Source organism: Nitrobacter hamburgensis X14, from assembly GCF_000013885.1.
GTDB lineage: Bacteria > Pseudomonadota > Alphaproteobacteria > Rhizobiales > Xanthobacteraceae > Nitrobacter > Nitrobacter hamburgensis.
This window is the reverse complement of sequence record NC_007964.1, coordinates 787672-844373: the sequence shown is the minus strand read 5'-3', so window position 1 is coordinate 844373 and position 56702 is coordinate 787672. Positions and strand designations below refer to the sequence as shown.

The window sequence follows — 56702 nt, the reverse complement described above, 5'->3', positions numbered from 1 at the left end:
CCACGCCGAGCATCGCGTCGAGCACGAAGGTGATCTTGTTCGACAGATAGGAGGCGTGATCGGTCAGCGAGGCGACGTCGCGCTGCATGGTCTTGAGCTGCGCGCGCATCTCCTTCGACCACTTGTCGCTGTCGGAGTCTGCGGCGACGAAGGTGACGAGACGGCCGATCGAGACCAGGCTCTCGCGGACCTTCGAGGTGAGATCGCCCTTGCGGCCGATCGCGATCAGGATTTCGGAATAGCGCTTGGCACGACCGGTGCGCGCCGATGCGTCCGGCTCGAAGATATCGTGGCTGACCTGATCGACGTCGGCGCCGGCGCGCTCCAGAATGTCGGCGCAGCGATCGATCACGGCGTCAAGCAGTTCGAGCAGCACGCCCTCGCCGGTCAAGCCCTGTGCGGCGGCGCGCGCCAGCTTGTTCTCCACCAGCGCGAACGGTTTTGGCGCGTCGTAGCGCACGGTGACGAGGCGATGGTTGGACAGGATGAAGGTGATCGGAGTGATGCGCGGCGCGCCGGATTCGGTGCCACACATCAGGCTGGCGGTCATGTAGCGCGCGCCGTTCTCGACATAGAGACGCGAGGAAATCTCGATCTCCTGCATGTCTTCCCGGGTCGGCACTGCAACTCCGGCGAGCCGCTCCACCGCGCGATCCTCCTCCGGCGTCGGCTTCTCGAGATCGATCCATACCGCGTTGTCCGGCAGTGTGGTGAGATCGGCCGGGCTGCTTTTCCGCAGCGCGGCGCTGGCCGGCGCGAAGATCGAGAGCATTGGACCTCCGGGGATGACGGCGTGGATTCAGCGTGGGCATGGACGATCTGGAGTGCGCCCAATCCCAGCGATTTGGCAAGCCCGACAAAGGGCCGTCGCGGTGATCGGATGCTGTTATTCGTTGGCCGCGGGGAAGCAGCCGCCCACATCCCCCTCGTCCATGGAAAAGCGGCGCAATTCCGCAATTCAATGTCGGGCGTGGTATTTTTGCGGCAAAAATGCCACAGGCGCTGTGCTGCGTAGCGACAGGACCCTCTAAGTACTGGAATTTTAGGGAATTTTGACAATAATGGATCGCAGAGGAATCTTGGTCTTTCGGGCGCAAATTGCCATGATTCAGCGGGGCATTTGGAAAGCAACAATGTCGTCTTTTTGGGTTAAGCTTGGGATCCTGGCTGCGGGCCTGATGCTGTCGGGCTGCATGCAGGCCACACACTACGAGGCCACCAACACCAGCAACTTCACGCCGCGCGACAAGGAGTTGCTGTCCAAGGTCTCCTACGTGAAAACGCCGGTGGCCGCGCCGTTCCGCCGCGCGATCGTCGACTATCACCGCAAGGAAACGCCGGGCTCGATCATGGTCGATTCCGACAACCACTATCTCTATTACGTGCTCGACGGCGGCAAGGCGATCCGTTACGGCATCACCGTCGGCGAAGAAGCGATGGCATGGTCAGGCATCGCAAAGGTCGGCGCCAAGACCGAATGGCCCTCCTGGCACCCGACGCCCGGCGAGATCGCGCGCCTTGGGGTACCGAAATACGTGGCTCCCGGCCCCGACAATCCGATGGGGTCGCGGGCGCTGTATCTTTACGCCAACGGCAAGGACACGCTGTTCCGCATCCACGGCACCAACCAGCCGGAATACATCGGCGCCTCGATTTCTTCGGGCTGCATCCGCATGACCAACGAGGACGTCATCGACCTCTACGACCGGGTGAAGATGGGCACCGTGGTCGTGGTGCTGGAGCCGCATCACGGCGACTCGCCCTACAGCTCAAAGATGGCGTTGCGGGGCGGCGGCGGCAGCTTTAACTGATCGAAGCGACTCCTTAAATTTACGGAAGCGCCGGTTCTCCGGCGCTTCTTTTTTTTGCCGCCATCAGTCGAACAGCGGCCTGAGGAACGGCGGCAGGTTGGTATGCCGCTTCCGCTTCACATGCTTCGCGGCTGAAAGCCGTGTTGACGGCACTGAAGCGGATGGCAACGGCTTCGACGAATCCCTCGCAGGCCTGCCGGCTGCCTGGGCGGACGGAGGTCGCTTCCGGGGCTGAGGCACCACATCCGCCGGCACGGCCGCTGCCGGCCCAGCTTGTGAGGCGTCACGAGGCAACGCCTCGCGCTCCGGGAGCGCTTCCGACGCCTTGTCCTTTTCTTCCGCCGTTTCGCGCCGCGATGCTTCCGTCGGGCGTTCGGCCGGCAGCAACGGCGCGGCCGTGGGCATCGGATCGTAAATGTCCCATTGACAGATCCGGTAGCCGTTGCGGCGTTCAGCGAGATCGAGATGGATGTGATTTTCGTGATAACCGTCCGAGCCCGGTCCAAGGACGGTCGTGAAGCGCGCGCAGACCGAGCGCATCAGCTTTTCGCGCAACTCGCGCGGGACCTTACGATCGGTCAGCGCGATCGCCCGGCCGTTGGAAAGCCTGACCGCACGAACGTCGAGCGCATTGGCGCGCCCGTGTTCGGACAGCTTTGCTCCGGCAATCCGATTGCGTCCCCGGCATTCGAACGAATCGAAATTGTCGAGCTCGCTGACGCGGCTTCCGAGCCCTTCTGCCAGCGGCGCCATGTCGGTGCGAATCCAGTCCGCGATCGCCGAAGCCATCGTACAGCGCAGCGTGGCGGCCGGCTTGACCGGAACGCGGGTCCGATCCGGCAGCACAACCGCCTCGAGCCGGACCAGGTCGGCCCCCCCACACACGCCCGGCCCCGTGATCGCGGGGATGCTCGGGGCGATGGCCACCGCATCGGTCAGCGCCAGACGGCAGGCAGAAGGCGCCGGCGAAGTCTCGGGCGTCGCGGGCGCCCCTTCGCTCGCCTGCTTGGCATCCTTGCCGTCGGGCACCGTTGCTGCCGCCGGGCGCGGCTGCGGCAACGGAATCCCGGTCCCGGCCAAAGCCGCCACCGGCATGAAGAGGACTGCGAGCGCAACCATGGCCAATCGGTCGCGGCTTACACCGCCAACCGGCCGTTTGCGACGAGCAATCCCCGCGCTAAAGGTCTTCATGCCAATCCCTGCGGGACAACGATAACCCCTGGGCCAGGATCAGGAGAAACGTTCGAATGCACGGCTTGATGCAAGACTGGCCCTTGCTGTGTCACCGGATCATCGATCATGCGGCGAAGGTTCACGGCAGGCGTGAGGTGGTCACGCGATCGGTCGAGGGTCCGATTCATCGGACAAATTACGCCGAAATTCGCAGCCGGGCGCTGAAACTCGCGCAGCGGTTCGATCGCGAAGGCATCAAGCTCGGCGACCGCGTCGCCACCATCGCATGGAACACCTGGCGTCATCTCGAGGCCTGGTATGGCATCATGGGCATCGGCGCCGTCTGCCATACCGTCAACCCCCGTTTGTTTCCGGACCAAATCGCCTGGATCATCAACCATGCAGAAGACCGCATCGTGATGACCGATATCACTTTCATTCCGATTCTGGAAAAGATCGCCGACAGGCTGCCGAGCGTGGAACGCTACATCGTTTTCACCGACAAGGCGCACCTGCCGCAGACCACGCTGAAGAATGCGGTCGCATACGAAGACTGGATCGCGGGAGCCGACGGCGACTTTGCCTGGAAGATGTTTGACGAGAATACTGCCGCGGGGATGTGCTACACTTCGGGGACCACGGGCGATCCGAAGGGCGTTGTGTATTCGCATCGCTCCAACGTGCTGCATTCGATGATGACCAGCAACGGCGACGCGCTTGGCGCGGTGTCGAAGGATACAGTGCTGCCGGTGGTGCCGCTGTTCCATGCCAATAGCTGGGGCATCGCGTTCTCGGCGCCGTCGATGGGCACCAAGCTGGTGATGCCCGGCGCCAAACTCGACGGCGCATCGGTGTACGAACTGCTGTCGACCGAGAAGGTCACCTTCACAGCGGGCGTGCCTACCGTGTGGCTGATGCTGCTGCAACACATGGAGAAGAACGACCTCAAGCTGCCGGACCTCAAGGTCGTGGCCTGCGGCGGCTCGGCGATGCCGCGCTCGATCATCAAGGCGTTCGACGACATGGGCGTCGAGGTGCGACACGCATGGGGTATGACGGAAATGTCGCCGGTCGGCACCGTCGGCGGGCTACAGGGCCAGTTCAGCCACCTCAAGGGAGACGCCAAGCTCGACTTTCTGCAGATGCAGGGCTATGCGCCATTCACGGTCGAAATGAAGATCACCGACGACGACGGCAAGGAACTGCCGTGGGACGGCAACACCTGCGGCCGGCTCATGGTGCGAGGCCCCGCGGTCTCCGGCGCCTACTACCGCGTCGAGGACACCATCCTCGACCAGCAGGGTTTCTTCGACACCGGCGACGTCGCCACCATTGACGAGCACGGCTACGTGCGGATCACGGACCGAACAAAGGACGTGATCAAGTCGGGAGGCGAATGGATTTCGTCGATCGATCTGGAAAATCTCGCGGTTGGTCATCCCAAGGTGGCGGAAGCCGCCGTGATCGGCGCGCACCATCCGAAGTGGGGCGAACGCCCGCTGCTGATCCTCCGGCTCAAGGAGGGCGAGAGCGTGACACGCGAGGAGATTCTCGGTTTCATGGATGGCAAGATCTGCAAGTGGTGGATGCCTGACGACGTCGCATTCGTCGACAGCATCCCGCACACCGCCACCGGAAAGATCCTGAAAAGAGCACTGCGTGAGCAGTTCAAGGATTACAGCCTGCCGACCGCGGCAGCGTAGGTCACAGCCATCAAGCACATGGCGAGGTCCGGGCGTTTTCTTTGCTGCGCAGGCTCCACCGCTTATTTCGCGCCCTTCACCGTGGTGTAGCTGGTGATGAGATTGCGATAGTCGGGGATGTGATTGGAGAACAGTGCCCCCAGTCCCTCGATGTCGTTGCGCCAGTCGCGATGCAGTTCGCAGGCGGCGCCGAACCACGTCATCAGTTGCGCGCCGGCGTTCGACATGCGATCCCACGCTGATTGACGTGTCAGTTCATTGAAGGTGCCGGAGGCATCGGTCATCACGAACACCTCAAAACCTTCCTCGATGGCGGAGAGCGCCGGAAACGCGACGCAGACCTCGGTGACGACGCCGGCGATAATCAGTTGCTTCGGCATTGTCCCAGGCATTGATCTGGCCCGGTCGCGCGATGTAAGGCGCATCGGGAAACAACGCTTTGAGTTCAGGCACCAGCGGGCCGTTCGGCCCGTCCTCGAAGCTGGTGGTGAGAATGGTCGGTAGCTTGAAGTATTTGGCGAGGTCAGCCAGTGCCAGCACGTTATTCTTGAAACGGTCGGGATCGATATCGCGAACCAGCGACAACAGGCCCGCCTGATGATCGACCATCAAGACGGCGGCCTTGTCCTTGTCGAGACGGTTATAGGGTGTCGGCATCGTCATTCTCCTTGGTGCACGGAGGCGAGAACACAAAGGACGCGGGAGACGAAGGACCGTCTCCCGCTTCGTCGTCATCAGGCCGGGATCGCGCCGAAGCGGCCGCTCTGGAAGTCGGCCATGGCCTGCCGGATCTCGTCCGCCGTGTTCATGACGAACGGGCCGTGCATCACCACCGGCTCGTCGATCGGCGCGCCGGACAGGATCAGCACCGAAGCCTCGGTGTTGGCCTCGATGGTCACCTCACCGCCGCTACGGTCGAGCAGCGCGAACTGCGCCTCGCGGGCGATCTCGCTGCCGTTCACCAGCACCGTGCCCTTGAGCACCACAACCGCCACGGTGTGACCGTCACGCGGGTTGAGCGTGGCAACGCCGTTGCGGTCGAGCTTCACGTCGTAGATGTCGATCGGCGTGAAGGTTTTCGCCGGCCCTTTTCGGCCGTCGAACTCGCCCGCGATCACCCGCAGCTTGCCTGCGCCGCCCGGCAGATCGACCACCGGAATGTCCGCGTTGAGCAAGGTCTGGTAGCCGGGATCGGCGTTCTTCGTCTTGGCGGGCAGATTGACCCAGAGTTGCACCATCTCCAGCGTGCCGCCCTTCCTGGTGAAGGCGCGCGAGTGAAACTCCTCGTGCAGAATGCCCGAGGCCGCCGTCATCCACTGCACGTCGCCCGGCCCGATCAGCCCGCCGTTGCCGGTGGAGTCGCGGTGCTCGACCTCACCCTGATAAACGATGGTGACGGTCTCGAAGCCGCGATGCGGGTGGACGCCGACGCCGCGCGGCTGCTCCGCCGGGGTGAAGTCCGCCGGGCCGGCATAGTCCAGCAGCAGGAACGGGCTGACATGGTCGCCGTGGCTGGCGTGCGAGAACAGCGAGCGGACCGGAAAGCCGTCGCCGACCCAATGCTGCCGGGGGCCGCTGAAAACACCGAGAATCTTTCTCATGATAAACCTCCATGGCGCGGCCGGATCGGCCGCTGTGTTGCAATGGAGAATAGGGGCGAGACAAATAGCCCGGTAGCTGGCAATATCACGCCTCACTGTCCTATAAATAAGACAATGATGTTCGCTCAGGTGGTCGATCATGGCGGATTCGCCGCCGCCGCCCGCGCGCTGGGGATGCCGCGCTCGCGGCTGAGTCGCCGCATCGCGGTTTTGGAGGACAGGCTCGGGGTCCGGCTGATCCAGCGTTCGACCCGGCGTTTCAGCGTCACCGAGATCGGGCAGGATTATTACCGCCATTGCGTCGCCATGCTGGTGGAAGCCGATGCGGCACAAGAACTGATAGAGCGCTCCCGCAGCAAACCGCAAGGCATCGTTCGCGTGAGTTGTCCGCCGCCGCTGCTGTACTTTCAGGTCGGCGAGATGGTCGCCCGCTTCATGGCCGAGTGCCCGGACGTCGAGGTGCATCTGGAGAGCACGCCGCGCCGGGTCGACGTGATCGCCGATGGCGTCGACATCGCGCTGCGCGTGCGTTTTCCGCCGCTCGAAGACAACGATCTGGTGATGCGGGTGCTGGCTGAGAGCGCGCAGCGGCTGGTGGCGAGCCCGGCCCTGCTGAAGAGGCTGATCCGCTCGCCGGTTCCGGCCGACCTCGCCACGCTTCCCAGCATCGGCTGGGGGCCGCCGCATCAGCGTCATGAATGGTGCCTCGACGGCCCCAATGAGGCCACCGCGCTGATCCCCTACGTGCCGCGCCTCATCACCGAGGACATGGTGGCGCTGCGCTTCGCGGCGCTGCGCGGCATCGGCGTCGGGCAGTTTCCGACCATGGTGGTGAAAACCGATCTCGACTCCGGCGCACTGGTCGACGTGCTGCCGCAATGGAGTCCCCGCGCCGGCATCGTCCATGCGGTGTTCTCGTCGCGACGCGGGCTGTTGCCCTCGGTGCGGGCGCTGCTGGATTTTCTGGCTACGGAGTTCGCCGCCCTCACCCGCGCAGACGCCGACGTTTCGCCGCCCCGCGAAATGCGCTAGAGCATTTTCCGGCTAAGTGGAATCCGGCTCGCGTGAAGAAAATGCTCTCAATCTATAACTCGCGCGTATTCTGATCGCAAAGCCGATATCCACTTTTGCGGAATACGTACTAGTGGTCCGATTCGAACCAACCGCCGCAACGGGACGCTCCGATGGCCCGCAGGTTTTCCGCGCCCTATCAATCCGAACCGTTCTCCGCGCTCGCCACCTGGGCGCGGCGACTCGCGGTGTTCTCGGCGGTCGCGACGCTGGTATCTGTTATGGTCGTCAGGTTCGGCTTCCTCGAAATGAAACCCGCGATGGCGACCTTTTTCGGCGCGCTGACCTGCGCCGGACTGTCCATCCTGGTCGCGTTCGCAGGGCTCGTGGCACTCTGGCGGGACGGCTCGCGCGGCATAGGCCGTATCCTGACGGCGTTGCTGCTGGACGTGCTGATCCTCGCCTACCCCGCGTACCTCGCCGTGCAGTATCGCAACCTGCCGCCGATCCACGATATTACCACCGATCCGATCAATCCGCCGCGGTTCGACACGCTGGCGCGGCTGCGCGGCGCCGACGGCGCCAACACCGCTGTCTATTCCGGTCTTTATTCCGCCGCGCAGCAGCGCACAGCCTATCCCGAGATCGAACCGGTCGACCTCGATGTCTCGGCCCAACACGCCTTCGACATCGTCCGACGGCTCGTCGCCCGACGCAAATGGCTGGTGATCGACGAGCGCGCGCCGCAGCCGCCGCAGCAGCCCGGCCATATCGAGGCGGTGGCGAAAACGTCCGTCATGGGATTCCGCGAGGACGTCGCAATCCGCATCATGCCGGACGGCGACGGGTCGCGCGTCGATATCCGCTCGTCGTCGCGTTATTTCGAACACGATCTCGGCAGCAACGCCGCGCGTGTCAGCAGCCTGATCGACGACATCAACGCCGCCGCCGAAAACAGCGTCGAGAAGCCGGCGAAGGAGCCGCGCGTGCCGGTCAAACCTCCCGCCAGGGGCGCGACCAAGCGATAGCGCTCACGCTCGAGCGGGATGAGGAAAAGTGTGTAGCGGTTTTCCGCCCGCATCCCGCTCTCAAATATTGGAATCGATCATGTTCATGATTTTGGATCAATTCGATCCAAAATCATCGTGATCCAGCCGGTAGCGTCCGCCGATGACGGGATCGCCGTCCGTGAGCACGAGGCCGCGCGCCACCATATCTTCCAGATGCGCGAGCACCGAATAGCCGGCGGCGCCGGACAACCGCGGATCGAGACCGATATAGATGGCGCGGACCAGGGTCGGGATATCGGCCTCGCCTTTTGCGAGCCGATGCAGGATCGACGCCTCGCGCGCTTTGCGATGTCGCGCAAGATATCGCACAAAGCGCGGCGCATCCCGGATCTCGGGACCATGACCGGAGAAATACAGTTGCTCGTCGCGGCGCGAGAGCTTCTCGAGCGAGGCCATGTAGTCGATCATCGACCCATCCGGCGGCGCGACGATCGAGGTTGACCAGCCCATGACGTGGTCGCCGACGAAAAGAATGTTATGGTCCTTCCACGCAAAGACCATATGGTTCGCGGTGTGCCCCGGCGTGGTCACGGCTTGCAGCGCCCAGCCGCCGCCGGTCACGACCTCGCCATCGCGAAGCCGGACGTCCGGACTAAAATCGCGATCCGCGCCGGATTCCGGATTGTGCTTTTCGCTTTCAAAGCGCGGGCGCGAGGCGCGATGCGGTCCCTCCGCATAAACAGACGCGCCGGTGGCCGCCTTGATGCGGGCGGTATTCGGTGAATGATCCCTGTGAGTGTGGGTGACGAAGATGTGCGTCACGGTCTCGCCCCTCACCGCATCGAGCAGCGCCTTCGCATGGACCTCGCTGTCCGGTCCGGGATCGATGATCGCGACCTTGCCGCGGCCGACGATGTAGCTCACGGTCCCGGTGAAGGTGAAGGGGCTCGGATTGTCGCACAGCACGCGGCGGACACCGGGCACGACCTCCTCGACGACGCCGGGCTTGAGCGGAAAGTCACGGTTGAACGGAACGTCGTCATTGTCGGAGGTGTCGGCCATTACGGTTCCTAACTGGCGTCGGCGGACGCACGCGAGCGTGCGAAGCGCCTCACCCGGTCATACCCCGCGAAAGCGGGGTATCCAGTAGTCGCCGGCCAATCGTGAAAGACGAAGCGCTCTGGAATACTGGGTCGCCCGCCTTCGCGGGCGATGACAGTTGTACGTGTCGGCGCGTCCGCGTTTCCAAAAGCGTTCCTACGAAAACGCCTGGATGCCGGTGATGGCGCGACCGAGGATCAGCGCATGAACGTCGTGGGTGCCCTCATAGGTGTTGACGGTCTCAAGATTGGCGGCATGGCGCATCACGTGATATTCGATCTGGATGCCGTTGCCGCCGTGCATGTCGCGCGCCATCCGCGCGATATCGAGTGCCTTGCCGCAATTGTTGCGTTTGACGATGGAGATCATCTCCGGCGCCATCTTGCCCTCGTCCATCAACCGGCCGACGCGCAGGCTGCCCTGAAGCCCGAGCGCGATGTCGGTCTGCATGTCCGCGAGTTTCTTCTGCACCAGTTGCGTCGCCGCCAGCGGACGGCCGAACTGCTTTCGTTCGAGCACGTATTTCCGCGCGCGATGCATGCAGTCTTCCGCCGCGCCCATCACGCCCCATGAGATGCCGTAGCGCGCGCGGTTCAGGCAGCCGAACGGACCTTTCAGTCCGGACACGTTCGGCAACAGGTTCTCTTCCGGCACCACCACGCCATCCATCACGATCTCGCCGGTGCACGACGCACGCAAGCTGAGCTTGCCGCCGATCTTCGGGGCGGACAGGCCCTTCATGCCCTTCTCCAGCACGAAACCGCGGATCTGATTGTCATGCGCCGCCGACCTGACCCATACGACGAACAGGTCCGCGATCGGGGCGTTGGAAATCCACGTCTTCGAGCCGGTCAGCCGGTAGCCGTCCGACACCTTCTCGGCGCGGGTTTTCATGCCGCCGGGATCGGACCCGGCATCCGGCTCGGTCAGGCCGAAACAACCGACCCATTCGCCGGTCGCGAGCCTGGGCAGGTATTTCTTGCGCTGGCTCTCGTCGCCATAGGCATAGATCGGATACATTACCAGCGACGACTGCACCGAGTTCATCGAGCGGTAGCCCGAGTCCACACGCTCGATCTCCCGCGCGACGAGGCCATAGGCGACGTAGCTGGCATTGGCGCAGCCATATTCTTCCGGAAGGGTGATGCCGTTGAGGCCAAGCTCGCCCATCTCGTTGAAGATCTCGCGGTCGGTCTTCTCTTCCAGATAGGCCTTGACGATGCGCGGCAGCAGCTTGTCCTGCGCATAGGCGCGCGCGGTGTCGCGGATCATGCGTTCGTCTTCGGTCAGTTGATCGTCCAGCCCGAACGGATCGTCCCACTGGAAACTGACCGGCACGGGTTGGTCCTTGCTTTGCGGGCGAACACTCATGACAATCCTTTCACACCGCCCCGGACACCGCTCGGCAAAGCCGGATCGCTCCCCGTCAATATACAGATAATTCGACGACAGAACCAACGCCATTCCGGAGCACGCGCGACCGCGCATGTGCGCTCACACCCGCAAATGACAACGGCCGTCAGCTTTCAAGATGCTCGTTGGAGGCGATCTCGATGCCGAAACCGGAGAGGCCCTTGTAGTCGTATGCGGACGAGGTCAGATGCCGGATCGAGGTCACGCCGAGATCGCGCAGGATCTGCGCGCCGACGCCGACCTCGCGCCACTGCCTGTTGCGGTCGGCTTCCGCCGATTTGTGTTCGGGGAGCGGCGCCACCGGCACCCCGGCGGCACCGTCGCGCAGACACACCAGCACGCCGCTGCCGGCCTTCTCGAAATGCTCGAGCACGACCTCCATGCGCCGCGGCCCGGCGAAGATATCGCGCACGATATCGGGTTTGTGGAAACGGGTCAGGACATCCCTGCCGTCGCCGATGCCGTTATAGACGAACGCGACGTGGGCGATGGAATCGAACGGCGAACGGTAGGCGTAACCCTGCAGCGGTCCGATCGGGCTGTCGATCGTAAACTCCGAGACCCGTTCAATCAGCTTCTCTCGCGCCTGACGATACGCGATGATATCGGCGATGGTCACATGCTTGAGGCCGTGCGCGGCAACGAACCGCGCCACCTGCTCGCCTTTCATCACCGTGCCGTCGTCGTTCATCAATTCGCTGATGACACCGACCGGCGGCAGGCCAGCCAGCTTGCAGAGATCGACCGCCGCCTCGGTATGGCCTGCGCGCAACAGGACACCGCCGTTGCGCGCGATCAGCGGGAAGATGTGGCCGGGCCGGGCAAAGTCGCTGGCGCCGGCGTTGGGATTGGCGAGTGCCCGGCAACAGGAGGCACGCTCTTCGGCCGAAATGCCGGTGCCGCCATCGGGCTTGTAATCGATCGAGACGGTGAAGGCCGTGGTATGATTGGACTCGTTATGCGCGACCATCGGATCGAGCCGCAGCCGGAGCGCCTCCTCCGTCGTGATCGGCGCGCAAACGATGCCGGAGGTGTGTCGTATGATGAACGCCATCTTCTCCGCGGTGCAGAGCGATGCCGCGACGATCAGATCGCCCTCGCCCTCGCGGTCGTCATCATCGGTGACGGCGACGATTTCGCCGTTGGCAAAAGCCTCCAGCACTTCCGGAATTGGATGGGACATGACCTGCACTTTCCCGTTTGACGGAGGTTCGTATGACCTAGAGCCTTTTCGCTTCTGATGGAATCAGAAGCGAGGCTCTATGATTTTGATTTGACGCGTTTTCTTCACGCGAACCGGTATCCACTTCGCTCGAAAACGCTCTAGAGCATTTTCCGGCTAAGTGGAATCCGGTTAGTCGTAAGAAAATGCTCTCAATCAATAACTTGCACGTATTCTGATCGCAAAACCGGTATCCACTTTTGCGGAATACGCGCGGGCGGGCAGCGTTGCAACCGACAGACCCGGAATGCGGCCCTGCCATCACGCCCTATATATGATCCGCACGGCGAATTTGGCAGCGGGATCGGCCTACGGCAGCACCTCCCGGCGCTCGCTCAGAAGCGCGTCGGACTCGGCGCGCTTGTCGGCCAGGAGTCCGTTGTCGGCGGCCTCGATCGCCGCGAGCAGCTCGTGCGCGTCGGTCAGCCGCGTCACCGTCACGTAATCCGCGCCGGCGGCATAGTGATCCCCGACGTCCGAGAGCAGGTCCGCCGTCGAGATGATCTTGGCGGTCGGGTTGAGCGAGCGGACGTGACGGACGAGCTTTTCGTTGTTGGCGCCCTTGAGCAGCGAATCCGGCACGCTCAGAATGATGATCTCGGCGCTGCCGACCCCGGCATGCAGCAGCGTATCGACGTTGCTGATGTCGCCATAGGTGACGGGAAGGCCGCGGGCGGAAAGGGTGCTGAACACCACCGGGTTGAAATCGACCACGGCGATCTGGTCCAGCAGCGACTCGTCCCGGCGTTCGATCTCGCTCAAGAGCGCGCTGGCAGCACGGAAGAATCCAAGAATGACGATGCGGCGCGGTTCGCCATGGCCGCCCGCGCCATGTTCTCCCGCGCTGTGTCCGCCCTCCCCGGCTTCGGTGCGGTCGAGGTCCCGAAAACCGAGCCGCTTCAGGAACCTGATGCCTAGCCGCGAAAGCTGGTCGCTGCGCCCGATCGCGAACGTACTCAGCACCGCCAGCACCACGAACGCGAACGACGCGGCGCTCGCGGTCTGCGTCCTGATATGTCCCGCAACCACGCCGGTCTGGATCACGACCAGCGAGAACTCGCTGATCTGCGCCAGATTGATCGCCGGCAGCAGGCTGGCGCGCAGCCCCTGCTTCATCAGGTACAGCGGCAGGAAGGTCGTGACAACGCGGCTCGCCACCGTGAAGGCCGCGATCATCAGCGCGAGCCCGATCACCGAACCGTTCGGGATCGGAATGGTCATGCCCAGCGCGACGAAGAACAGCGTGATGAAGAAATCGCGCAGCGTCGTCACCTTGGCGGTAACATCGAGCGCGTAGGGGAACGTCGAGAGCGACACACCGGCCACCAGCGAGCCCATTTCGCGGGACAGTTGCAACCGCTCAGCGATCTCGCCGATCAGAAAACACCATGCCAGCGCACCGAGCAGCACCAGCTCCGGGCGCCGCGCGATCTGGTGAAACAGATAAGGCAGCACGTAGCGGCTGAGAATCAGCGCGGTCGCCACCAGCGCGCCGACCCGCGCGATCGAGAGCAGGATGATGGACATCTGAAGATTGTCGAGACTGGGCTGTACCGCCAGGAACAGGATCGCGAAGATATCCTGCAGCACCAGCACGCCGAGCGTGATGCGGCCCGGCAGGGTATCGAGTTCGCGCTTCTCGTAAAGGACCTTGACGATAATGACCGTGCTCGACAGCGCGCAGGCGACGCAGAGATAGAGCGCATCGAAACCGCCGCGACTCATGGGCAGGCCGACCGCCATGAAAAACAGCACGCCGAGGAGACAGCCGCCGAGGAGCTGACCGCCGGCTGCGACCACGATCACCCGCCCGGCGCGCACGATCTTCTTCAGGTCGATTTCCAGGCCGATCATGAAGAGCATGAAGATCAGGCCGAGTTCAGAGATGGTTTGGATCGATTCCTGCGACTTGACCCATCCCATCCCGAACGGGCCGATGAAAAACCCGGCCAGCAGATAGGCCAGAATCAGCGGCTGCCGGGAAAAATGAGCGGCCAGCCCGAGGCCCCAGGCAAACAGGATGGAAAGCGTGATATCGCCGATAAGTTCGTGCATGCCCCTCAGCCAGTCGGCGGAATTTCCAAGCTAGGATACGCGGTTACTACGGGCTTCGTCGATGCCCGGCGCGCCCGCTTTTTCGCGCAAATTCGGGACACTCTGCCCTGCTCGGGAAGCTCACCGGCAACAGTCAGCCCCGCGGCGCGCAGGTAGAGAACCGCAGTCCCTTGCAGAGGTCCTTGTCGTCGTGCTTGAGGACGGCGCCGGCATCGAGATTGAGCCCGAAAGGCATCAGGACGGTGCCCTTGGTCTTGCCGTTTCCGGGCGGGTGCAGCTCAATGGCGCAGATGCGCTGGCCGGTATCGCGGTTGCCTTGAGCCTGCGCGAGCGAGCACTGCTTCTGGCGATCGACGATCCGGCAGTCGATCGTCCAATCGCCGTAAGTCTCGTTGATCGAGGATTCGCCGTTCGGCAGCGTCGCGGCCGGCTGAATGTAATCGCGGGTGGCCAGACATCATCGTGAGAACCTGATCGGAACGGCGAGCGTGATCGAGCCGCCGCCGATGTTGGGGGGCGGCGCGGGAACGGGGCTGGCGCGGCGCGGCAGCGACGCCGCCTCGGCATCGAGCGCGGCGTCCCCGGCCGAGCGCACCAGGCGCGCGGAGAGCACGCGGCCCGAGCGGTCGATCGTGAATGCGACCGTCGCAACGCCGGTGCCGACCGCGCCCGGCGGAAAGCGCTTGTAGCGGTTGAGATGCGCCATCAGCGCGCCGCGCCAGGAGGCCCGCGACATCGACGACGACAGCCCTTCGGCCGGCGCGACGGCACGGTCCGCGCGCTGCGCCTGCGAAGTGGGCGGCGCGGTGGTGCGCGGCGCCTTCTTCTGCTTTTTCTTCTTCGGCTTTGGTTTCGGCTTCGGCCGCTCGGCTTTCGGCGGCAGCACCACCTCCGCCTTCTCCATCTTCGGCAGCTCCGGCGGCTTGATCTCGGTCTCCACCGGCGTCTTCAGCTCGGGTTGCGGCTCGACCTTCTCCTCCACCGGCTTTTCGGGCTCCGGCTGCTCCTCGGCCTCCACCATCTGCGGCCCCGGCGCGATGTCCTGCTGTGGCACCTCGGGCGCGACCGCGAGCGGTGCCAGTTCCATCATGATCGCGGCCGGCGGATCGCCCGGCGCCTCTGCCGCCGCCGGCCAGTTCAGCGCCAGCCAGATGCCGCCGGCGTGCAGCGCGACCACGGCGAGCCCGGCCGCGGTCCAGCGCAGCGCCGAGGTCGCTCTGACCGTGCCGCCGATCCGGCCATCCGGATCGCGCCAGTCGATCCTCATGGCCGCGTCGCCGCCACCGGCGTTGGCGCCACCTGCCCGGTGTCCTCGAGTCCCACCAGCGCGATCTTGAGATAGCCGGCGTCGCGCAACAGGTTCATCACGTTCATGAACTCGCTGTAGGCCACCGCGCCGTCGGCACGCAGGAACACGCGTTGCTCGCGGTCATTGCCGGTCTGCTGATCCAGCGTGGCCTGCAAGGCGCTGCGCGGCACGTTGTCATTGCCAAGCGCCAGCGTCAGGTTCTGCTTGACGGTCAGGAACACCGGCTTGTCCGGGCGCGGCAGCGGCTGGGCGTTGGACATCGGCAGGTCCACCGCCACGTCCACCGTCGACAGCGGCGCCGCCACCATGAATATGATCAGCAGCACCAGCATCACGTCGATGAACGGCGTGACGTTGATCTCGCTGAGCTCGTCGATGCCCCCGTTCTGCGGGTCCTTGAGCGATACGGCCATGGCACATCACTCGGCGGCGGGGCGGGCGCGCCCCAGCGACACCACCGACGAGACCAGTCCCCGCTCCTGCCGTTCCAGGTCGCGCGAGATGTGCTGGATGATTTCGCCGGAGGCGTCCGACAACAGCGCTCGGTAGCTCGAAAGCGCCCGCGCAAACACGTTGTAGATGATCACCGCCGGAATGGCGGCGACGAGACCGAGCGCGGTGGCGAGCAACGCCTCGGCGATGCCCGGCGCCACCACCGCGAGGTTGGTGGTCTTGGACAGGGAGATGCCGATGAAGGCGTTCATGATCCCCCACACGGTGCCGAACAGACCGACGAAGGGCGCGGTGGCGCCGATCGTCGCCAACAGCCCGGTGCCGCGGGCGACCTCGCGGCCCGCCCTCGCCTCGATGCGCGACAGCGCAATCGCCAGCCGCTCCTTGATGCCTTCGGCTGTCAGATCGCGCGAGCGCTTGAGTTCGCCCTCCGCCGCCTCCAACAGCTCGGCCACCGTGCCCTGACCGGTCCAGCCGTCCGCGGTTTCGGCCTGCGCCGCCGCAAGGCTATCGGCGCGCGCAAGTTTGCGCACGCAACTCTGCGCCCGTCGCCGCGCCGCTGCCAGTTCCACGCCCTTGGCAAGCCAGATCGTCCACGTCACCAGCGAGGCAAAGGCGAGCCCGACCATCACCGCCTTCACGACGATGTCCGCCTGCATGAACATCCCCCACGGCGACAGATCGCGCGGGAGCGTGGACGATGACGCCGACGGCGCGGCGGACGAGGGAACAGCAGCAAGCGACGCGGATGCGTCCGGGGCAGCCGCTTCGGACGAGAGCGACGATGCAGGCGGAGAACCCTGGGACACATCAAGCGCCGGTGGTGCGGACGTCGGCGTCGAAGACAAAATTCCGGCAGGAACCGCGACGGCGTCGGGCGCACCGTGTTGCTGCTGCGCGTCCGCCTGCACCGCAGCCGCAAGAACAGCGAGCACGACGACAAAACCAAAACGTATCGCCCTTGTTGCAATCCTCGTCATCATTCCCCGTCCTCGTTCCTACTGACTTGATAGCGCCACTCTTCGTTTGAACGCCCGGTTCACGTGCGGCTTGCAACGCAACCTCAAGCAATCAGCAATATCCACCGATCGTCATCGCAAAATCCGGGCGCTGTGCCATTTTCACCCTGTTCAGCGCCATCGTTATATGCATACACATATAGCAATACGCGCAGCCGAGGAAGACCAGATGCCGTCTGACCGTCGCCACAAGCGGTACCGCTTTCGCAGGCTGCCTTCCTTGTCGATCCTGGCAGTACTGTGTGGAAGTGCGTCGGCTCAAGAGATGCTTCCGACAATCGATGTCCGGAGCGACGCGGCGCAAACTGCCGATGTGACTCCTGATTATAAGGTCAACCGCGTAGAGCTCGGGCCCCTGGGCAAGAAGCCCCTGATTGACACGCCCTTCTCAGTCAATACGGTCTCGGAAGCGCTCGCTGAAAATCAGCAACTTCAAAGCGTGCGCGAAGCGTTCCGCTTCATTCCCTCAGTCCAGGGCGAGAACGTTCGTCCACAGACGCGCGGTCTTCAAGCAAGCGTCGTGCAAAACACCCGCATCGATGGCTTGAATATTGCGGCAACAACTGACTATCCGATCGAAGAATTTCAACGCATCGACGTGTTGAACGGAATCGCCGGCGCGTTGTTTGGCCCAGCTCAACCGGGCGGAACCTTCAACTACATTATGAAGCGTCCGACCGCCGACCCATTGCAGCGCTTCACGGGAGGCTATCTTTCCACGGGCCAGTGGCTCGCGCACATGGACCTTGGCGGCTTCGCCGACCCGGAGCGTCGCCTCGGCTATCGATTGAACCTTCTCGATCAGGATGGCGCAAGCTACGTCGGCAACAGTCGACTGCAACGCCAGCTCGCCAGTTTCGGCGGCGACATTCACTTTAGCCCCGACACGGTTCTCGAGACAAATGCGAGTATTTATCATTACAAAACAGAGGGTTTGCCTGGAACCTTCGCCGTTGCAAAGGGCGTCCTCTTTCCAGCAGCGGTCGATCCGACAAGGGTGGGTTACGGCCAGCCGTGGGGAGGGGACGACAATACGACAACGATCCTGAGTGGTCGTATCAAGCATGATTTTAACGAGAACTGGAGCTTCTCCGCCGGTGTCTCGCGCAACACAAGCGATCGCGCCTCTACGGTTCCAACAAATACGCTCATCAACAACGCCGGAGGTTACGTAACGACCGCGGCGACAACGACCTATAGTCTTGACACGGTCACCAGCAATCAAGCCATTCTGAATGGCCGTTTCGAGACGGGTGCGCTCAAGCACGATCTATTTCTCGCCAATAACGGTTTCTCCTGGGATCGCTACAGGCCGTTCACGATTGGCGCACTCACGGCTGGCAGCGCCAGCCTCGACAATCCGTTGACCTTTCCCGAGCCGAATTTTCCGGATTTCAAAGATCGCTACAGATCTGTGAACACCCTCCAGCAGTCGATTACCTTGGGAGACACCATTGCTCTCAACGATCAATGGTCGGTGTTGGGCGCCATCAGCGACAGTTGGATCGATACCAACAACTACAATACGTCTGGCGGCGTCACGGGCGGGTATAACGCTAACGGATGGAGCCCGCTCGGCAGCGTTATGTTCAAGCCACGTGAAAACATGACGACCTATTTCACCTACGCGAATAGCTTGCAGCAAGGCGACAGCGCACCGGCCGGCACGGCCAACCAGGGCGATACCCTTGCCCCCTATCGAAGCAATCAATATGAACTCGGCGCCAAATTCGATTTCGGGCGCTTCAACCTGAATGCCGCGCTTTACAGAATCGAACGACCTTATGCTTTCACTGGATCGGATAACGTTTTTTCTGTGAAAGGGACGCAGATCAATCGTGGAATTGAACTGATGGCGTCTGGCGCCATCAGTGATGAATGGACGGTGCACGGCGGGATGACGTTCATCGACCCTCGGCTCTACAATACGGGATCGCCCCAAACGGACGGCCAACGCATTCTTGGCCTATCTCAATTCGTCACGAACTGTTTGCTCGAATATCATGTTCCAACCGTTCAAGGACTGACATTCAGCGGGAACGTCACCTATGCGACGAACCGGCCCACGGACTACGCGAACATATCATTTGTTTCCGGCTACGCTGTGCTCGATCTTGGCATGCGCTATGCGCAACTCGTTGCCGACAAGCGGGTCACGTTCAGGCTCGACGTTTTCAATGTTACGGATCTTCATTATTGGGCCAATGTGACGCCGGCCGCCCAGAATGGATATAATGCGACAGGTTCAGCTACCGGCACTTTGGGCGCACCGCGGACTGTCCGTGCTTCGCTACAGGTGAACTGTGAAGACCCGATTTATCGCAGTCGCCTGCGCAAGCGTCGTCGCTCTGGCGACGATTGTCGGCTCACGGGTCTGTCGCGCGGAAGTCGAGGGGCAGACAGCGCCCCTGCGGGTTTACGCGGCCGGAAGCACGCGCGGAGTCCTCACTGCGATTGCAGACGATTATACCAAGGCGACGGGCCAGAGATTTGAACTCACATTCGGCCCGGCAGGTCTGCTCCTGGACAGAATTAGGAAGGACGGCGGCGCGGACGTTTACGTTTCCGCCAATATGGCGCACCCCCAGCGACTTTTCGTCGAAGGCGTCGGCACGCGTCCTGTCATCTTCGCCAGAAATCGACTTTGTGTGACCGGCCGCGCAGATCTTCGCCTGACTCAGGAGACGTTGCTCGACACATTGCTTGAGCCGTCAATAAAGATCGGCACCTCGACGCCCGGTGCCGATCCGGGAGGAGATTACGCCTGGCAGTTCTTCGATCGAGCGGACACGGTTCGCGCGGGTGCGAAGGAGGCGCTCGTTAGAAAGGCGCATCAGCTCGTTGGAGGGCCAGCGAGCCCTAAAGTGCCTGCAGGCGAAACGGCGACACATTATTTCTTTTCGCGACATCAGGCCGATGTCTTCATTGGTTACTGCAGTTCGCATACAAAAATCGGCATCGGAACTGAAAGGCTGTCGGATTTGCCACTCACGCGAGTCGAAGTGCCTCAAGCGCTCGCTGTGCCCATAAGCTATGGGCTGACGATGCTGATGACAATCAAGGAAGCGAACCGTAGGGAAGCTGCATATCGTTTCGCGCTTTACTTGATGTCTCCGGATGCGCAGCGGCGCCTCCTGGAATATGGCTTCCTTCCAGGCGGCGGGCTTTAGCCGGAGTTTGACGCGCATGGCGATGTCTCTGTCCGCACATGCCTCTCCCCCTCGTCTATGAGATCGGCCGCCGTAGACGCAGCGGCGCGCCCGAAAATTCGTGCGCCGTTCTAACGGGATGTCTTGACGGTAGCGAGGGAGGGACCACCTAACTTCTAGAAGAAATTCGTCAACAACTTCAAAAAATTCGACAGCTTCGACGTCATCTGTGTCGTGTGTGTGTGATACAAAATTGGCACGACGGGCGCAAAACCGTACCACGCCTCGCTCTTTCCCGGTATCGGCTACCGCAGTTCCCGAGAGAATGATAACCCCAAGGCCGAAGCCTTTGCTGAATAAGCTTGAGACGCTTATCGGCGAGGATCGCAGCGCACCGCGTTTTGTGCAGCCGTCGTGCCAAATGAAGGACAGTAACCCCGAAGATCGCGGCTAGGCTGTTCATCTTGCGTAACCATGGATGCCGGCAGAGAGCGCCATGCATCCATGGTTATTGCTCTCGTCGCGGTTGGCAAGGCCTAACGGCTTGTGTCCGCCAACCGCACTTCGTTCATGCTACAGTAATCAAAGGTTCAGATCGGCGCGTAGCAGTGGGCGTCGAGGAAATTCGGCCAAAAGTTTGGGTCGGAGTTCGAAAGCATGTAGTCCTTCAGGCTGGACCCTAGAGCATTTTGGGTGCCGTCTCCGGAGTCGATCAGAATGCCCTTCTGAACTCGCATATAAGACGAATGGGTGAATGCAATATAGATGTAGTCGGGCGGGGACGAATGATGCGGCGCGATGCCTGCGCAGATTTGCGACTTGGAGACGAATCCGGACTTGTTTGTGGTATCAGTCACCGAGTTGAACGTCAGAGTGATATTGCCATAAAGGGGACTATGCACGCCCGTTGGCACCGTACCCTTGGTGGGCCAAAGGCCCATGTCGTGCATGATCATGTATGCCGCGTCGCCGTAGGGGGCAGGCGTTGGGTCGGCGACAGCGATGTTCTGGGAGTTCGCCACGCTTAGCGGAGTTGACGTGGTCATTTGAGAGGACAGCGTCGCGGAAACGCCACTCGAAACGCTCGGCATGAGCGTCTGCACATCGCTTACCGTGGTTTGGAGCGCGAGGAGCACCGGAATGCCATTGGCATAAAGGTCCGAGGTCGCGCCGCTCTGCACAAAGCCTGTACCGACAAGCGCGTCGGGAGTGGTGTCGTCCGCAGCCAGGAACAGACTGTAGCCAGACGACCCTGCGCGGATTTCAGTGTTAAGAACGCCTGTCGAATCTTGACAGATGTTAACGTTTTTTCCGGCTCCAGGCTCGCCGATCGCTGTCCACGCAGTCACGAGATCCTTCGCAGGCCCGAAGAAGTTGGCGGCCACTGCTACCTTAAGATCAGGAGCCGCCATTGTGTTTGGCCAGACCGTGCATGAGGGTGCAGCCAATGCAGGCGTGACAACTCCGGCAAACGCGACTCCCGCAATGCCTGCAAATAGGCTTCGATATTTTTGACTCATAGCGATTCTCCTTTTCTGGTTCTCTCTTGCTACACAACGTCCGCGGTTTCGACACTCGCAGACACGCCGTTCCTAACCGACGTGGAGTGCTTGAGGGCAATCCGCAGGCCATGCTCCCCAAGAATTCTGTTTCGATGCTTTCGTATTTGTCTTTGATATTTTCCAGGGCACGACAGCATCATCCCGGGCCGCCACCGCTGCTATCGTTAGTAAGCCTGTCACGAACGCTCGCGCCGCGCCCGAAACGCAGACTCAGGCAAAATGCCGTCAGCTGACAGACCGACAAGGCTTCTCTCGTGAATACGAGAGCCCCGGCATTTGCTCGAGCCAATTGATATGTGGATTGCTGAAAATACGACAGATACATCGCGGCCCCCTCGGTGCCGCAACATATGCTTACCCTCGTTATATATCAATGACTATAATGATTAGGATTATACGATTTTGACCGATTAGCGAATGCTGAACCGATGACTCACTCCACCGCATATCTTGTATCTTCGGTGTGCCGTCATCTCAACGCGTCGGACGACTGCTTCTCCAAAGGCTGGTTCGTCTTTAATCCGGTTGCACCAGCTCATGTTCCATCTGCTTGTGTAAGGCGATGTTGACCAACCCTATTCTCTTTCCGTAGTCGACGACGGAGGCGATATTCATTTCGCGTTGCGAGGGTTGGAAGGGCGCGCCGGCGCGAACGGTTGCGAGCACGTTGGCATCGAATTTCGGCTATCCGCTGCTTTCCGCGATCGTCGGAGTGCCGGACACGATCAGCGAGGCTGACGGTTGTCTTCCTTCACAAATGATCGCGAGTCTTCCCAGCGCTTATGGGCGTCCTGGCGCCCAGATCAGCGCAAGGCGCTGACCTTCGTGGATCTGCGCGGGCGACATCTTCGAGGCGACGGCATTGCGCAGCCGCAGGAAGTAATCGCGCTCGCGCCGCGGAGCGCGGGCAGCCGCCAGATTCAGCCATTTGTAGGCCAGCACGACATCCCGCCGCACACCATGGCCTTTGTCATACATCAGTCCCAGCATGCCCTGCCCGAATGGATTACCCCGGATCGCCGCGTCGATGTACAGGTCAACCGCGGCGTCATAGGCCTGCGGCGCGCCGTAGCCGTTTTCATACATGAAGCCGAGAAAGGCCTGGGCATTGGCGTTGCCCCGCAGGGCGAGCGGTGTCAGCATCCGGACGGTGCCGATATAGTCGCCCCGCGCATAGGCCGCGTTGGCGCGCGCCAGCGCATCGGCCGAAGCGGTCCGCAGCGGCAGGAAACAGCAGGCGAACAGAACGAAGGCCGCCGCCCAGGCATTTCGCCGCGATTTCTGCCGACGCGCCACGGTATCAGTGGACGGTGCGAACCCGCAGGTCATCGATGCTCGCTCCCACGCTGCCGCGCAATTTCGACCGCAACTCCTCGGCGACGTGATGTGCGTCGGTGCCGTCGCGGATGATCTGCGGACGAATGAAGATGATCAATTCGGTGCGGGTGCCTCTCTTGCCCTGGTGCGCGAAGGCGTCGCCCAGCCCCCGGATTTCGTCAAGCAGCGGGATGCCGCTGCGCCCGCCGTTCTGCTGCTCGCTGATCAGCCCGGCCAGCAGCACGGTCTGACCGCTGGCAACCGAGATCGAGCTTTTCACCCGTCGCTCTGCCACGGTCGGTGTCAGCGTGGAACTGGCGGTTGGTTGCACGCTGCTGATTTCCTGCTCGACCTCAAGCCGGACATTGCCGTTGACATTGATGCGCGGCGAGACACGCAGGATGATGCCGGTGTTGCGATAGTCGATGCTGTTGACCACGTTGTTGTTACCGTTCAGAACCGTTGCGGTGCCGGTCGAGACCGGCACCGTGTCGCCGACCTGCAACGTCGCCGTTTGGTTGTTGATCACGACCAGCGAAGGGTTCGACAGCACCTTGACGCTGGTGACCGCATGCAGGGCGTCGAGAATGACGGCCGGCTGCGCCTCCGAGCCGATCAGGAAATTGAATCCCGGCAAGGCGCGGTTGATGAAGGCGTTGGCCACCGAACCCGCCGCCCCGGCCAGATCGGTCGTTCCGGCCGACGTCGGTATCGGCGCAGCATTGGACTGCGTGTTGAGGAGCGAACCCTGGTTCGCCTTCATGCCGAGGTTCTTGCTGGTCAGATAGGACTGCACGCCGTAGCTCAGCTCGTTGGTGAGCGTCACCTCGGCGATCGTCGCGTCGATCGCCACTTGCAACTGCGGCTGATCGACCTGCTGCAGCGTGGCCTGGATGATCTTGTAGTTGGCCTGATCGGCGTAGATCAGCAGTGTGTTGTTGACGACGTCGGGAGTGATGCGCACGCCCTGCATCAGCGGCTGCCCATTGCCGCCGCTGTTGCTGTCGAGCGCGCCGCCCCCTGTGGGCGTATTCGTGCCGGCCCCGGCGCCACCACTGGCCGTCGTCTGCTGACTAACCTTCGAAAACCCGCCGCCGGCCCCGCCCATTCCGGATGGCGGGCGCGATCCAGAACCGCCGGCTGCCGATGGCGAATTCGTGTTCCCCGACAGCCTGTCGACGCCGGAGGTCAGGGACGAGCCCGACCCCGGCGCAAGCTGATTGTCGGCACTGTCGAGCGAGGACGACGATCCGCCGATGAACATCTCGGTGAGGATGCGCGCGATCTGCTTCGCCTCGCCATATTTCACCCGGTAGACATGCACGCTGGTGCGCGTGGTATCGGCGTGGTCGAGCCGCCGGATCCAGGTCGCGGCAGTATGCAGCAATGCCGGCTTGCGGCTGACGACAAGAATGGCGTTGAGCCGACTCACCGGTTGGAATTTCACCACGCTGTGGCTGAGGCCACTGTCGCCGGAATCCATGATCTTTTCCAGTTCGGTAATGATCGGCTCCGGCGCGCTGTTGCCAAGCGGATAGACGCCGACCGACTGGCCGCGCATCCAGTCGACGTCGAAGCTCATGGCGGTGTCGACCGCGGCGCGCCGCTCAGAGCCAGTGCCCTGAATCAGAAGCAGGTTGTGAGTCGCGTCAGCACGCACGCTGCCTGGCTTGGTTACAAAGGAATCCATCAGCTTCATCACAGTCTGCGCCGAAACATATTGCAGAGGCACGACGGAAACGCCGTAGCCCGGCTCCGTTGCCGTTGCAGACTCCACCCGACCCGCCCCCAGCGCCTCGCTACGCGGGGTCACGCGATAGCCGGCGTTGTCGCGCAACAGCGCAACACCGGAAAGCCGCAATGCATTTTCAAGAACAAACGCGATATCGGACTTCGGTACCGGCCGCACCGACACCAGACTAATCGTACCCTGTACCCGCGGATCGATGACGTAGCCTTCATTGAGAATGTCGCCGATCATGACCTTCGCGACGGTGGGGATCGGTGTGTTCTCGAAATTGAGGTCATAACCGCCGCCAGCGCTGCCGCTCGCCGCCGGCTGCGGCCGCGCTTCCGCGGCATCGGTGATTTCGGTGCCTTCGAATACCGCGGCTCGGCCTCGCTCGCCAACATTTTGCGGCGCTGAATTCACGCCTTGCGCCTGGCGCGGCATGATGTCGAGCGAGCGGACCTTGTCAAGCACGTCGATATCGCCGGGTGCCGTGGAGCCGGTCGTCGCAACGTTGCAGGACGTCAGAAGATTGATAATGCAAAGTGCCAACGCGATAGCGCAAACGCCGCGCATAACCGTCGAGCACCGCACCTGATCGCTGAGACGCCCCATGCCTACGCCGATCCAACTCTAACGAGCCCGTCGCGGACCAGGCGCAAGAACCGATCCAAGGTAAGCTTACCCTTAACGGCAAAGTGAGGGATTCATCTAATGCCGACTAGCCGTTGCTTGCTCATCGAACACTTGATACGATATATTCTTATAAATATAGCGTATGCACGTGAAGTTCTGCGAGTCAATTGTGAAGTTGCGAGACGATGATGAACAAGCTGCGGCCGCATCACGGTTGCTTTGCAACATCCTCACATTCCAGGAAGGGCGCATGATCGGTCCTCAGCCGCTGCAATTCGTTGAGCATCTGCGCCGGAGCGGCCGCCTGAAAGCGGCGGACGCGGAGCAGGTCACGTCTGTTGGTCCGGCACAAGACGGCACACTGCGTTCCGCACCGGGAGCGCCGCACGCCAAGCTTTGGGAAACGACCAATCTATCGCCAACCGAATTCGCCGATGAAGCGGCGAACTTCTTCGGTCATCCCCGCGCCAGCCTGCAGGAGATGCTCTCGGCAACGCCGCTGGTTTCGGCCTTCTCGCGGCGTTTCCTGCGCGAGACACTGGTGTTTCCTTACGAGGTGGCAACTCGCGGTATTCACCTCGCCGTCGCCGACCCGACCGATCTTGCGGCACGACGGGCGGCTGAGATCGTGCTCGGGCCGGATATTTCGATTACCCTCGCCTCGCCCGAGGACCTCGCCGTTGCGCTGGACCAGCGGCTCGTCGACGATAGTCCCGCCGCGCACGCGGACGCCGGCGGCGCGTCCGCGCTGCGCGAGGACGACGTCGAAAGCCTGCGCGACCTTGCAAGTGGCGCACCGGTGGTCCGGGCCGTCAACGACCTCCTGGAAAAGGCCGTGGAACTGCGGGCCAGCGATATCCATATCGAACCGTTTCAGAGCGGACTCGTGGTTCGCCTGCGGATCGACGGAATGCTTCGACCGATCACGCCGCCTGCCGGCGCGCTGCCGCAGGCCGTGATCTCGCGCATCAAGATCATCGCGAACCTCAACATTGCCGAACGGCGGCTGCCGCAGGACGGTGCGGCACGGCTGCGCGCCGGCCGCGCCGACATCGATATCCGCGTCGCCATCATGCCGACCCAGCACGGCGAATCCGCCGTCATCCGCATCCTGCCGAAGGATCGCGGACTGCTCGTGGTCGAGAATCTCGGTTTCGGGCAGGCCGACGAAACCAAGCTGCGGCGGCTGTTAAAGCTACCGCACGGCATGATCGTCATCACCGGACCGACCGGCAGCGGCAAGACCACGACGCTCGCAACCATCTTGTCGATCCTGAACGAACCGATACGGAAAATCCTCACCGTGGAAGACCCCGTCGAGTATGAAATCCCCGGCATCAACCAGTCGCAGATCAAGCCTGCGATCGGGCTGACCTTTGCGAGCGCGCTGCGATCCTTCGTACGCCAGGACCCCGACGTCATCATGGTCGGCGAGGTGCGCGATGCCGAGACCGCGCATGTCGCCGTGCACGCCGCGCTGACCGGCCATCTCGTACTCACCACCCTGCACACCGAGACTGCGGCCGCGGCGCTGCCGCGCCTGCTCGATCTCGGCATCCAGGGATACCTGTTGCGCTCCACCTTGCGCGCGGTGATCGCCCAGCGCCTGGTGCGCCAGCTCTGCGAACGCTGCAAGTCACAAAAAACCCTGATGGATGCCGACCTCACCGACGATCCGCGGCTTGTCACACTCGGTTTCCGGCCGGGCGAGACGGTGCATGTGCCTTGCGGATGCGAACGCTGCGGCAGCAGCGGCTATCGCGGCCGGCTCGGCGTGTTCGAGGTGCTCGAACTCGACCACACCTTGCGCGATCTGATCGGGGAGAAGACCGACGGGCTGGAGGTCGATCAGGCCGCAATCCGCGGCGGCATGACCACGATGCTCGATGACGGCATCGCCAAATGCCGCGCCGGATTGACGAGCCCGGCGGAAATCCTTCGCGTCACGACCGCGCGATGAGGACGAGGTGATGCCGAACTTCCGCTACCGCGCACTGACGCAGAATGGCGAGATCGTGCACGGCACGCTGTCGGCGCCGACCGCGGCGGAGGTGGCGACCAGGATCGAATATCTGCGCCTGCTGCCGATCGAGACGACCGAGGAAAAGCGTTCCGTCTCGGCCTCCAGCGGCTTTTCCCCATTCAGCCGGCCGAGCCCGGCGGAAGTGACGACCTTCACCCGCGACCTGGCGCTGCTCCTGAAAGCCAGCGCGCGGCTCGACGACGCACTCGAACTCTTGTCGAACGACGCCGACGTCGGGCGGCTGCGTCCCGTTGTCGGCAAGTTGCGCGCGGCATTGCTCGGCGGCGAGAGTTTTGCCGAGGCGGTCGCCGCGCATCCAATACTGTTTCCGCCGATGTATGTGGCTCTGGTGCGGGTCGGCGAAGTGTCCGGCACGCTGGACCAGGTGCTGGAGTTGTTGGGCGCCGAACGCGCCCGTGCCGAACAGATGCGTCGCAAGCTGACGGATGCGATGCAATATCCCCTATTCGTGCTGGTCGCCGCGGGCGGCGTCATGTTGTTCTTCATCCTGTTCGTGCTGCCGCAGTTCTCCGTGGTGCTGCAGGATTTCGGAGGAAAATCCGATTCCGCGCTTCGCGTATTCCTGCGACTTTCGGATTTCATGCGCGCCAACGCGACCGCGCTCCTGCTCGCGGCCGCCTGCCTGATCGGTGCGATCTGGTTTGCCTGGCGCCGGCCCGCGGTGAAAGCGGCCGGAATCGGCGCGGTGGCGCGGCTGCCCGGCATCGCCGGCATCTTCCAGTTCTACCGGACCAGCCTGTTCTGCCGCAATCTCGGCGTCCTGCTCGGCAGCGGCGTCAGCCTGACCACCGCCTTGCGCATCCTGATCGACATCATGGCGGTCGCCGGCAATGCCGAGGTCTGGACCGCTGCAGCCGAACGCGTGCGGCACGGCGGCAAGCTGTCCGAAGCGCTCTCGACCTCGAGCAGCCTTCCGCCGATGGCGGTGCGGATGCTGCGACTCGGCGAGGAAATCGGGCAACTGCCGGTGCTGGCCGGCCGGGTCGCCGAATTCTACGAGGCGAAGCTGCAGCGCAGCCTCGATCGCGTCGTCAGCATCATCGGACCGCTTGCGATCGTCGCCATCAGCACCGTCGTCGGCGGGCTGATCGTCTCCGTCATGACTGCACTGTTGTCGGTCACGCAACTTGTTGGATAGATGAAGGGATCATAACGATGCCGGGAGCAATCTTCTCCGGATTTTTCAACCGTTCGCGTGTCGCGACGGAAACCGCCTCGTACACCGAGCAGGGTTTTACCCTGGTCGAGATGCTGGTCGTCATCACCATCATCGGCCTGATCATGGGCCTGATCGGCCCGCGCGTGCTCAACTATCTGAGCGAGTCGAAGGTCAAGGCCGCGAAAATCCAGATGCAGAGCTTTTCCAGCGCGCTCGACCTGTTCAACCTCGACGCCGGCCGCTACCCCTCGGCCTCCGAGGGCCTCGCGGCGCTGGTTCGTCGGACGCCCGGGAACGAGGCCTGGAACGGGCCGTATCTGAAGGGCGGCAACGTTCCCAAAGATCCCTGGAACCATGATTATGTCTATAGCGCGCCAGCCGAGCACGGTGCCTACGACATTGTCTCCTACGGTTCCGACGGCCAGAACGGCGGCAGCGGCACCGCCGCCGACATCTCGCTCGACGCCTTGACGACCGCCAGGAACGAGTGACTCGCTTGAACGAGGCGCGTCAACACGGCTTTACGCTGATCGAGATGGTTTGCGTCATCGCGCTGATCGCGCTGATGGCTGCGGTGTTGCTGCCGTTCCTGCCGCAGCATACCTCGCGCGCGCGGCTGCAGGCCTATGCACTGGAAGCTGCGACCCTGCTGAAGGCCGACCGCAATGCCGCCGTCGGCCGTCGCGCCGACGTCGCGACGCTGGTCGACCCGCCCTCGCGCACCATCCGCTCCGGCGCGACGGCGCAGCGCCTGCGTATTCCCGACGACGTGCGCTTCGATGCGCTGCTGCCACAGACCTGCCGCCGCCATGCGGTGCTGTCGACCATCAGCTTCTTCGCCGACGGTATGTCGTGCGGCGGCACGATCGCGCTCGCCCGACTGGATACGACCTACGAAATCCGCGTCAACTGGCTGACCGCAAGGATTGAAATTGTCGACCGTTCGACACGCAGCAATTGACCGGCACGATGCCGGCTTCACGATCCTGGAGGTGCTGATCGCGCTCGCGATCGTCGCCGCCTCGATCGTTGCGATTGGAACGGTGATGGCCACCAACGTACGCGGCGTGCGCAAGCTGGAAGACCGCGTCGCCTTGATGCAGACCGCGCAGGCGGTGCTGGTGACTGCGATACCGCCGCGCAAGGATCTCGCGGAGGGAAGGCTTTCCGGTGAACTCCGCAACTATCGCTGGCAGGTCGATATCGGCCCGGTGGGCGGCGACTTTGCTGCCGAGAATGCCAAGATCCTCTGGATCCCAAAACTGCTGAAGGTCCGCGTCCGCTCGCCTTCCGGCGCCATGGTCGAGCTTGCGACCGTTCGCTTGATACGCAAGGCACCCGGCCAATGACGACTCGCGGCGGATCAGGCAGTGAAGCAGGTTTTACACTGATAGAGGCGCTGGTGGCACTCGCGCTGACCGGGCTATTGCTATCGGCACTCGCCACGCTGACGGCGCAATGGCTGCCGAACTGGAATCGTGGGCTCGACCGTATCCAGAACAACGAACTGGTCGCCATCGCCATGCAGCGGATCGCCGCCGACCTTTCCGCCGCCGAATATGTGCCGCCCGGCCGCGAACACAAAAAACCGTTGTTCGACGGCGCGGCCCTATCGGTAACCTTCGTGCGGACCGCTCTCGGGCCCAACGCCGGTATCGGGCTGGACATCGTGCGGATAGGCGAGACCACGGACCGCGGCCATCTGGTTACGATCCGAACCCGCGCGCCGTTCGTGCCCGTTCCACCTGGCGTCTCTCCATCGGAACAGATTCATGGGGGCGACCCGGTCTTGCTGCTCCGCGCACCGCTGCGCCTGTCCTTCGCCTATGCCGGACCGGATCGCATCTTCCGCGACGACTGGCACGACCAGGACAAGCTGCCAGCGGCGGTCATGCTCACCCTGCGCGAGGCCACCAGCGAGCGCGTGCTGTCGGTTTCGACGGTGACGCCGGTTCATATCGATGCGCCCGCCGGCAAAGGCGGCAGCGGCTCCGGTAATGCAAAAAACGATGGCAAGGACGACACCAAGAACGACAGGCATGACGGCGGCGTGCCGGATGCTCCGAAACAGGGCGGCTCATGATGAGGCAATCGCATGACGCGTCATCTTCAACCCGACAGGAATCCCGCCGCGGTTTCGTCATCGTCGCCGTGTTGTGGCTGCTCGCCGCGCTCGCGGCGCTGGTGACGATCTTCTCGGTCTATCTGTCGAACTCGGCCCGTGCATTAGCGCTCAACGATACTGGCCTCAAGGCCGAGGCGCTGGTCTCGGCAGGCATCGAACTGGCCGCCTACCGGCTCTTGCTCACGAACGAGCGCACGCGCCCGCCGCGCGGCTCCTTCCATGTCCGGCTCAGCGGCGCGAAGCTCGCGGTATCCTATGTCACGGAAGCGGCGCGGGTCGACCTCAACGCAGCGCCGAAAGAACTCTTGGCCGGCCTGTTGTCGGAGTTCGGCGCTAGCGAGGACGATGCGAAGACAACGGCCGACCGCATCGTGGCCTGGCGCACCCACGCCGCGCCCAACAGCGCGGGCAACGAAGACGCACTCTACCGTGCGGCCGGAAAATCCTATTCACCGCGCCAGGCGCCGTTCGCGCATGTCAATGAGCTCGCCCTCGTGCTCGGAATGACGCCCACTTTGGTCGAGCGCGCATTGCCCTTTGTCACCGTGTTCAACGGCACCGCCGGTGTCGATGTGCTGACGGCGCCACCGGAGGTGATCGCGGCATTGCCCGGCATGACGCCCCTTATCCTGAAGGATTTCCTGAACACCCGCGAGACGCTGCCGAACGATCCCGCCGCGATCACGGCGGCGCTGGGTGCGGCCGGCACGAAAGCTGCGGCGATGCAAAAGAGCAAGGCCTATCGCATCCTGATCCGCCTGCGTTTTCCCGACCGCCACGAGACCGCCTCGGAAGTGGTGATCTCGCTGCGCGGCAAGGAAGACCCCTATCAGGTGCTGTCGTGGCAGAGCGCGGCTGCACGCGGATGACAGACGGAGGGATGTTGGGCGCATAATGGCAGAAGCAAAGGAATTGTTCGCGTTCTGGATCGACGCCGTTGCCGCGGCGCTGCGCATGGCCGCCGCGCGCGCGATGCCGCAACGCCGCATTCCGCTCAAGCAAAGCGAGGCCGGCGATTTCACGGCGCGCGTCGTCTCGAAGAAGAAGGGCGCAGCGCTGCCGCAAGCCACGTTCCGACTCGGACAAGCGCCGGCTTTGACCGAAGAATGGCGCGCGGCGCTGCGCGGCAGCCGGCTTGAAATCCATATGCGAGCGGACCAGGTGTTGTTCCGCACCATCGATTTCCCGAAACAGGCGACGGATTTCCTCGATGGCATGGTTCGCGCCCAGATCGACCGCCTGACACCGTGGACAGCCGATAATGCGGTGTACGGCCTGACCGCGCCGGTGCCGGCGGCGAACGAGCGGGTCGCGTTGACACTCGCCGCGACATCCAGGCAGGCCATTCAGCCGCTCCTGGACCTTGCGACAGATCTCGGCGCAGCATCGGTCGAGGGGCTGATCGAGCCGCCGGACGCGGAGAACGCGGCTCGCCCGATCAGGATATTCGAGCAAAAACTGTCCGGCCCCGCGGGGCTTTCGACCGACATGCCGCGGCTGTTGCGGCTGACGTTGCTCGGCGCCGGCGTGACGACGGCCGTGATGCTCGCCGTCTCCACCTATCTCGGCGGCGCGTATGACGACCAGCGGCAGGAATTGCAGCAGCGCGTCAGTCAACGCCGTGCAGCGCTCCACATCGACCGGCCCGGTAGCTCAGCGACGACCTTGCTTGCCAAGCGCAAGCAAACCTCGCCTTCCAGCGTCATGGTGCTGGAGGCGATCTCGCGGGTACTGCCGGACACCACCTATGTCACAGAATTGCGGATCGACACCGACAAGATGCAGATCGTCGGCCTGACCCGGAACGCACCATCGCTGATACGTCTCCTGGAGCAGTCGCCGCAATTTTCTCGCGCCACGTTCTTCGCCCCGACCACGCGCGACCAGAACGATCCAGGCGAACGCTTCCATATCGAGGCGCATGTCATACCCTATTTCGGGACCGGATCATGAACCTCTCTTCAACATTGCGAAAGCTAACGACCGCGCCGCTGCCGGCAGCCATGATCTATTTCGGGCTTCTGGTCTTGTTGTTGTTCACCATCGCAAGTTCGATATCCGATCTGTTCGGCAAACGCGCCGACGTGGCGGCCGTGCAAGCCATGCTCGATCAGTTCGAGGGCCGACGGCCGGTAGCGGCGAAGGCCGGATTTGCGGGCGCCGCGCCCTCCGGTTCGCCCTTCCTGGAAGGCGCGACCGTGACGGTCGCGGGCGCAGCACTTCTGCAGCGCGTCTCCGCCGCCGTCACCAAATTCGGCGGTAACGTGCTGTCGTCGCAAGTCGACCTGCACGGTTCGCAATCGAAGGTCGGGTTTCTCACGATCATCGCAAGCTGCGATATCGAGCAGACCGGCCTGCAACAACTGCTCTACGATATCGAGGCCGGCATGCCGTTCCTGTTCGTCGATCAACTGGTCGTGCAGACACCCACGGGTTTCGCCGCTTCCGGCGAGGGCAAGCTACGCATCCTGCTCACGGTATCTGGACAATGGCGGGGCGCGGCATGAGACATCGATCGTTGCGCGAGATTCCGGTGAAACTGACGCTGCTCGTACTAGTGCTTGGTATCCCGGCTTCGACCCTCGCGCTGCCGACCAATGCCGACGACATCGATTTGGATGCGCCGCGCCGCGCTGGCGGACCTTCGGCGCCCTCGCTCTGGGATCAGCCCGCCCCGCCACCCCCGAACCCGGTGAGGCCGCCGGCACAAGCCCCGCAACAGACGATCAAGCACACGCCGAGCGCCAATCCACTGTGGGCTATCCCGCTCGCGAAGCTGTCGAACACGCGCGCGCGGCCGATCTTCTCAGCGTCGCGACGACCGCCTCCGGCTGCCGTCGCACTCGTGCCCGCCGCGACAGCGCCGCCTCCTCCACCACGGGTCGAGCGCCCGGAATTGTCGCTGGTCGGCACCGTGGTCGGCGATGACATGAGGTTCGGGGTTTTCATTGACCCTGCCACGCGAGCGACCCTGCGCCTTAAAATCGGCGACGATTTTCAGGGCTGGAAGCTGCATTCGGTGCAGGGCCGCGAGGTGACACTGACGCATGACGGTCAGACGGCGATCCTGAGCCTGCCGCAACCGGGCACACCCAAGGCGACCGGGCCGTCACGCAGAAGCGCCGATAACGCGGACACCCGAGACCACACCGACAACCACCCGCCGCCCCGACGGAAGGGCGGACGCTAACCCGCGATGACGACTCAACTTGAAGCCATCGCGCTTTCGCCTTTTGATTGGGCATTGTCTTTCGGAAAGCCGGCGTCCACTTTTACGGATCATGCCCAGCTAGTCGATCAAACCACGCTGCTGCAGCACGATCGCCGCGAGCAGGCCGAGCGCGAGAAACGGACCGAACGGCAACGCCGTTTGCCGCGTCACCGTCCGCTTCGAAAGCTGCATGAGCCCGGCCGCCGCGAGCGCGGTGACCGAAGCGATAAGAAGCTGCGTCGGTACGCCGGCAACGCCGATCCAGACGGCGGAAGCTGCGAGCAACTTGACGTCACCGAGCCCAAGTCCTTGAAGCTTGCGCCACTTGAAATAAAGCCAACGCAATAGCCAGACGACGGCGCCGATGACGACGCCCTCGCAAAGCCGAGCACCCGCAGGCTCCCACCCCGCGAGCGCCGCCATCCGCACCACACCGGTCGCAGCCACCAGCAGATTGAGCCGGTCGGGAATGATGCCGTCGCGCAGGTCGATCCATGCGAGCCAGACGCACGCGAGGCCGAGCACGCTCAGAGACGCCGTCGTCAAGGGATCTGGCAAGCTTTTTACCGCCGGCGCTTGAAGTCCACGACGATGGCGACGTTCAATTCTTCAGGCGGCGGGTGGAACGGCGCGCAGGCACGAATTGTCTGCAACGCACTTGCATCCAGCTTCGGCTGGCCGCTGCTCACCGCGATCGCCAGGGTGCCGGGCTTGACCTGCCCGTCGGGAGTAAGCGTGAAGGACACCGTCGCATTGCCTTTGCGGCCTTCATTCGGATAGACCAGATGGGCCTGCACTTTCTTGGTCAGGCGCTTGACGTATTTGCGCAGGTGATCCGCCTCGAGATCCTGCTCGGCTTTAAGAACCTGCGCCTTCTGCTGCTCGTCGGGATCCTGCACCTGACGCGCCTGCGGAGGCGGGACCGGCTGCTGCGGCGGCGAGGAGACCTGCGGCTGGGGCTCCGGCGGCCTGGCGCCGTCATCCTCCTGCGGCTCGGGCGGCGGCGCCTCCTGCGGTGGCGGCGCCGGTTGTGGCTGCTGCTGCGGCTGATCGGGCTGCTGCGCCACTTTTTCCTCGGCCTGCGTATCGGACACCATGCCCTGCAACTCGACAACGAGCACCTCGGCGTCGTCGGGCGGCGGCGCCAGATTGTGCACGACAAACGGCAGCGCCAGCGCCGAATGCAGCGCCAGCGAGGCGGCCATGCCATGCCAGATCGTGAACTTCAGCGCCCGGTCCATGATCTCCCTCGCAACGCACGATGACCAACGCTGCAACGACCGCCGATTATCATGTCACTTTGCCGCGTTCCGGGTCTGCACCGCGACCTTGGTGAACTTGAGCTGCTTGAGCACGTCGGTGACGTCGACGAACTGCTGGAACTGGATCGCGCGATCGGCGCGGATCAGGAACGAAGTCTCCGGCGGCAGGCCCCCCGCCTTCTCGGCCAGCGTGTCCTTCGTGACCTGCTCGCCGTCAAAATAGATCGCGCCGCCGAGGGTCAGATCGATGGTCTTGTTCTTCTGTTGGCCGGTCTCGGCATGGGTGGTCTGCGGCAACGAGACCGGAATGCGCCCCGTGGCGATGAAGTTCGCCGTGGTCAGCACCACCGTGAACAGCACCAGCATGATGTCGACGAAGGGGATGACGTTGAGCGCTGAAATGGGCTCCTCATCCACGGGCGATCTCCCATCGAAGCATCAGCACCTTGACCTTGCGCAGCAACGCGTTGTAGATCGCCACCGAGATCAGGGCCACGACCAGGCCGACGGCCGTCGCCTTCAGCGCGAGCGCGAGCCCCAGCATGATCTTGGTTACATCCGCCGCAGCGTCGAGGCTCATGTTGTAGAATGTCAGCATGATGCCGAGCACCGTCCCCAGCAAACCGATATAGGGCGCGTTGGAGGCGACCGAGGCGACGACGAGCAGCCGCTTGGTCAATTCCAGCTCAAGCGCTTTGATGTTGGTAAAACCGGCTGTATCGATGGAGCGATAAAAGAACATCCGTTCAAGGCCGATAGCGACGACGATGACGCTGAGCAAAACAAGAAGTCCGATGACGCCAAAATCAACAGCATCAGAGAGCCACTCAAATTGCATGATCGATCTCTTCCCGTCTTTCGAAGCTCTTCCGACAGGGCATCAGCCCCCTCGCCTTTGCACCAACACCCGTTCCCGAAGGCGGAAACTCAGAAAGTCGCCCCGATCTGCACCAGCCCCTTGGTCCCGCGATCATAGCTCTTGGCGCCGTCGTTGGAGCCATAACTGTGAGCGACCATGGCCTTGAGCAGCAAAGCACGGCCGGGGAGATATTCGTAGGTCGCGTAATAACCGAGGCCGACATCGTTGATCTGCGTGTAAGCCTTCTGCAAAGTGGTGTAGGCGGCGTTTTCGATCCATGCCGCACCTACATCGGTGAACACGCCGATGGAATGACGATAATTACGGATGTCCGGCAGCGCGTATTTCAGTTCCGGCGTGATGATGAAGCCGCTGTCGCCGGCAAGGCCTTCGTCGAACGATCGCACGCCCCAGATACCGGTCAGGCTGAGTTGCTCGCTGGTGTCGAGATTGCCCGACAGCGATTTCTGCGCCCTGATATCGGCGGACAGCGACAGCCTGTCGGTCAACGCCAGGATCGAATTGAACGTCAGATTGACCTTCTGATAATCGCCGACCGTATTCGCGCCCGCGATGTTGATCGCTTTCTGGACGGGATCCGGAAATGCGAGATAACCGCCGGTGAAGGAAAACGTGGTGCTTGTCGTAACCGGATGACCGAGAATCGCGCCGAGCGTGGCGCGCGTCACCCCGACGGCGCCGAGATCCATGCTCCTGTTGGCGATCGAGGTGCCGAGAACAGTGTCGTTCAGTGCTTTGTGGGTGTAGCCGCCGAAAATATAGATGCTGTCCTCGCGCGTCCGTCTCAAGGCATACGTCAACGTCGCGCTGCCGCCGTCGGCGGTGCCGGTCGCATTCAGATCGTTATAGATGCCGCCGAGCGTATAGGTGGTGCGGAACGCCGCAACCTCGGCCCGCAGGCCGGTATATCCGATCGGAAGCGAGTAGGCGATGCGGCCGTTCACAAGATGGGTGTCCTCCGAAACAATGCCGAAGGCGGACAACCGGTCGCCGATACCAAGCGGAGAATTCAGGTTGAGGCCGCCGCTCAGCCGGTTGCGCCCGGTATAGGGTGAGCCGAAGTTGTCTCCCAGCAGGTAGCCGTCGACACGCCGCGTCGCCGGCACCTTGAACACGAAGTCCGACGTCTCCGGCTGTCGCCCCGAGCTCACCGCCACCCGCGGCATCCCCGCCCCCGGCAGATCGGAGATCAGAAGCATCGTGCTCTCGAGCTGGTCCTTGTGGATCAGCGCCGCGCCGGCCAGCGCATGATCGATCACGCCGTGCAGATAGGCGTCACGCACCAGCGAGTTGTTCTGAAGCGCGATGGCGCCGTATCTGCCGGGGACGACCTTGATCTTCAGCGTGCCCCGGGTGGCGTTTTGCGCCGGCACATAGGCTTTGGCCAGCAGGTAACCCCTGTCGCGATACAGCGTGGTGATCCTGTCGGCCGCTTCATAGATTTGCGCCAGCGTGAGCTTGCGGTTCTCGTAAGGCGCGACGATGTCGCGGATCTCGGCCTCGCTGACCAGCTCGGCACCTTCGACCTTGAAATGGCGGACCAGCAGCGTCGACTTGTCCTTGAGCGTGAACGGCGGCTCGACCAGCCGCGGCAGCACCGGCACCGCCGCCTCGCGCGACTGCGGCGCCGCCTGGCGCGCTTCGTCGGCCTGCCGCACCGCGTCGCCGATATTGTATTGCGGAACCACCGGCGGCGTTTGCGCCAGCACAGGTAGCGCCGTCACGAGCAAGGCGCCAGCGGCCGCACCGGAGGTGAGGAATGCGTTGAGCTTCATGGAGTGCGAGACCTTTGAAACCGGTTGAGTATCATTGCGGCAGCTGAGCCGGCGCGCCCTGCTTCGGAGCGCCGTTTTTCAAAATTGAAACGCTCATCAGCCTCGCAACCACACGAATTTACAGAGCTCCCAACAAGACCAAACATACAAGCTCCACTTCGATGGCGTCTCAAGACAATGTATTTATACAAATATAACGCGTAGAAAGCCGACAAGCGAGAGTCAAGTCCCGCACATCGTGCGGCTATTTTAATTGTCGTGCCTGTTGCGGTTCTGCGCCTATTGAACCTGTTCTTCGCGTGCAGCCAGCGCCGCCGGTAATCCGTTGAACGACACGGGCAGTTTCACCTGCTGATGCGCACCGTCTTCGAACTCCAGACGTCCCGGCTCAGCCTTGATCCTGCCCTTCAATATCTGGATGGTGTCCGGCTTGATCTCAGCCTCAGCCATGCAGGTTTGAAGGCAGCGCGTGAATGTCGCGGTAAGCGGCGGCGTTTTGTCGTCAACGACAAGGCGAATCCCGGCTGGCAGATACACGCCCGGCGGGACCTGCACGATCAGCTTCATGGGATCAGGCTTGCCTACTCGTCCGAAAACCACCTCCGCAATGGCGTTCTGCTGCTGTTGCTGATTGCGCGTCGCTATCGTCTGCACCACCTCACACACTTTGGGCGCCGGCGATTTGGTTTCGCAGCGCACGACCCAATCTTCAAACGTCGAGGTCGAGGTCGATGCTTGCGGATTGTTGCCGGTCCCCTTGGCCGGTGTTGCCGGCGCAGCTACTCCGGGAGTTATCGTCTGTGCCAAGGCGCAAACGACCGACAGCAGGATCGCTGTCAAACCGCCTCGATATATATGTCTGCACATAATGTAACGCTCATTTTGAGAACCAAGGCGACGCATGACCATCCTCTGTTAGGGCCAGACCTACGGCAGCTCGGGAGCAACTCCCGAATGCAATTTCGCGCGCTTCATGTGCTTCATGGACGCGAAGCTCATTGACACAGGCGCGGCATCATTGAGGCGCCTGAGCCGGCGCGCCCTGCTTCGGAGCGCCGTTCTCCAGATTGAAACGCTGACCGTTGACGTCGATCGAGCGGATGGTGGCGCCGAGGCCTCCGCCGGTTCCGCCCCCCGCGTGGCCGCGGCGGTTGGTCTGCGCGGTGCGGCGGCGCTCGCGCTCGCGCTTGCGCCGATCATCATCGGCTTTCGCCTTGTCATCGACGGCCTTGAGTTCGTTGTCGATCGTCTCGATCTTCGCGGTCTTGACGGCCGACGCGCCGGCCTCCGACATCGCGGGATCTGGCGGCGTCACAGATGACATCTGCACACCGTTTGTGACCGCGTTCGCCGTGCGGCCTCCCTGCTGGATCAGAGCCTGGCGGGCAGCAGCAGCCTGCGTCGCGGCAGCCTGCGCAGCAGCAGCTTCGGCGGCGGCCTGCGCTGCGGCTTGAGCCGCCGCCTGCGCCGCCGCCTGACCCGCTGCAACCTGGCCAGGCGAAGTGCCCGTGATCGCGGCTGTATTAGGAGCGACCGCCGTTCCGGATGTCACCATCCCCGCTGCCACCATTTGCGCGGTGGTCATACCCGTAACGGATTCCAGGTTGCTGTTGCCAGTCGAAAATTGTGCATTTCCCAAGGCGCCGTTAACTGTCGTGGGACCGAAAACGGCTGTGCTATAGTGGACATCCGCACCAAAGGTGAGACCTGTACCCTGGGCGATGAATGCGCCATTCAACGCTCCAAGGCCTGGAGCTATCAGGCTTGTAACGGGGCCGGAGGAATAGCTCTTGAAAATAGTCCCAGTGTTATAGAGTCCGGCAAATCCACCTACACCATTATAGCCGGTCACCGCGCCGGTTGAGTACGACTCCGAGATATCTACATTTTGCAGCCAACCGGCAAACCCGCCGACATTGAAGGCTTCTGGTGCATAAACCGCCCCGGTGGCAAAAGAGTGGGTAATCGAGCTATGAACTGAGGTTCCAACGAGCTGGCCGACCAAACCTCCAACAGCCGTAAAAATCTGTTGGCTTGGTATGTTTCCACCCAGATCCAACGTGACATTGCCTAGCGCAAACGCCTTGTCGATCTGGATAACCCCTGTCCCCAAAGCAGTCCCCGAACCGATCAGACCGCCGAGGAATCCGCTGGGAGTGCTAGCGTTATGCGCGACAACATCGCCCGTCGCATAAACGTTGTCGAAAGTGGCGCCGTTTGTACCGTCGACCTGACCAACAAGACCGCCAAGCACTCCACCGTTCGTGACCGCGCCGGTGGCAAAGGAATTGGTGACACTGACACTGACACCGTTATTACCCGTCGCTGTCGCACCGATCAGACCTCCTGATACTCCTAGAGAACCATTCGGCTTTTTGACCGCTCCGGTGGCATAGCTGTAGCTTAGGGAGCTCTCCGAGATGTCGGCGATCAGCCCGCCGCATTCGGCGCTCCCGCACGTCACGTCACCTTTCGCATCGGCTTTGGATATCGTGACCTTACCTGTGGCAGACCCGAGCAGGCCTGCACCTATTCCATCGGAAACCAGCAAGACATTTGTCGAGACATGATCGATAGCGGCCTGATTGGCCCAACCAATCATTCCCGCCGCCGTTGCCCGGTGTCCCGAAAGAACCGTCACCCCACCGGTGACGTAAGCACCCCTTACGGTCGCCATGTCAGTCGGGGAGCCGTTTCCGCCTGGCAAATTTCCGATCTGGCCTACCAGAGCGCCCAAATAGGGAGCGAGGCCAAAATTAGGTGCATCGAAGTAGGAGTCGGGAAGAGAGATCGTAGCGCTGACATTGGTCAGGCCGAGATCTCTGATCATCCCATTCCTGCCCAGGGTTCCGATGAGCCCGCCCGTATACTGTGTGCTCGTCTCGCCTTGAATTTTCAAACCGTCGATCTTGTGGCCGAGACCTGCCAGAGCACCGTAGAAGCTACCGACAACAAAACCGGAGCTTCCTGAAACAGGTTGAGAGGGGAGCGCAGGCGGCACGCCGGCAACCGTCGTCGTATAAGTTGTCCCGCTCGCGTCAAGATCGCCAGCGAGCGCATAGTGCGTCGATGAACCATTAATGGCAGCGAGATCCGCCATGTTGTGGATGAGCGTGTAGGCCTGCCCGTTGACGGTGAGGCCAGCGTTATTTCCCGACAGGGTGATGGAGCCATAAATGGCACCGGCCGGCGCTATCTGCGCGACGGGAAGGCCGTCCGCATTCAGCACCGCTCCTGCATAGCTCGTCGGCGTCCAGAGAGTGTAATCGGTGCCGTAGTTCATCGCCAGCGCTGCATTTGCGCCGGTCGCGGTCACCGGCGCATTGATGTTGACGGCTCCTGAGGCCGCCAACGTCAGCCGCGTATTTGCAGACCAGTTTATCGCGGCGTTGATCGTGACATCGCCAGAAAGCGCATTGAGGCTGAAGTTGCGCAGACCGAGCTGTGTCGCGACGAAAGCCGGCGCGAGGTCGACGCCACCGACGCTGATCGCGTTCTGAGACCATGACCACGTGCCGCCGCCGATAGTATCAAGCGAGAGGCCGGAGATCGTCATGCTGCGACCGGCTGTCTCCAGCACCCCGTTGGTCACGACGATCGTGCCGCTCGCCGTGGCCGTCGCCGCCGCGCCGTTCAACGTGTAGCTATCAAGAGCGGGGCCCGCGCCGTTAAGCACAAGATTCGCATCTGTCACAGAGGCAAGGATGACCTTGCCATTCGTGGCCGTGATGCGGCCTGTGTTGCCGACGTTGCTGGCGCCCAGCAAAGCGACGAAGCTGCCATTACCGACCGAGATATTCCCGGCGGCCGCAACCGGCCCGATACTGCCACCGGGGCTGCTGAAACTGTAATTGCCCGCGCTGAAGTCGCTATTGGTGATCGCAAGGGTACTTGCGACGAGGCCGCCGACGTTAACCTGCGAGCCCGCGTTGAAAATAACGCCGGCCGAATTGACGATGAACACCCGGCCGTTGGCATTGAGCGCGCCGCTGATAATGCTCTGATCGCTGCCGGTGACGCGATTGAGAATGACGGCGGTGGACGACGGCTGATTGAAAGTCACCGTCTCGCCAGAGGCGATCGAGAATCGAAACCAGTCGATGATCGCCCGATCAGTGGTCTGGGTGATGGTAGCCGTCAAGCCTGTGTCGACGACCGTGACCGTACCCGGTTTAGATGAGACCACCCGGCTGGCGGAACTGACCAGCACAGAACCGCACGCGCCAAGATTGCACACGCCATTGAGCACGTAATTTCCATTAGTCGGATGGAGGCCAGTCGTGCTTGTGATGTCTTGAAGTCCCGGGCTCGCAGAGGCAATCGTCGCCGTGCCGAGGAACGTAATGCTATCGCCAGCGGCCAGATTGGTCGCAACCAGATTGGCCCCGGCCACCGTCGTCGTGTTGTCCTCCAATTTGGCGCCGGACAGAATCAGCACACGGGGACTAATTTCCGCGGTGGAGGGAACAGTCCCGCTTGTCGCAGAAAGCGTGTAGTTGACAGCGCTCGCGTTCGTCAGGACAAGGCCGCTGACGTTAACGCTCTTGTTGGTCCCGGCGTTGGCATTGGCAAAATTCGCAATTCCGGCGGCCGTTATCGTGTCGCCGGCCACCAAGCCACTCCATCCTAAAGACACGAGTGAGGCTGCGGTGGTGCCGTCGTAGACCTTGTTATCGACAGTTGCTTGCGAGACGGTCAGCGTCCGGGCCGTGATCGAGGCCTTCGGCACGCTGCCTGCCGTGATGATGTAGTTGCTGGCCTTCGTGCCAGCGCCCGCAGCGGCGTCATAAGTCAGTGTGATGGTCTTGTTGGCTCCCACATTCTTGTCGAGGAACGTGCCGGTCAGATTGCTGATGGTGAGCGACTGGCCTGCCACGAACCCCGTCAGCGTCATGGCGCCGCTCGATAGGTTCGTAACTGCCGCCGTCCCGTCATACGTCTTGTCCGCGGCCGTAATCGTCGTGCCTATCGAGAGCGACCTGGGATTAATTTGAACTACGCCGCGAATGACCTTGTAAGCCGAGGTTGTAGAAAACAACACATCCGATGTCAGCCGGTAGCCAGCGTCGACATACCCGTCTGAGAGAGTAACGCCAAAAAAGACGTTGTCTCGGAAGTTGTCTGTTCCGCCGAACGCCCCTTGTATGCCAACGGCTTGTGCCGCAAGCGTACTGGGTGAGGTCACCGCGCCATACGACTTATTAGTAGCGCCGGCATATAGCGGGAGGTTAGAGAGAACCGGAATGCCCGTAGACGAGGCTCCCCAAATCGTGGGATCGAAGCCGACATAATTTGCGAAAGTCGTGGCGGCTGCTGCCGCGGCGGACTGGTCTGCGCCGGAGAACTTGGTTGCGCCGGAATTGTCAGTGACAGCAAAGTTGGTTACGCCATCGGCATACCAATAGGAGTTTAAAACGCTGCCCGTGTTGGAGGCAACAAAACCGGACCGAGGCGCCGTGCTGCCCGCATAAGTGGTTGCATAAGCATATTTGATGCTGCCCGCGTTAGTGTAAGCAAAGCCTGCGCTCCAATTGGCTGCAGCATTAGTGCTCGTATAATAAAGATCGGCATAGGAATTGGTTATCGCGCCGGTTGAAGCGTTGTTGCCGACGAAACCCGCAAGTTCGTCGCCATAGCTATACGTCGTGGCCGAAGTGCTCACCATACGCGTATAGGATTGATCGATCGTTCCTGTGTTCGTCCCGACGAAGCCACCGACCGCCGCCGTGGTGGCGATGGACGACTCGAGGCGCATTATCATCGAGCTAAAAGACGTGGAAGTCGTATTGTTGTTGATGCCGACCAAGCCGCCGACATCGGTAACAGTGCCGGCGCTTCCCGCTATGATGTAACTTAGCGTACCTCCCTGCGCAAAGCTCTCTGTGATCTCGCCATTGTTGACGCCAACCAAACCGCCGGCAACGTGCCCGGCGGTTAAGCCAAGGTTGGCGACATAGCTGTTGGAGATCAAACCATCTTTGGCGACGGGATCGCCGTTGATGCCGACTAATCCTCCGACCTTGTCGATCGCAGCAACCCCGCCGACCGTTGCATTATTGATCGTTACATAATTCGCGAAACTATTGACAATCTGACCTCGGTTGACATTGGCCAGGACGCCGACAGCATCGGCGACGCCGTTACTGGCAGGCACGTTCACCGTGGCCGGAACGGAGCCAGTTCCTCCGATCGCAACATTGGCTACTGACGCGCCCGCGCCGATCGTGCCAAATAATCCGGTTCCGGTTAATGTGGATGCGGTAATCCTGTGACCAAATCCATTGAAGCTTCCGGTAAAATCCGCGGAAGAGCCAATACCCTCGTTCCAGTTGATATCCGTGATGTCGAAATTGGCGCCAACCACATAGTGACCTGACAGATTATTTTTAACAGCATTCAGGCCTGCCGTGTCGGTAATGACCGTATAGGTGTCATCATTCAGCTTGACGGAATTCGTGCTGCCAAGCGTGATCGACCCGCCAAAAGTCCCGTTCGCAAGGCCAAGAGATGTGTAGAGGCCATAAGCGGAGCCATTGTCATTTTTGCCGGCGGTCAACGTAGCCAATGCCGAGCCGTCGACGAGATTGATGTCGTGGCCGTAATGCGCGACCAGACTTGGTGTGGTGAAAGCGCAAACCGTGGGCGCGCAGGCCGTCACTGCCGCGTTGACGAAGATGTTTTTCCCCGCATTCAACGTCAGCGTTCCCGACCAGGTCATCGGCGCATTGATGTTGATATTGTTGGCAGCACCGAGCGTCAACGAATTGCCCGAAGTCCACGTGAGCGGAGCCTCGACATCAATATCGCCACTTTCGCTGCCACTCGCTGAGGTGACAATAGTGACATTGTTGTCAGTGAGCCTCGCTAACAACGTATTCACGCCGATACCGCTCGTGGTTTGAGCGCCGCTGCCATAAACAATATGGAAATCCGTCGGGTCGACCAGCCATGTGCCGGTTTTGCCATAGACGGAGTTGGTGGTGATCACCGCATCGTCCGCGATCTTGACGTGATCGCCGCTCGTCTCGATGAAGCCGCCGTCGCCGCCTTTTGGAGCGGAGGCGTCGAGCTTGCCGGAGACCTTGGCGGTGCCGCCCTGCGCCAGCAGCTTGATCTTGCCGAGCTTCACGGTGCCGCCGTTGGAGCCCCCCTTCAGCGCCGCCATGGTGCGGGCCTGGATGATGCCGGAATTGTTGACCTGCGCCGACAAGACCTGATCGGCCGCCTTCGCCGTCATGATCACCTGCCCGCCATTGGCGATGATCGCGCGCTTGTTCTGCACCAGCGCGTTCAGCGTGCCCTTGTCGATCGTCACATCCAGCAGCGAATCGCCGCCGAAGTTCAATGTGATCTTGTCGCCGGCCGCCATCGCCACCGTGCCGAGCTTGGCCGCGATCATGCCCTCGTTCGACACCGTCTTGCCGAGCAGCGCCACATAACCCCCGCCATGCGTGCGGATGCGGCCCTGGTTGACGACCGACGCATTCGATGTGCCCGAGAATTTGTAGTTCCCGGCCATGAAGTCATTGTTGGAGATATCCAGCGTCGAGGCGACGAGGCCGCCGACATTGACTTGCGCGCCCTGGCCGAACAGCACGCCATTTGAATTGACGATGAAGACCTGACCGTTGGCGTTGATGGCGCCATTGATGACGCTGCTCTCGTTGCCGATGACGCGGTTGAGGGTTGCAGCCGAACTGTTCGGCTGGTTGAAATTGACGGTGTTCTGCGCGCCGACCGAGAAGCCCTGCCAGTTGATGACGGCTTTCTGCGAGGATTGGTTGATGTTGGTGACCGTGCCCGCCTGCGCGATGCCGGCCGAGCCCGCGACAACGGAACCGCCAGTCGGGCTCTGCGCCGACGCCGCATGTGGCAATACCATCACGGCGCAAACCGCCGTCGTGACCAATAGGGATGTCCTAAAGAACCTGAGCGAGAACGGAGAAGGCAGGCGCTTCACGTATAACTGAGCCGCGGCACAATCATGCGCGCGCATCGAGTCCGCAGCGATATCAAACATCATAAGCCCCCTGCCTCGCTTCCGCGACTCGAACCCCATCAGCCCCTGAACCACTGGGATACAGGCTCCGCAATAATGAGCGCGCAGCGCAGGCCCTCCCCGCCCCATGTCTATATATTTATACGTATATATCGATAGAGGGCCGAAAAACCCGAGTCAAGCCTTGTACGATTCGCCGAAAAGAAAGTTACGAGGGTCGAAATCGGACGCGAAGTTGGCGAGCTGCCGTCCGACTTCTCCCAAGGGCAGCCAGCGATCGTCACTTTCCATCTGCGCAATGATTTTGTTTGAGACCTGTGCGCGGGTAGTTCTGGACGCGGCGCGTTGCTTTTGATTCCATCCGTTTGAGCAACGGATTGAGGTTTGGAATGGGGTGCCGTCGGATTGGTCAGGAGACATTTTCATTTTCGGCTGCGGGTTACCGCCCGCGCTCGTCGCTGGATGAGCTTTCGAACCTGATCGATTGGACGGCGATCGAGTGCCATGTGAGCTCAATTCCCTGCGCGGCCAAGGGCGAGCCGGCGTGGCCGCCTCTCGCGTTGTTCAAGGCGATGCTGCTGGCAGTCTGGTACGATTTGTCTGATGTGAAGCTCGCCGGGGCGCTGGACGATCGAGCTTCCTTTCGGCGCTTCTGCGGGTGGCGCCGATGCCGATACGGCGCTTGTGGAACAAATCGCCGTCACGCCCGCCAACGTCAACGATAGCAAGGCCGGCCCCGCAGCACTGCCCGACAATCCCGGCGAGGTATTGCGACAGCGCCTATCGGGGAGGCCATTTCGGCGATGCCGTCCGCGCCAGGGGCGGCACACCGCGCATTGTCGCCACCGGCATGTGGGGGCGACATGAAGCCGAAACGCTGGCACGCCTTGCTGCCTGGAACCAACCCATTCATCGGATACGAAGTCGGATCGAGAAGATCTTCGGCACCTGGAAGCGAAGCTACGGGCTGCGCCGAATGCGATGGCGAGGACTGGCCAAGGCCGCCGCTCAGATTCGTCTCACCGCAATCGCCTACAACCTCAGGCGCACCTTGACGATCATCGCAGCGGCTTGACGATCACCGCTACAATATGCGCGGCGGGCTCATCACATGACGAGGCGGTTCAGCGCGCCAACTATAGTCGTGAATGACGACCCTCGCGTCTAGCGGGTAGCTGTATTGATCCTGCGTGTGCCAGCACTCAACGATTTAATTACTGCCCGTTCGATCGGCTCTAGCACTCCCGCCGCCATTCGAACACCCGCACCGCCGGAGCCGATTACGGCAATGCGACCGGTGAAAGATTGTGACGGGGCTGCCGGGAGTCAAAAGCTGCGCCGATAACTCCGAGGACACCTAATTCGGGGTTCGTGGCCGAATCTATTTCCTTGAAATTTCGCGGCTTCGGCCGGATAATTGATCAAGGTCCTTGGCTATCAGCAATCCGAGGAGGACGATCATGGCAATCCAGATCGTGATGGACCGCACCGGCGACAGCCGGCACTCTTTCGACCCGAATAATGCACAGGAGCTGGCCGAGGCGGAGCAGCGGTTTTACGAGCTGACTAAGGTCGGCTTCACCGCCGCGGTCCGGACCAGTGCGGGTCAGGTCTCGCAAATCCGATCGTTCGACCCGAACGCGGAAGAAAGCGTGTTCTTCCCCAGGCTGGTCGGCGGGTAAAACGGTCAGCGTGATGTCGCGCCTTATGCGCCCTCTGCCAGGCGAACGCTCGCGTATGAGAGCCGTAAGGGCGCTTTTCATCAGATACGGGGCCGAGCGAACGCCGGAAGGCCGATCCTTGCGACTTCTGCGGGAGTGGCTTTCGCCGATGCAACGGACGCAGTTCGCGAAAAAGGGATATTTCGAAGTCGTCGGTGGCGACACGGGCAAGCTGTACAGGATCTATCCGGGCACCATGTCGAACGTCTGCGAGATCGACGAAAACGGCCGGCCGAGGCTCGGCCTGTGTTTCCGGACGATGGGCGAGCTACCGGTCGGAGACGTGATGCTCGCCCAGAAAATCGCATTGGAAAATTGCGAGAGCAGCGTTCTCGCGGTGGCTAGAAGCTTTGTCCCCAACGTTTTCATGTTCCGGCGAGGCAGGCTTCTCGGCTGAGAGCAGTCTGGTTTGAACTTTTGCGTTTCCGCAGAACCTGCGAGCGGGGCGCGTCAACAGACAAACAAGGTCAAGACCACGATGACGGCAGGAGCGATTCCGGCTCTGGCCCCATCCACATTGCCATTCGATTGCCCTGCGCCAACTGGTGCTCTCTTTCTCAGTCGAGATGAGGTAAACTGTAAGCGGCTACGCTGGAGACGGGCCGCGCTGAAAACGAATGTGAGTCGGACTGCCGTAGGCGGCGCCGCAATTTCAGCCAACCATCTTACCGCTTTTCCACCATCCATACCGCAGACTCGTTCGCGGAGGTGCCTAAGTCAAAGGAGAAGCCACAATGAATCGGCATACCCTTCTCAACGTTGTTGCGATGACGACGATCGGACTCGCAGCGCTGGCTGGCAGCGCCGTTGGTCAGGAGACAGGCGACCACAAGTTGATCGCGCCACAGGACATCAAGTGGGGACCGGCGCCACCCTCGCTCCCATACGGTGCGCAGGCGGCGGTGCTGTACGGCAACCCGGGCAAGGAAGGCCTGTTTGCTTTTCGCCTGAAAGTGCCGCGGGGCTACCACATTGCTCCGCACACCCATCCCAAGCCAGAGATCGTCACCGTACTCTCCGGAACAGCGCGCTTGGGGATGGGAACGGTGGCCGATCACGACAAGGCTCAGGTTCTTCCCGCAGGTAGTTTCTTTGCGCTGTCCCCTGGTTCGGCGCACTATTTCTTCGCCGACGAAGACACGGTTATTCAGCTCAACAGCACCGGTCCGTGGGGCATCAACTACATCAATCCCAAGGACGATCCGCGTCCGAAGATGTAGTAGCGGGATCGAGGCCGAAGGTCTGACTATGCAGGCGGGTCGGTCGCTATTACGAGGACGGCCCTACCGAGGCGACCTCGTTGCGCGCTCGCGCGGACCAGGTGAATGAACAAGGCTTGTCACTTCCGCTTATGGCCGTTTTCGAATATGGAGCAATGTCCGAAGTCCGTTGTGCAGCACCAAAGCCTAGCGAGTTAGAAGCGAGGGTGCGACGTCGCGAGATCGCGCGGGCGGATGCGCTGCGCGCCGAGATTGTCCTTCTGGCGGCCGATGGTTTGAACAATTGCGCCATCGCGGACGAGATCGGCGTCTCCCGACAATGCGTCCGGCCATAAGACCAGGATCTTATCCGAAAACCGGTTCCCACTTTTCGGGATCATGCTCTAATCCAGCGTGCGGCGGAACCTTGTCACTGCGATCACCATAGCCACCAGCATCAGCACCAGCAACACAAGGGTATCGTACTGCAAATTTTGCAGCGTCGCTCCCTTCAACATGATGGCGCGAACAATCCGAATGTAGTGCGTCAGTGGCAGGCATTCCCCAACATACTGCGCCCAGACCGGCATGCCGGAGAACGGAAACATGAAGCCGGACAGCAGGATGCTTGGCAGGAAGAACATCGTCGACATCTGCATGGCCTGGAGCTGGTTCTGCACGATGGTCGAGAATGTGTACCCGACGGCGAGATTGGTTGTGATGAACAGCGTCGACAGTAACGCCAACAACGTCATGCTTCCGTCGATGGGAACGCCGAACAGCAGCGCCCCGATGCCGATGATCAACGCCGCCTGGATGAACCCCACCAACACATAGGGCAGGATCTTGCCGATCATCACCTCTACCGGCGTGATCGGCATCGACAGCAGGTTTTCCATAGTACCCCGCTCGATCTCGCGCGTGACAGACAAGGCGGTGAAGATCAGCATGGTCATGGTGAGGATGGTGCCGACAAGCCCGGGCACGATGTTCAGCCGCGAGGACGCCGCGGGATTGAAACGTGCATGTACCCGGATTTCGAATGGCGGATCGGGCGAACTGCCAATGAACAGATCGTGCGCGAGCGCGGTCTGCACGATCGGACCGAGCGCGCTCAAAGCGGAGCCGGCGGCGACCGGATCGGTGGCATCGGCGGCAACCAGCAGCGCCGGACGGTCACCGCGCCGCACGCCGCGCTCGAAGCCGCGCGGAATCTCTATGCCGAACAGCACATCGCCGGATTTCAGGAGATTATCGAAGGTATCGATGTCGTGCACCTGCTGCGTGAAGCGGAAATAGGATGTGTTCTCCAACGCCTTTAGTATCGAGCGCGCGAGGTCGCTGTCCTCCTGCACCAGAACGGCGGTGGGCAGATGGCGCGGCGTGGTGTTGATGGCATAGCCGAACAGCAGAAGCTGCATCACCGGAACCATCACGATCATCGCGAACGACACCCGGTCGCGCCGGAGCTGGATGAACTCTTTCACCAGCATGGCATAGCTGCGCCGCCAGAATCCGAACGGCATCTCCCTTTCGGTGTGATGGTCGCCCGCGGCGCTCATTGGAAATTGTCCTTCGAACGGCTCATCAGTTCAATGAACACGTCTTCCAGCGACGGCTCGTTCTGCTGCCAATGCAGATCGTCACGGGCGCGATACGGCGCGATGCTCGCTTCGAGCGCGGCCTTGTCGCGGCCGGAGACATGCAGGCTGGTGCCGAACGGCGCAGCCATGTCGATGCCCGGCTTGCCTGCGAGCTCGGCCGACAGCTCCTTGAGATCGCCGCCCGCGACCGTGTAGGTGGTCAGCGCAGACTTTGCGATGACGTCGTCCACGGTGCCATGCACCAGTAGATGACCATAGGCGATGTAGGCGATCTCGTGACAGCGTTCGGCCTCGTCCATGTAGTGCGTCGATACCAGCACCGTCAGGCCATCCGCCGCCAGCGCATGAATCTCGTTCCAGAATTCGCGCCGTGCCTTGGGATCAACGCCGGCGGTCGGCTCGTCGAGCAGAAGGAGTTGCGGGTTCGGCAGCGTGCAGGCGCCGAGCGCAAGTCGCTGCTTCCACCCGCCGGACAATTCGCCCGCAAGCTGCTCCTCGCGGCCGTCAAGACCGAGCCGCCTGATCATGGCCCGCGCCGCGCCTGGCGCATCGCGCATGCCATAGAGCCGTGCGACGAACTCCAGGTTCTCGCGTACCGACAGGTCCTGATACAGGCTGAAACGCTGGGTCATGTAGCCGACCCGGCGCTTGATCTTGTCGGCGTCGCGGCGGATGTCATAGCCGAGGCAGGTGCCCTCGCCGCTGTCCGGCGTCAGTAGTCCGCAAAGCATCCGGATGGTGGTGGTCTTGCCCGAGCCGTTGGGACCAAGGAAGCCGTAGACCATTCCGCGCTTCACCTGCATGGACAGATCGTGCACGACCTCGCGGCCGTTGAACGACTTCGACAGGCCGGAAACCTCGATCGCAATGTCGGATGCTTTCATGGCTGCCTGACTCATGGCGCGGCCCTCAGTGTGTCGCGGCGTCGAGTTGAACGGTGATCGGCTGCCCGATGCGGAGACTGTCCGGCCTGTTGGGCCGCGCCTGAATCAGGAACACCAGCTTATTGCGCTCCTCGAGGCTGTAGATCACCGGCGGTGTGTACTCGGCCTGGGTGGCGATGAAATAAATCTTTGCCGCCAGATCGGACGCACAGTTGTCACAGGTGATGTGGACGTCTTGCCCGACCCTGAGTTTCGGCAAATCCGGCTCCGGCGCGAAAAACCGGATCTTCATGTTGCCCGGCGGCATGATCGACAGCACCGGCCGTTGCGCCGGCACCATCTCGCCTTCGCGAAAATAGATTTGCTGGATAGTCCCTGCAACCGGTGCAAAGCCCTTGCGCCGCGACAGCCGCGTCTGCGAGGTGTTGACCCGCGCCTCGGCGACACGCAGCGCCGAGATGGCGGAATCCAGACTCGCCTGCGTGCCGGCGCCGGTCCTCCTCAGCGATGCCGCGCGGTCATAAGTCTGCTGCGCATTCGCCAGCGTCGCCTTGTTCTGATTGAGATCGGCCTGCTGCAGGTCATCGTCGACCGAATAGAGCGGTGCGCCGACCTCGATAGCGTCGCCCTCGCGCACATTCAGCTTGGTGACGCGGCCACTCTCGTCGGGACTGACAAAAATCATGTCGGCCTCGACCCAGCCCTGATAGCCCGGCGGCAACTTCTGGCCGCAGCCGGCAACGAGGACCGCCAGCGCCAACGCGGCGCTGGCGCGCACGATGACGCGCTGCGGGGTCATGAAACTCTCCGTTCGCCAAAAATCAGATCGAGATGGACCTTCAGCATCGCCACGGCATCGAGCGGCGCATGCCGGACGAACAGGCCCTGCCACATCACGGCGATCATGGCAGGCGCGACGACGATCTGGGGAAAATCGGCAAGGCGCGCATTGCGGATTTCTCCGCGCGCGATACCGTACTCGATCAGCTTGCGCATGCCCGCGAGGCCGCGCGAAACGACTTCACGAAAGTAGAAATCGGCGAGCGACGGAAAGCGTGTGCCCTCCGCCATGATCAAGCGAACGATATCGCCGCGCTTGGTCTCGGCAACATCGCGCACAAAAGCCTCGGCAAAGCGTTCGAGCATCTCGCGTACCGATCCACCAGCAGCAGGCACGGCCGTCAGATTTCCGATCAGCGGCACGAGCGCCGTTCTCACCAGGTCCTGGAACAGCGCCTCCTTGTCCTTGAAGTGCAGATAAATCGTGCCTTTGGCGACCCCTGCCCGCTTTGCCACGTCGTCCAGACGGGTGGCAGCAAAACCACGCGCGGTGAATTCATCAAGGGCCGCCGCGATGATCGCCGCGCGCCGCTGCGCCACGCCCGCTGCACGGTTTGGGGGTTTGGCCGTTGTGCCGGTTTGTGTGGACATCGTCGCACCGGCCTTGCCAGTGGCAGATCGGCCATTGGCGGAGCTCGCGGTAGCGGTCTTTCGTCGTTCCGATTTTACAGCTTTCATCGGACTAATATGACTGACTAGTCAGTCATATTAAAGATAAAACTTCCCACGAGCGGTCAATCCGCCGCGATTGCATCAATTCCGTACGCGGATTTTTGGCCGGCGTGGTGCGTAAAAAGCTGAGGCTCGATTTGGTCTCAGCGGTTGACGCTGATTTGCCGAGCCGTGAAAGGGTGTGCGGGGCCCGGCGGTCCTGCACACAGTTGGCTTTGTTACGATGCGGTTCTGGGCTCTATCGGCTCCCAAATGCTTATTTTACGGGTTTCGGGCATCAAGAAGAGGGCAAGCACGAAGCACACCGCAGGGACCGCGATCGGGTAGATCAGCGCGTAGCCGATGTTGCCGGTGGCCGCGAAGGCAGCCGAGGTGATAAACGGCACCAATCCGCCACCCCAGCCGTTTCCGATGTGATACGGCACCGACACCGACGTGTAGCGAATCCTGCCGGGGAAGTATTCCGCCAGGAACGCCCCGACCGGCCCATACACCATCCCGACATAGCAAACGAGGATGAAGATGATGAAGACCGCAATCGGATAGTTGATGTTGCCAGGCTGCGTGACCGTTCCCAGCCACAAATACAGCGGATAGTAGGTGATCGCGGCGAGTAACATGCCTCCCAAGATCACCGGCTTGCGGCCGATGACGTCGGAGAGCCAGCCAAAAAAGATCAAGCTCGGCGTTGCAATGAGAAGCGCGGCTCCGACGATGTAGGCCGAGGTCAACGCGTCCACTTTGGAAACCTGCTGCAGGAAGTATAACGCCCAGAACTGACCACTGTACCAGACCACTCCTTGCCCGATCAGCACGATGGTGGCGATTCCAACATATTTGACGTTGGAGCTGAGGAAGGCTTCCTTCCACGGATTTCTGGTCATCTGCCCCCTTGCCTTGATCTCCGCGAAAATCGGCGTCTCCTGGAGCTGGAGCCGGATGTAGATTGCGATGGCCACCAGCAGGAAGGATACCAGGAACGGAACGCGCCACGCCCATGCGTTGAATGCTTCATTGCCGAAATACGTGCGCGTGGCGATGATTACGGCCAGCGACACCACGATCCCGAGAGTCGGAGAGGTCTGTAGCCAGCCGGTGTAGTAGCCGCGACTTTCGTCCGGCACATGCTCGGCGACATAGGTGATAGCGCCGCCATACTCGCCGCCAAGGCACAGGCCCTGGATCATCCGCAAGCCGAAGAGCAGGAAGGCAGCGGTCAGACCGATCGACTCATAGGTCGGGATCAATCCGATCGCACCCGTGCCCAACCCCATTCCGCTCAGCGTAACAAGGAACGTGTACTTACGGCCGATCCGATCGCCCATCCATCCGAAGAGGAACGCTCCCAGTGGGCGGATCAGGAATCCGGCGGTGAACAGCGCGATCGTACTCAGCAGAGCTGCGACCGGGTGGGATTGTTCAAAGAACTTGACCGACAGAACCGCGGCCAAACTCCCGAAGATATAGAAGTCGTACCATTCGATGACGTTTCCTACCGACGCGGCAACGATCACGCGGCGAAAATCCCTAGGGACTTGAATAGCCATGTGTTCCTCCACCTATGTCAAGACATACATCCCCCTTTCTCTGTGCTTCATTTTCTCGCGCCCCGAGGTCTATGCGCGACGTTTTACGCGTGCGACATCTGGACTCGGCAAGTGCGTCAGCAACGCCTGAACCTCAGGGAGCTTTGAATCACCCGAGGAAAACTCCAACGGCGTCCGGCGCCGCGAGCCACCGCTGCCTCCTTCCCATCCATGCGGGAGCAAAGGCGCGGAAGACAGTCTAATCCTTAATGGGACGCCACCGCATAAGACTTTTGGCTGAATCGAAGGAAGCACTGAATTGATCGCTCGAGGCAGCTTATCGAGCGGCACGGCAATTTCACGATTCTCCAAACATCAACATGACTATCGGAAACACTACCGCGTACGCCAAGTCGGAGTCTTTGTGTCGTTGTTTTGTTACGTCCCGCGCGGGTTTACTTCGCGAGGCTATCTTAGTAAGACCGGGCAATTCCAACAAATGATGGATGCCCAACAAATGGCTAAGAAGGCCAAGAAAAAACCTGTTCGCAGACTTTTTTCAAAAGACGAACTGAAGACCCTCAAGGCTCATTCAAAAGCTAGAACACCGGTCGCAAAGATCGCTAAGCAGATGAAACGCACCGAAGGTTCGTTGCGTCAGAAGGCAAATAAGCTTGGGATCGGTCTTGGACATATGCGGTAAGATTTCCTACGCCTCGCCACGAATGAAACCGGCGCGCTCTCAGTTTCTGCGAGCATGTCTGGAGTATGCAGAACGTGACGCGGAAAGCCGTTTCCGAAAAGGGGCAGGTTCTTTTCGGGCGAACCGTTTATGATGTCGACTATAACGGTCGAGTTTCCTTTGGTGAGCACCTCTGATGCCGCAAGGGCGACAATGCCAGTCTGATGAGCGTTCTCCCGTCGAGATCAGAAAGCTGACGACGGACGAACTGCACGCGGCGGCGGCCATCCTGGCCCACGGCATGCGTGACAATCCGTTGCATGTCAGGGTGTTCGGCGATGAACCTGATCGACGACGACAGCGCCTGTTACGGTTCCTTTTTCATTTGGTTCGCTATGCCCATTCGAATGGGGAGGTGCTGGGCGCCTACGTGCATGGTGTACTAATCGGCGTGCTGGGCATGATCCAGCCCGGCCGGTGTCGTCCAACGCTGAGTGGCAGGCTGCGCATTGGCCTCGCGCTCTTGACCAGCATCCGGCCCGCGGTTCTGTTGCGTGTCCATCGTTGGCTCGCTGCCTGGGAACGGAACGACCCGCGTGAGCCGCACTGGCACATCGGTCCCTTGGCCGTGCTGCCGGCATATCGGCGGCACGGAATTGGGCGGCGTTTAATGATGCACTGCTGCCAGCGTATGGATGCGCTCTCTGCCTCGGCATGGCTGGAGACGGATCTGGAAATCAACGCGACATTTTATCGGAGTGTCGGCTTTGTTGTGATCAAGCAGGAACTCGTTCTTGAAGTGCCGAACTGGTTCATGAGCCGCCCGCCAATGTGCGTCACGTCCCGTTCGCTAGGCCGTGGCGACGATTTAACTATTTGAGCCGGATGGCGATGGCGGCGAGTTTGACGAAGCCCATGAAGTTGGCGAGTAGTTTGTCGTAGCGGGTTGCGATGTGCCGCCTTCGTCGTACGAAAGACAATAACTGGCGCGCTGCGGAGCAGATGCTGCGGCGGCTGCTGGAGCCTGCAAAAGACGCTCTTCACGCCAAAAGCGGTTCTCCCGAAGCCTGCGCGCATGTTTCGATTTAAACGTGGCATGGCGACGACGCTGTTATGAAGGATCTTGCGTCGTGTCGGCCGTGCCACGGCGGAAGGAGATCGACGCGATCCAGCGCACCAGAACATAGAACACAGGCGTGAACACGAGACCGAACAGCGTCACGCCGAGCATGCCGAAGAAGACCGCTGTGCCGAGCGCCTGACGGAGTTCCGCACCCGCCCCCGTCGCAATCACCAATGGCACGACGCCGAGGATGAACGCGAGCGACGTCATCAGGATCGGGCGCAGCCGCGTACGCGCCGCTTGCACCGCAGCATCCCAGCGACTGGCGCCCCCCTCCTCCGCCTGGCGTGCAAATTCCACGATAAGAATGGCATTCTTGGCGGCGAGGCCGATCAATACGACAAAGCCGATCTGAGTCAGGATATTGTTGTCCATGCCGCGCAACAGCACGCCGCTGACTGCGGCAAGCAGGCACATCGGCACAATCAAAATCACCGCAAGTGGCAGCAATACACTTTCGTATTGCGCGGCCAGCAACAGAAACACGAACACCACCGCGAAGCTGAATGCGATGACGGCGGTATTGCCAGCAACTTTCTCCTGCAGGGCGATCTCGGTCCATTCGAAGCCAAAACCGGACGGCAAGTTCTTGGCCAGAATACTTTCCATTGAGGCAATCGCCTGCCCCGTCGAAAACCCGGGCGTCGTGGCACCCTGCACCTCAGCCGCGGGGAAAAGATTGTAGCGCGGCACGCGGTACGGTCCGGTGATATTGCTGAAAG

Annotated in this window: 54 protein-coding genes and 1 pseudogene (2 of these 55 only partly in view); 24 read left to right on the top strand and 31 right to left on the bottom strand. The window is 61.8% G+C overall.

Going from position 1 to position 56702, the window contains the following annotated elements:
- Positions 1-772, bottom strand: the 5' portion of a protein-coding gene (locus NHAM_RS03945) for a magnesium transporter CorA family protein (protein ID WP_011509345.1). 209 nt of this gene lie to the left of the window's left edge; only the first 772 of its 981 coding nucleotides appear in the window; it begins with the start codon at positions 770-772; the stop codon falls past the left edge of the window.
- Positions 773-1133: 361 nt separating this feature from the next.
- On the opposite strand from NHAM_RS03945, the gene NHAM_RS03940 reads away from it, so the two are divergent.
- On the top strand, positions 1134-1811 hold the full coding sequence (locus NHAM_RS03940) for a L,D-transpeptidase (RefSeq protein ID WP_041358706.1): 678 nt from the start codon (positions 1134-1136) through the stop codon (positions 1809-1811).
- Between the two features lie 63 nt (positions 1812-1874).
- Here NHAM_RS03940 and NHAM_RS03935 read toward each other — a convergent pair whose 3' ends face one another.
- The gene (locus tag NHAM_RS03935; protein ID WP_041357677.1) at positions 1875-2930 is read right to left on the bottom strand and encodes an extensin family protein; all 1056 of its coding nucleotides are present in this window, start codon (positions 2928-2930) and stop codon (positions 1875-1877) included.
- Between the two features lie 128 nt (positions 2931-3058).
- On the opposite strand from NHAM_RS03935, the gene NHAM_RS03930 reads away from it, so the two are divergent.
- A complete protein-coding gene (locus tag NHAM_RS03930; protein WP_011509342.1) occupies positions 3059-4687 on the top strand; it encodes a fatty-acid--CoA ligase in 1629 nt (542 codons plus the stop codon).
- A gap of 62 nt (positions 4688-4749) precedes the next feature.
- On the opposite strand, the gene NHAM_RS29200 is transcribed toward NHAM_RS03930, so the two are convergent.
- The 3 genes from NHAM_RS29200 to NHAM_RS03920 all read right to left on the bottom strand — a co-directional run bounded on the left by NHAM_RS29200 (position 4750) and on the right by NHAM_RS03920 (position 6288).
- Positions 4750-5067 (bottom strand): isochorismatase family protein, encoded by a 318-nt coding sequence (locus tag NHAM_RS29200; RefSeq protein WP_245269984.1) that lies wholly within the window; start codon positions 5065-5067, stop codon positions 4750-4752.
- A complete protein-coding gene (locus NHAM_RS29195) occupies positions 4982-5344 on the bottom strand; it encodes a hypothetical protein (protein ID WP_245269983.1) in 363 nt (120 codons plus the stop codon). The genes NHAM_RS29200 and NHAM_RS29195 overlap by 86 nt, the downstream gene beginning before the upstream one ends.
- 77 nt (positions 5345-5421) lie before the next feature.
- The gene (locus NHAM_RS03920) at positions 5422-6288 is read right to left on the bottom strand and encodes a pirin family protein (RefSeq protein ID WP_011509341.1); all 867 of its coding nucleotides are present in this window, start codon (positions 6286-6288) and stop codon (positions 5422-5424) included.
- Between the two features lie 114 nt (positions 6289-6402).
- On the opposite strand from NHAM_RS03920, the gene NHAM_RS03915 reads away from it, so the two are divergent.
- Both NHAM_RS03915 and NHAM_RS03910 read left to right on the top strand, forming a co-directional pair.
- Positions 6403-7320, top strand: coding sequence for a LysR substrate-binding domain-containing protein (locus NHAM_RS03915; RefSeq protein ID WP_011509340.1), 918 nt, complete (start codon positions 6403-6405; stop codon positions 7318-7320).
- A gap of 152 nt (positions 7321-7472) precedes the next feature.
- Positions 7473-8327: a DUF1499 domain-containing protein gene (locus NHAM_RS03910; RefSeq protein WP_011509339.1), complete on the top strand. Its 855-nt coding sequence runs from the start codon at positions 7473-7475 to the stop codon at positions 8325-8327.
- Between the two features lie 96 nt (positions 8328-8423).
- Here NHAM_RS03910 and NHAM_RS03905 read toward each other — a convergent pair whose 3' ends face one another.
- The 8 genes from NHAM_RS03905 to exbB (NHAM_RS03870) all read right to left on the bottom strand — a co-directional run bounded on the left by NHAM_RS03905 (position 8424) and on the right by exbB (NHAM_RS03870) (position 16842).
- Entirely contained in the window at positions 8424-9371 is a 948-nt protein-coding gene (locus NHAM_RS03905; protein WP_011509338.1) for an MBL fold metallo-hydrolase, read from the bottom strand.
- Positions 9372-9566: 195 nt separating this feature from the next.
- Positions 9567-10781, bottom strand: coding sequence for an acyl-CoA dehydrogenase (locus tag NHAM_RS03900; RefSeq protein ID WP_011509337.1), 1215 nt, complete (start codon positions 10779-10781; stop codon positions 9567-9569).
- A gap of 148 nt (positions 10782-10929) precedes the next feature.
- Complete coding sequence (gene ribB, locus NHAM_RS03895) at positions 10930-12006, bottom strand: 3,4-dihydroxy-2-butanone-4-phosphate synthase (protein WP_011509336.1); 1077 nt, start codon at positions 12004-12006, stop codon at positions 10930-10932.
- 348 nt (positions 12007-12354) lie between these two features.
- Positions 12355-14100, bottom strand: coding sequence for a cation:proton antiporter (locus tag NHAM_RS03890; RefSeq protein WP_011509335.1), 1746 nt, complete (start codon positions 14098-14100; stop codon positions 12355-12357).
- A gap of 133 nt (positions 14101-14233) precedes the next feature.
- Positions 14234-14458, bottom strand: coding sequence for an invasion associated locus B family protein (locus NHAM_RS24475; protein WP_245270048.1), 225 nt, complete (start codon positions 14456-14458; stop codon positions 14234-14236).
- Between the two features lie 99 nt (positions 14459-14557).
- Positions 14558-15367: an energy transducer TonB family protein gene (locus NHAM_RS03880; RefSeq protein ID WP_011509334.1), complete on the bottom strand. Its 810-nt coding sequence runs from the start codon at positions 15365-15367 to the stop codon at positions 14558-14560.
- Positions 15364-15822: a TonB system transport protein ExbD gene (gene exbD / locus NHAM_RS03875; protein WP_011509333.1), complete on the bottom strand. Its 459-nt coding sequence runs from the start codon at positions 15820-15822 to the stop codon at positions 15364-15366. Before exbD ends, NHAM_RS03880 begins: the two co-directional genes overlap by 4 nt.
- A 6-nt stretch (positions 15823-15828) precedes the next feature.
- Entirely contained in the window at positions 15829-16842 is a 1014-nt protein-coding gene (exbB, locus tag NHAM_RS03870; protein ID WP_011509332.1) for a tonB-system energizer ExbB, read from the bottom strand.
- Positions 16843-17050: 208 nt separating this feature from the next.
- Here exbB (NHAM_RS03870) and NHAM_RS03865 point away from each other — a divergent pair, with 208 nt between their 5' ends.
- Both NHAM_RS03865 and NHAM_RS03860 read left to right on the top strand, forming a co-directional pair.
- Positions 17051-19375 (top strand): TonB-dependent receptor, encoded by a 2325-nt coding sequence (locus tag NHAM_RS03865; protein ID WP_011509331.1) that lies wholly within the window; start codon positions 17051-17053, stop codon positions 19373-19375.
- Positions 19290-20051, top strand: a complete 762-nt coding sequence (locus NHAM_RS03860; protein ID WP_086008340.1) for a substrate-binding domain-containing protein — start codon at positions 19290-19292, stop codon at positions 20049-20051. The genes NHAM_RS03865 and NHAM_RS03860 overlap by 86 nt, the downstream gene beginning before the upstream one ends.
- Positions 20052-20620: 569 nt before the next feature.
- Here NHAM_RS03860 and NHAM_RS03855 read toward each other — a convergent pair.
- From NHAM_RS03855 to gspD, 3 genes are all read right to left on the bottom strand, one after another.
- On the bottom strand, positions 20621-21550 hold the full coding sequence (locus NHAM_RS03855; protein ID WP_011509329.1) for a substrate-binding domain-containing protein: 930 nt from the start codon (positions 21548-21550) through the stop codon (positions 20621-20623).
- A gap of 822 nt (positions 21551-22372) precedes the next feature.
- A complete protein-coding gene (locus tag NHAM_RS03850; protein ID WP_011509328.1) occupies positions 22373-22921 on the bottom strand; it encodes a tetratricopeptide repeat protein in 549 nt (182 codons plus the stop codon).
- A complete protein-coding gene (gspD, locus tag NHAM_RS03845) occupies positions 22893-25253 on the bottom strand; it encodes a type II secretion system secretin GspD (RefSeq protein ID WP_157043530.1) in 2361 nt (786 codons plus the stop codon). The genes NHAM_RS03850 and gspD overlap by 29 nt, the downstream gene beginning before the upstream one ends.
- Before the next feature lie 271 nt (positions 25254-25524).
- Between gspD and NHAM_RS03840 the strand changes: the two genes are divergently transcribed.
- The 10 genes from NHAM_RS03840 to NHAM_RS03795 are packed head-to-tail and all read left to right on the top strand — an operon-like array spanning position 25525 to position 33792.
- Positions 25525-27234: a GspE/PulE family protein gene (locus NHAM_RS03840; RefSeq protein ID WP_011509326.1), complete on the top strand. Its 1710-nt coding sequence runs from the start codon at positions 25525-25527 to the stop codon at positions 27232-27234.
- 10 nt (positions 27235-27244) lie between these two features.
- Positions 27245-28456: a type II secretion system F family protein gene (locus NHAM_RS03835; protein ID WP_011509325.1), complete on the top strand. Its 1212-nt coding sequence runs from the start codon at positions 27245-27247 to the stop codon at positions 28454-28456.
- Positions 28457-28473: 17 nt separating this feature from the next.
- The gene (gene gspG / locus NHAM_RS03830) at positions 28474-28968 is read left to right on the top strand and encodes a type II secretion system major pseudopilin GspG (protein WP_011509324.1); all 495 of its coding nucleotides are present in this window, start codon (positions 28474-28476) and stop codon (positions 28966-28968) included.
- 5 nt (positions 28969-28973) lie between these two features.
- The gene (locus tag NHAM_RS03825; protein WP_041358697.1) at positions 28974-29438 is read left to right on the top strand and encodes a prepilin-type N-terminal cleavage/methylation domain-containing protein; all 465 of its coding nucleotides are present in this window, start codon (positions 28974-28976) and stop codon (positions 29436-29438) included.
- Positions 29410-29826 (top strand): prepilin-type N-terminal cleavage/methylation domain-containing protein, encoded by a 417-nt coding sequence (locus NHAM_RS03820; RefSeq protein WP_011509322.1) that lies wholly within the window; start codon positions 29410-29412, stop codon positions 29824-29826. Before NHAM_RS03825 ends, NHAM_RS03820 begins: the two co-directional genes overlap by 29 nt.
- Positions 29823-30560 (top strand): PulJ/GspJ family protein, encoded by a 738-nt coding sequence (locus NHAM_RS03815; protein ID WP_011509321.1) that lies wholly within the window; start codon positions 29823-29825, stop codon positions 30558-30560. Before NHAM_RS03820 ends, NHAM_RS03815 begins: the two co-directional genes overlap by 4 nt.
- The gene (locus tag NHAM_RS03810; protein ID WP_011509320.1) at positions 30557-31471 is read left to right on the top strand and encodes a general secretion pathway protein GspK; all 915 of its coding nucleotides are present in this window, start codon (positions 30557-30559) and stop codon (positions 31469-31471) included. The genes NHAM_RS03815 and NHAM_RS03810 overlap by 4 nt, the downstream gene beginning before the upstream one ends.
- A 25-nt stretch (positions 31472-31496) precedes the next feature.
- Positions 31497-32555 carry a PilN domain-containing protein gene (locus NHAM_RS03805; protein ID WP_011509319.1) on the top strand — a complete coding sequence of 353 codons (1059 nt, stop codon included), beginning with the start codon at positions 31497-31499 and terminating at the stop codon, positions 32553-32555.
- Entirely contained in the window at positions 32552-33109 is a 558-nt protein-coding gene (gspM, locus tag NHAM_RS03800) for a type II secretion system protein GspM (protein ID WP_011509318.1), read from the top strand. The genes NHAM_RS03805 and gspM overlap by 4 nt, the downstream gene beginning before the upstream one ends.
- On the top strand, positions 33106-33792 hold the full coding sequence (locus tag NHAM_RS03795) for a hypothetical protein (RefSeq protein ID WP_011509317.1): 687 nt from the start codon (positions 33106-33108) through the stop codon (positions 33790-33792). Before gspM ends, NHAM_RS03795 begins: the two co-directional genes overlap by 4 nt.
- Positions 33793-33891: 99 nt before the next feature.
- Here NHAM_RS03795 and NHAM_RS03790 read toward each other — a convergent pair whose 3' ends face one another.
- From NHAM_RS03790 to NHAM_RS29190, 8 genes are all read right to left on the bottom strand, one after another.
- Positions 33892-34371, bottom strand: a complete 480-nt coding sequence (locus tag NHAM_RS03790) for a prepilin peptidase (RefSeq protein WP_011509316.1) — start codon at positions 34369-34371, stop codon at positions 33892-33894.
- Between the two features lie 5 nt (positions 34372-34376).
- A complete protein-coding gene (locus NHAM_RS03785; protein WP_011509315.1) occupies positions 34377-35054 on the bottom strand; it encodes an energy transducer TonB family protein in 678 nt (225 codons plus the stop codon).
- Positions 35055-35108: 54 nt separating this feature from the next.
- Positions 35109-35492, bottom strand: coding sequence for an ExbD/TolR family protein (locus NHAM_RS03780; protein WP_011509314.1), 384 nt, complete (start codon positions 35490-35492; stop codon positions 35109-35111).
- A complete protein-coding gene (gene exbB, locus NHAM_RS03775) occupies positions 35485-35913 on the bottom strand; it encodes a TonB-system energizer ExbB (RefSeq protein ID WP_011509313.1) in 429 nt (142 codons plus the stop codon). Before exbB (NHAM_RS03775) ends, NHAM_RS03780 begins: the two co-directional genes overlap by 8 nt.
- 89 nt (positions 35914-36002) lie before the next feature.
- The gene (locus NHAM_RS03770) at positions 36003-37730 is read right to left on the bottom strand and encodes a ShlB/FhaC/HecB family hemolysin secretion/activation protein (protein WP_011509312.1); all 1728 of its coding nucleotides are present in this window, start codon (positions 37728-37730) and stop codon (positions 36003-36005) included.
- 279 nt (positions 37731-38009) lie between these two features.
- The gene (locus NHAM_RS03765) at positions 38010-38633 is read right to left on the bottom strand and encodes an invasion associated locus B family protein (RefSeq protein ID WP_011509311.1); all 624 of its coding nucleotides are present in this window, start codon (positions 38631-38633) and stop codon (positions 38010-38012) included.
- Positions 38634-38745: 112 nt separating this feature from the next.
- Complete coding sequence (locus NHAM_RS03760) at positions 38746-45753, bottom strand: filamentous hemagglutinin N-terminal domain-containing protein (protein WP_041357666.1); 7008 nt, start codon at positions 45751-45753, stop codon at positions 38746-38748.
- A 153-nt stretch (positions 45754-45906) separates the two neighbouring features.
- On the bottom strand, positions 45907-46149 hold the full coding sequence (locus NHAM_RS29190) for an OST-HTH/LOTUS domain-containing protein (RefSeq protein ID WP_081434939.1): 243 nt from the start codon (positions 46147-46149) through the stop codon (positions 45907-45909).
- Between NHAM_RS29190 and NHAM_RS29005 the strand changes: the two genes are divergently transcribed.
- The 6 genes from NHAM_RS29005 to NHAM_RS29185 all read left to right on the top strand — a co-directional run bounded on the left by NHAM_RS29005 (position 46119) and on the right by NHAM_RS29185 (position 49005).
- On the top strand, positions 46119-46454 hold the full coding sequence (locus tag NHAM_RS29005) for a transposase (RefSeq protein ID WP_157043527.1): 336 nt from the start codon (positions 46119-46121) through the stop codon (positions 46452-46454). The genes NHAM_RS29190 and NHAM_RS29005 overlap by 31 nt on opposite strands.
- The gene (locus NHAM_RS26085; RefSeq protein WP_245269982.1) at positions 46397-46804 is read left to right on the top strand and encodes a transposase; all 408 of its coding nucleotides are present in this window, start codon (positions 46397-46399) and stop codon (positions 46802-46804) included. The genes NHAM_RS29005 and NHAM_RS26085 overlap by 58 nt, the downstream gene beginning before the upstream one ends.
- A gap of 385 nt (positions 46805-47189) precedes the next feature.
- Complete coding sequence (locus NHAM_RS03750) at positions 47190-47411, top strand: hypothetical protein (RefSeq protein ID WP_041358690.1); 222 nt, start codon at positions 47190-47192, stop codon at positions 47409-47411.
- Between the two features lie 148 nt (positions 47412-47559).
- The gene (locus tag NHAM_RS03745) at positions 47560-47847 is read left to right on the top strand and encodes a hypothetical protein (protein WP_347336430.1); all 288 of its coding nucleotides are present in this window, start codon (positions 47560-47562) and stop codon (positions 47845-47847) included.
- A gap of 337 nt (positions 47848-48184) precedes the next feature.
- Positions 48185-48670: a cupin domain-containing protein gene (locus NHAM_RS03740; protein WP_011509308.1), complete on the top strand. Its 486-nt coding sequence runs from the start codon at positions 48185-48187 to the stop codon at positions 48668-48670.
- A gap of 131 nt (positions 48671-48801) precedes the next feature.
- On the top strand, positions 48802-49005 hold the full coding sequence (locus NHAM_RS29185; RefSeq protein ID WP_430707700.1) for a helix-turn-helix domain-containing protein: 204 nt from the start codon (positions 48802-48804) through the stop codon (positions 49003-49005).
- A gap of 48 nt (positions 49006-49053) precedes the next feature.
- Here the strand turns inward: NHAM_RS29185 and NHAM_RS03730 are convergent, their stop codons facing one another.
- The 5 genes from NHAM_RS03730 to NHAM_RS03710 form a co-directional block, all read right to left on the bottom strand.
- Positions 49054-50211: an ABC transporter permease gene (locus tag NHAM_RS03730; protein ID WP_011509306.1), complete on the bottom strand. Its 1158-nt coding sequence runs from the start codon at positions 50209-50211 to the stop codon at positions 49054-49056.
- A complete protein-coding gene (locus tag NHAM_RS03725; RefSeq protein WP_011509305.1) occupies positions 50208-51152 on the bottom strand; it encodes an ABC transporter ATP-binding protein in 945 nt (314 codons plus the stop codon). The genes NHAM_RS03730 and NHAM_RS03725 overlap by 4 nt, the downstream gene beginning before the upstream one ends.
- 10 nt (positions 51153-51162) lie before the next feature.
- Positions 51163-51936: an HlyD family secretion protein gene (locus tag NHAM_RS03720; RefSeq protein WP_011509304.1), complete on the bottom strand. Its 774-nt coding sequence runs from the start codon at positions 51934-51936 to the stop codon at positions 51163-51165.
- Positions 51933-52568 carry a TetR/AcrR family transcriptional regulator gene (locus NHAM_RS03715; protein WP_011509303.1) on the bottom strand — a complete coding sequence of 212 codons (636 nt, stop codon included), beginning with the start codon at positions 52566-52568 and terminating at the stop codon, positions 51933-51935. Before NHAM_RS03715 ends, NHAM_RS03720 begins: the two co-directional genes overlap by 4 nt.
- Before the next feature lie 299 nt (positions 52569-52867).
- Entirely contained in the window at positions 52868-54196 is a 1329-nt protein-coding gene (locus NHAM_RS03710) for an MFS transporter (protein ID WP_011509302.1), read from the bottom strand.
- Positions 54197-54692: 496 nt separating this feature from the next.
- Here NHAM_RS03710 and NHAM_RS03705 point away from each other — a divergent pair, with 496 nt between their 5' ends.
- Both NHAM_RS03705 and NHAM_RS23850 read left to right on the top strand, forming a co-directional pair.
- Positions 54693-54878, top strand: a complete 186-nt coding sequence (locus tag NHAM_RS03705) for a hypothetical protein (RefSeq protein ID WP_041358688.1) — start codon at positions 54693-54695, stop codon at positions 54876-54878.
- A gap of 175 nt (positions 54879-55053) precedes the next feature.
- A complete protein-coding gene (locus NHAM_RS23850) occupies positions 55054-55737 on the top strand; it encodes a GNAT family N-acetyltransferase (RefSeq protein ID WP_011509300.1) in 684 nt (227 codons plus the stop codon).
- On the opposite strand, the pseudogene NHAM_RS26410 reads toward NHAM_RS23850, so the two are convergent.
- Together NHAM_RS26410 and NHAM_RS03695 are read right to left on the bottom strand one after the other, a co-directional pair.
- Positions 55730-55816: pseudogene (locus NHAM_RS26410) on the bottom strand (IS5/IS1182 family transposase); the annotation flags it as partial. The gene NHAM_RS23850 and the pseudogene NHAM_RS26410 sit on opposite strands and share 8 nt — an antisense overlap.
- A gap of 152 nt (positions 55817-55968) precedes the next feature.
- Positions 55969-56702: the final stretch of an efflux RND transporter permease subunit gene (locus tag NHAM_RS03695; protein ID WP_011509299.1), read on the bottom strand. It continues 2440 nt past the right edge of the window; only the last 734 of its 3174 coding nucleotides appear in the window; its start codon lies beyond the right edge, outside the window — the gene reads right to left on this strand; the stop codon is at positions 55969-55971.

Excerpts from the sequence above, each read along its gene's own strand:
- NHAM_RS03940 (WP_041358706.1), top strand. The coding sequence starts at position 1,134 with ATGTCGTCTTTTTGGGTTAAGCTTGGGATCCTGGCTGCGGGCCTGATG.
- NHAM_RS03935 (WP_041357677.1), bottom strand. The coding sequence starts at position 2,930 with ATGGTTGCGCTCGCAGTCCTCTTCATGCCGGTGGCGGCTTTGGCCGGG.
- NHAM_RS03930 (WP_011509342.1), top strand. The coding sequence starts at position 3,059 with ATGCACGGCTTGATGCAAGACTGGCCCTTGCTGTGTCACCGGATCATC.
- NHAM_RS29200 (WP_245269984.1), bottom strand. The coding sequence starts at position 5,067 with ATGCCGAAGCAACTGATTATCGCCGGCGTCGTCACCGAGGTCTGCGTC.
- NHAM_RS29195 (WP_245269983.1), bottom strand. The coding sequence starts at position 5,344 with ATGCCGACACCCTATAACCGTCTCGACAAGGACAAGGCCGCCGTCTTG.
- NHAM_RS03920 (WP_011509341.1), bottom strand. The coding sequence starts at position 6,288 with ATGAGAAAGATTCTCGGTGTTTTCAGCGGCCCCCGGCAGCATTGGGTC.
- NHAM_RS03915 (WP_011509340.1), top strand. The coding sequence starts at position 6,403 with ATGATGTTCGCTCAGGTGGTCGATCATGGCGGATTCGCCGCCGCCGCC.
- NHAM_RS03910 (WP_011509339.1), top strand. The coding sequence starts at position 7,473 with ATGGCCCGCAGGTTTTCCGCGCCCTATCAATCCGAACCGTTCTCCGCG.
- NHAM_RS03905 (WP_011509338.1), bottom strand. The coding sequence starts at position 9,371 with ATGGCCGACACCTCCGACAATGACGACGTTCCGTTCAACCGTGACTTT.
- NHAM_RS03900 (WP_011509337.1), bottom strand. The coding sequence starts at position 10,781 with ATGAGTGTTCGCCCGCAAAGCAAGGACCAACCCGTGCCGGTCAGTTTC.
- ribB (WP_011509336.1), bottom strand. The coding sequence starts at position 12,006 with ATGTCCCATCCAATTCCGGAAGTGCTGGAGGCTTTTGCCAACGGCGAA.
- NHAM_RS03890 (WP_011509335.1), bottom strand. The coding sequence starts at position 14,100 with ATGCACGAACTTATCGGCGATATCACGCTTTCCATCCTGTTTGCCTGG.
- NHAM_RS03880 (WP_011509334.1), bottom strand. The coding sequence starts at position 15,367 with ATGAGGATCGACTGGCGCGATCCGGATGGCCGGATCGGCGGCACGGTC.
- exbD (WP_011509333.1), bottom strand. The coding sequence starts at position 15,822 with ATGGCCGTATCGCTCAAGGACCCGCAGAACGGGGGCATCGACGAGCTC.
- exbB (WP_011509332.1), bottom strand. The coding sequence starts at position 16,842 with ATGACGAGGATTGCAACAAGGGCGATACGTTTTGGTTTTGTCGTCGTG.
- NHAM_RS03865 (WP_011509331.1), top strand. The coding sequence starts at position 17,051 with ATGCCGTCTGACCGTCGCCACAAGCGGTACCGCTTTCGCAGGCTGCCT.
- NHAM_RS03855 (WP_011509329.1), bottom strand. The coding sequence starts at position 21,550 with ATGAGTCAAAAATATCGAAGCCTATTTGCAGGCATTGCGGGAGTCGCG.
- NHAM_RS03850 (WP_011509328.1), bottom strand. The coding sequence starts at position 22,921 with ATGACCTGCGGGTTCGCACCGTCCACTGATACCGTGGCGCGTCGGCAG.
- gspD (WP_157043530.1), bottom strand. The coding sequence starts at position 25,253 with ATGGGGCGTCTCAGCGATCAGGTGCGGTGCTCGACGGTTATGCGCGGC.
- NHAM_RS03840 (WP_011509326.1), top strand. The coding sequence starts at position 25,525 with ATGATCGGTCCTCAGCCGCTGCAATTCGTTGAGCATCTGCGCCGGAGC.
- NHAM_RS03835 (WP_011509325.1), top strand. The coding sequence starts at position 27,245 with ATGCCGAACTTCCGCTACCGCGCACTGACGCAGAATGGCGAGATCGTG.
- gspG (WP_011509324.1), top strand. The coding sequence starts at position 28,474 with ATGCCGGGAGCAATCTTCTCCGGATTTTTCAACCGTTCGCGTGTCGCG.
- NHAM_RS03815 (WP_011509321.1), top strand. The coding sequence starts at position 29,823 with ATGACGACTCGCGGCGGATCAGGCAGTGAAGCAGGTTTTACACTGATA.
- NHAM_RS03810 (WP_011509320.1), top strand. The coding sequence starts at position 30,557 with ATGATGAGGCAATCGCATGACGCGTCATCTTCAACCCGACAGGAATCC.
- NHAM_RS03805 (WP_011509319.1), top strand. The coding sequence starts at position 31,497 with ATGGCAGAAGCAAAGGAATTGTTCGCGTTCTGGATCGACGCCGTTGCC.
- gspM (WP_011509318.1), top strand. The coding sequence starts at position 32,552 with ATGAACCTCTCTTCAACATTGCGAAAGCTAACGACCGCGCCGCTGCCG.
- NHAM_RS03795 (WP_011509317.1), top strand. The coding sequence starts at position 33,106 with ATGAGACATCGATCGTTGCGCGAGATTCCGGTGAAACTGACGCTGCTC.
- NHAM_RS03785 (WP_011509315.1), bottom strand. The coding sequence starts at position 35,054 with ATGGACCGGGCGCTGAAGTTCACGATCTGGCATGGCATGGCCGCCTCG.
- exbB (WP_011509313.1), bottom strand. The coding sequence starts at position 35,913 with ATGCAATTTGAGTGGCTCTCTGATGCTGTTGATTTTGGCGTCATCGGA.
- NHAM_RS03770 (WP_011509312.1), bottom strand. The coding sequence starts at position 37,730 with ATGAAGCTCAACGCATTCCTCACCTCCGGTGCGGCCGCTGGCGCCTTG.
- NHAM_RS03765 (WP_011509311.1), bottom strand. The coding sequence starts at position 38,633 with ATGCGTCGCCTTGGTTCTCAAAATGAGCGTTACATTATGTGCAGACAT.
- NHAM_RS03760 (WP_041357666.1), bottom strand. The coding sequence starts at position 45,753 with ATGATGTTTGATATCGCTGCGGACTCGATGCGCGCGCATGATTGTGCC.
- NHAM_RS29005 (WP_157043527.1), top strand. The coding sequence starts at position 46,119 with ATGGGGTGCCGTCGGATTGGTCAGGAGACATTTTCATTTTCGGCTGCG.
- NHAM_RS29190 (WP_081434939.1), bottom strand. The coding sequence starts at position 46,149 with ATGTCTCCTGACCAATCCGACGGCACCCCATTCCAAACCTCAATCCGT.
- NHAM_RS26085 (WP_245269982.1), top strand. The coding sequence starts at position 46,397 with ATGCCGATACGGCGCTTGTGGAACAAATCGCCGTCACGCCCGCCAACG.
- NHAM_RS03750 (WP_041358690.1), top strand. The coding sequence starts at position 47,190 with ATGGCAATCCAGATCGTGATGGACCGCACCGGCGACAGCCGGCACTCT.
- NHAM_RS03745 (WP_347336430.1), top strand. The coding sequence starts at position 47,560 with ATGCAACGGACGCAGTTCGCGAAAAAGGGATATTTCGAAGTCGTCGGT.
- NHAM_RS03740 (WP_011509308.1), top strand. The coding sequence starts at position 48,185 with ATGAATCGGCATACCCTTCTCAACGTTGTTGCGATGACGACGATCGGA.
- NHAM_RS29185 (WP_430707700.1), top strand. The coding sequence starts at position 48,802 with ATGGCCGTTTTCGAATATGGAGCAATGTCCGAAGTCCGTTGTGCAGCA.
- NHAM_RS03730 (WP_011509306.1), bottom strand. The coding sequence starts at position 50,211 with ATGAGCGCCGCGGGCGACCATCACACCGAAAGGGAGATGCCGTTCGGA.
- NHAM_RS03725 (WP_011509305.1), bottom strand. The coding sequence starts at position 51,152 with ATGAGTCAGGCAGCCATGAAAGCATCCGACATTGCGATCGAGGTTTCC.
- NHAM_RS03720 (WP_011509304.1), bottom strand. The coding sequence starts at position 51,936 with ATGACCCCGCAGCGCGTCATCGTGCGCGCCAGCGCCGCGTTGGCGCTG.
- NHAM_RS03715 (WP_011509303.1), bottom strand. The coding sequence starts at position 52,568 with ATGTCCACACAAACCGGCACAACGGCCAAACCCCCAAACCGTGCAGCG.
- NHAM_RS03710 (WP_011509302.1), bottom strand. The coding sequence starts at position 54,196 with ATGGCTATTCAAGTCCCTAGGGATTTTCGCCGCGTGATCGTTGCCGCG.
- NHAM_RS03705 (WP_041358688.1), top strand. The coding sequence starts at position 54,693 with ATGGCTAAGAAGGCCAAGAAAAAACCTGTTCGCAGACTTTTTTCAAAA.
- NHAM_RS23850 (WP_011509300.1), top strand. The coding sequence starts at position 55,054 with ATGCCGCAAGGGCGACAATGCCAGTCTGATGAGCGTTCTCCCGTCGAG.